The organism is Streptomyces sp. NPDC096012 (genome assembly GCF_040426375.1).
GTDB lineage: Bacteria > Actinomycetota > Actinomycetes > Streptomycetales > Streptomycetaceae > Streptomyces.
Genome location: NZ_JBEOTD010000002.1, coordinates 56,564 through 113,182 on the forward strand (window position 1 = coordinate 56,564; position 56,619 = coordinate 113,182).

The 56,619-nt window shown below is 72.0% G+C and carries 49 protein-coding genes and 1 tRNA gene (1 of these 50 running past the window's edge); 23 read left to right on the top strand and 27 right to left on the bottom strand.

Annotated features, from left to right (window positions below; translation table 11 throughout):
- Positions 1-59: 59 nt before the first annotated feature.
- Entirely contained in the window at positions 60-446 is a 387-nt protein-coding gene (locus ABVB68_RS02635) for a cupin domain-containing protein (RefSeq protein ID WP_353599200.1), read from the bottom strand.
- Between the two features lie 51 nt (positions 447-497).
- On the opposite strand from ABVB68_RS02635, the gene ABVB68_RS02640 reads away from it, so the two are divergent.
- Positions 498-1,514, top strand: a complete 1,017-nt coding sequence (locus tag ABVB68_RS02640; protein ID WP_353599201.1) for a helix-turn-helix domain-containing protein — start codon at positions 498-500, stop codon at positions 1,512-1,514.
- Between the two features lie 221 nt (positions 1,515-1,735).
- On the top strand, positions 1,736-2,230 hold the full coding sequence (locus ABVB68_RS02645) for an LURP-one-related/scramblase family protein (protein ID WP_353599202.1): 495 nt from the start codon (positions 1,736-1,738) through the stop codon (positions 2,228-2,230).
- Here the strand turns inward: ABVB68_RS02645 and ABVB68_RS02650 are convergent.
- Positions 2,227-3,132, bottom strand: coding sequence for a carbon-nitrogen family hydrolase (locus ABVB68_RS02650; RefSeq protein ID WP_353599203.1), 906 nt, complete (start codon positions 3,130-3,132; stop codon positions 2,227-2,229). The genes ABVB68_RS02645 and ABVB68_RS02650 overlap by 4 nt on opposite strands.
- 180 nt (positions 3,133-3,312) lie before the next feature.
- On the opposite strand from ABVB68_RS02650, the gene ABVB68_RS02655 reads away from it, so the two are divergent.
- Together ABVB68_RS02655 and ABVB68_RS02660 are read left to right on the top strand one after the other, a co-directional pair.
- The gene (locus ABVB68_RS02655) at positions 3,313-4,137 is read left to right on the top strand and encodes a maleylpyruvate isomerase family mycothiol-dependent enzyme (protein WP_353599205.1); all 825 of its coding nucleotides are present in this window, start codon (positions 3,313-3,315) and stop codon (positions 4,135-4,137) included.
- A 109-nt stretch (positions 4,138-4,246) separates the two neighbouring features.
- Positions 4,247-4,999, top strand: coding sequence for an SAM-dependent methyltransferase (locus ABVB68_RS02660; protein ID WP_353599206.1), 753 nt, complete (start codon positions 4,247-4,249; stop codon positions 4,997-4,999).
- A gap of 522 nt (positions 5,000-5,521) precedes the next feature.
- On the opposite strand, the gene ABVB68_RS02665 is transcribed toward ABVB68_RS02660, so the two are convergent.
- Together ABVB68_RS02665 and ABVB68_RS02670 are read right to left on the bottom strand one after the other, a co-directional pair.
- Complete coding sequence (locus ABVB68_RS02665) at positions 5,522-6,820, bottom strand: MFS transporter (RefSeq protein WP_353599207.1); 1,299 nt, start codon at positions 6,818-6,820, stop codon at positions 5,522-5,524.
- Positions 6,817-7,491 carry a GntR family transcriptional regulator gene (locus tag ABVB68_RS02670; RefSeq protein WP_353599208.1) on the bottom strand — a complete coding sequence of 225 codons (675 nt, stop codon included), beginning with the start codon at positions 7,489-7,491 and terminating at the stop codon, positions 6,817-6,819. The genes ABVB68_RS02665 and ABVB68_RS02670 overlap by 4 nt, the downstream gene beginning before the upstream one ends.
- 187 nt (positions 7,492-7,678) lie before the next feature.
- Here ABVB68_RS02670 and ABVB68_RS02675 point away from each other — a divergent pair, with 187 nt between their 5' ends.
- The gene (locus tag ABVB68_RS02675; RefSeq protein ID WP_353599209.1) at positions 7,679-8,581 is read left to right on the top strand and encodes a D-alanyl-D-alanine carboxypeptidase family protein; all 903 of its coding nucleotides are present in this window, start codon (positions 7,679-7,681) and stop codon (positions 8,579-8,581) included.
- 109 nt (positions 8,582-8,690) lie between these two features.
- Here ABVB68_RS02675 and ABVB68_RS02680 read toward each other — a convergent pair whose 3' ends face one another.
- The 3 genes from ABVB68_RS02680 to pdhA (ABVB68_RS02690) are packed head-to-tail and all read right to left on the bottom strand — an operon-like array spanning position 8,691 to position 12,334.
- Positions 8,691-10,112, bottom strand: a complete 1,422-nt coding sequence (locus ABVB68_RS02680) for a dihydrolipoamide acetyltransferase family protein (RefSeq protein ID WP_353599210.1) — start codon at positions 10,110-10,112, stop codon at positions 8,691-8,693.
- Positions 10,113-10,122: 10 nt separating this feature from the next.
- Positions 10,123-11,100, bottom strand: a complete 978-nt coding sequence (locus ABVB68_RS02685) for an alpha-ketoacid dehydrogenase subunit beta (protein WP_353599211.1) — start codon at positions 11,098-11,100, stop codon at positions 10,123-10,125.
- Position 11,101: 1 nt separating this feature from the next.
- On the bottom strand, positions 11,102-12,334 hold the full coding sequence (gene pdhA / locus ABVB68_RS02690; protein ID WP_353599212.1) for a pyruvate dehydrogenase (acetyl-transferring) E1 component subunit alpha: 1,233 nt from the start codon (positions 12,332-12,334) through the stop codon (positions 11,102-11,104).
- Between the two features lie 292 nt (positions 12,335-12,626).
- Between pdhA (ABVB68_RS02690) and ABVB68_RS02695 the strand changes: the two genes are divergently transcribed.
- Both ABVB68_RS02695 and ABVB68_RS02700 read left to right on the top strand, forming a co-directional pair.
- Entirely contained in the window at positions 12,627-13,094 is a 468-nt protein-coding gene (locus ABVB68_RS02695; RefSeq protein ID WP_503006006.1) for a helix-turn-helix domain-containing protein, read from the top strand.
- Positions 13,095-13,710: 616 nt separating this feature from the next.
- On the top strand, positions 13,711-14,727 hold the full coding sequence (locus ABVB68_RS02700; protein WP_353599213.1) for a phosphotransferase: 1,017 nt from the start codon (positions 13,711-13,713) through the stop codon (positions 14,725-14,727).
- A gap of 272 nt (positions 14,728-14,999) precedes the next feature.
- On the opposite strand, the gene ABVB68_RS02705 is transcribed toward ABVB68_RS02700, so the two are convergent.
- Positions 15,000-16,634 carry a protein kinase domain-containing protein gene (locus ABVB68_RS02705; RefSeq protein WP_353599214.1) on the bottom strand — a complete coding sequence of 545 codons (1,635 nt, stop codon included), beginning with the start codon at positions 16,632-16,634 and terminating at the stop codon, positions 15,000-15,002.
- A gap of 344 nt (positions 16,635-16,978) precedes the next feature.
- Here ABVB68_RS02705 and ABVB68_RS02710 point away from each other — a divergent pair, with 344 nt between their 5' ends.
- Entirely contained in the window at positions 16,979-18,601 is a 1,623-nt protein-coding gene (locus tag ABVB68_RS02710) for a protein kinase domain-containing protein (protein ID WP_353599215.1), read from the top strand.
- Between the two features lie 152 nt (positions 18,602-18,753).
- Here ABVB68_RS02710 and ABVB68_RS02715 read toward each other — a convergent pair whose 3' ends face one another.
- On the bottom strand, positions 18,754-19,290 hold the full coding sequence (locus ABVB68_RS02715; protein WP_353599216.1) for a bacterial proteasome activator family protein: 537 nt from the start codon (positions 19,288-19,290) through the stop codon (positions 18,754-18,756).
- A gap of 638 nt (positions 19,291-19,928) precedes the next feature.
- Here ABVB68_RS02715 and ABVB68_RS02720 point away from each other — a divergent pair.
- Positions 19,929-20,249, top strand: a complete 321-nt coding sequence (locus tag ABVB68_RS02720; protein ID WP_353599217.1) for a hypothetical protein — start codon at positions 19,929-19,931, stop codon at positions 20,247-20,249.
- A 137-nt stretch (positions 20,250-20,386) separates the two neighbouring features.
- Here ABVB68_RS02720 and ABVB68_RS02725 read toward each other — a convergent pair whose 3' ends face one another.
- The 7 genes from ABVB68_RS02725 to pdhA (ABVB68_RS02755) all read right to left on the bottom strand — a co-directional run bounded on the left by ABVB68_RS02725 (position 20,387) and on the right by pdhA (ABVB68_RS02755) (position 29,017).
- A complete protein-coding gene (locus tag ABVB68_RS02725) occupies positions 20,387-21,406 on the bottom strand; it encodes an NAD(P)H-quinone oxidoreductase (protein ID WP_353599218.1) in 1,020 nt (339 codons plus the stop codon).
- 244 nt (positions 21,407-21,650) lie between these two features.
- Positions 21,651-22,748, bottom strand: a complete 1,098-nt coding sequence (locus ABVB68_RS02730) for a potassium channel family protein (RefSeq protein WP_353599219.1) — start codon at positions 22,746-22,748, stop codon at positions 21,651-21,653.
- The gene (locus ABVB68_RS02735; protein ID WP_353599220.1) at positions 22,745-24,109 is read right to left on the bottom strand and encodes a molybdopterin molybdotransferase MoeA; all 1,365 of its coding nucleotides are present in this window, start codon (positions 24,107-24,109) and stop codon (positions 22,745-22,747) included. Before ABVB68_RS02735 ends, ABVB68_RS02730 begins: the two co-directional genes overlap by 4 nt.
- Positions 24,106-25,017: a DUF6457 domain-containing protein gene (locus ABVB68_RS02740; protein ID WP_353599221.1), complete on the bottom strand. Its 912-nt coding sequence runs from the start codon at positions 25,015-25,017 to the stop codon at positions 24,106-24,108. The genes ABVB68_RS02735 and ABVB68_RS02740 overlap by 4 nt, the downstream gene beginning before the upstream one ends.
- A gap of 354 nt (positions 25,018-25,371) precedes the next feature.
- Positions 25,372-26,862: a dihydrolipoamide acetyltransferase family protein gene (locus ABVB68_RS02745; protein ID WP_353599222.1), complete on the bottom strand. Its 1,491-nt coding sequence runs from the start codon at positions 26,860-26,862 to the stop codon at positions 25,372-25,374.
- Positions 26,862-27,866 (bottom strand): alpha-ketoacid dehydrogenase subunit beta, encoded by a 1,005-nt coding sequence (locus ABVB68_RS02750; RefSeq protein ID WP_353599223.1) that lies wholly within the window; start codon positions 27,864-27,866, stop codon positions 26,862-26,864. Before ABVB68_RS02750 ends, ABVB68_RS02745 begins: the two co-directional genes overlap by 1 nt.
- A complete protein-coding gene (gene pdhA, locus ABVB68_RS02755) occupies positions 27,863-29,017 on the bottom strand; it encodes a pyruvate dehydrogenase (acetyl-transferring) E1 component subunit alpha (RefSeq protein WP_353599224.1) in 1,155 nt (384 codons plus the stop codon). The genes ABVB68_RS02750 and pdhA (ABVB68_RS02755) overlap by 4 nt, the downstream gene beginning before the upstream one ends.
- Positions 29,018-29,207: 190 nt before the next feature.
- Here pdhA (ABVB68_RS02755) and ABVB68_RS02760 point away from each other — a divergent pair, with 190 nt between their 5' ends.
- Entirely contained in the window at positions 29,208-29,693 is a 486-nt protein-coding gene (locus ABVB68_RS02760) for an Lrp/AsnC family transcriptional regulator (RefSeq protein WP_353599458.1), read from the top strand.
- A gap of 302 nt (positions 29,694-29,995) precedes the next feature.
- Here ABVB68_RS02760 and ABVB68_RS02765 read toward each other — a convergent pair whose 3' ends face one another.
- Positions 29,996-30,583, bottom strand: a complete 588-nt coding sequence (locus tag ABVB68_RS02765) for a TetR/AcrR family transcriptional regulator (RefSeq protein WP_353599225.1) — start codon at positions 30,581-30,583, stop codon at positions 29,996-29,998.
- The gene (locus tag ABVB68_RS02770; RefSeq protein WP_353599226.1) at positions 30,580-32,097 is read right to left on the bottom strand and encodes a 3-hydroxyacyl-CoA dehydrogenase; all 1,518 of its coding nucleotides are present in this window, start codon (positions 32,095-32,097) and stop codon (positions 30,580-30,582) included. Before ABVB68_RS02770 ends, ABVB68_RS02765 begins: the two co-directional genes overlap by 4 nt.
- A gap of 159 nt (positions 32,098-32,256) precedes the next feature.
- On the opposite strand from ABVB68_RS02770, the gene paaN reads away from it, so the two are divergent.
- Complete coding sequence (gene paaN, locus ABVB68_RS02775) at positions 32,257-33,948, top strand: phenylacetic acid degradation protein PaaN (RefSeq protein WP_353599227.1); 1,692 nt, start codon at positions 32,257-32,259, stop codon at positions 33,946-33,948.
- Here the strand turns inward: paaN and ABVB68_RS02780 are convergent.
- The 3 genes from ABVB68_RS02780 to ABVB68_RS02790 all read right to left on the bottom strand — a co-directional run bounded on the left by ABVB68_RS02780 (position 33,945) and on the right by ABVB68_RS02790 (position 36,865).
- Positions 33,945-34,700, bottom strand: coding sequence for a TrmH family RNA methyltransferase (locus tag ABVB68_RS02780; RefSeq protein WP_353599228.1), 756 nt, complete (start codon positions 34,698-34,700; stop codon positions 33,945-33,947). The two genes, paaN and ABVB68_RS02780, sit on opposite strands and share 4 nt — an antisense overlap.
- Positions 34,701-34,775: 75 nt before the next feature.
- Entirely contained in the window at positions 34,776-35,984 is a 1,209-nt protein-coding gene (locus ABVB68_RS02785) for an HTTM domain-containing protein (RefSeq protein WP_353599229.1), read from the bottom strand.
- Positions 35,981-36,865: a DUF5819 family protein gene (locus tag ABVB68_RS02790; protein ID WP_503006007.1), complete on the bottom strand. Its 885-nt coding sequence runs from the start codon at positions 36,863-36,865 to the stop codon at positions 35,981-35,983. The genes ABVB68_RS02785 and ABVB68_RS02790 overlap by 4 nt, the downstream gene beginning before the upstream one ends.
- Before the next feature lie 544 nt (positions 36,866-37,409).
- Here ABVB68_RS02790 and paaA point away from each other — a divergent pair.
- From paaA to ABVB68_RS02820, 6 genes are all read left to right on the top strand, one after another.
- Positions 37,410-38,426 (top strand): 1,2-phenylacetyl-CoA epoxidase subunit PaaA, encoded by a 1,017-nt coding sequence (gene paaA / locus ABVB68_RS02795; RefSeq protein WP_353599231.1) that lies wholly within the window; start codon positions 37,410-37,412, stop codon positions 38,424-38,426.
- The gene (gene paaB, locus ABVB68_RS02800) at positions 38,423-38,710 is read left to right on the top strand and encodes a 1,2-phenylacetyl-CoA epoxidase subunit PaaB (RefSeq protein WP_014673816.1); all 288 of its coding nucleotides are present in this window, start codon (positions 38,423-38,425) and stop codon (positions 38,708-38,710) included. The genes paaA and paaB overlap by 4 nt, the downstream gene beginning before the upstream one ends.
- Positions 38,707-39,426: a 1,2-phenylacetyl-CoA epoxidase subunit PaaC gene (gene paaC, locus ABVB68_RS02805; protein ID WP_353599232.1), complete on the top strand. Its 720-nt coding sequence runs from the start codon at positions 38,707-38,709 to the stop codon at positions 39,424-39,426. The genes paaB and paaC overlap by 4 nt, the downstream gene beginning before the upstream one ends.
- Positions 39,420-39,947, top strand: a complete 528-nt coding sequence (gene paaD / locus ABVB68_RS02810) for a 1,2-phenylacetyl-CoA epoxidase subunit PaaD (RefSeq protein WP_353599233.1) — start codon at positions 39,420-39,422, stop codon at positions 39,945-39,947. The genes paaC and paaD overlap by 7 nt, the downstream gene beginning before the upstream one ends.
- Positions 39,947-41,011, top strand: a complete 1,065-nt coding sequence (locus ABVB68_RS02815; RefSeq protein WP_353599234.1) for a 2Fe-2S iron-sulfur cluster-binding protein — start codon at positions 39,947-39,949, stop codon at positions 41,009-41,011. The genes paaD and ABVB68_RS02815 overlap by 1 nt, the downstream gene beginning before the upstream one ends.
- Before the next feature lie 101 nt (positions 41,012-41,112).
- Positions 41,113-42,255 carry an acyl-CoA dehydrogenase family protein gene (locus tag ABVB68_RS02820; protein ID WP_353599235.1) on the top strand — a complete coding sequence of 381 codons (1,143 nt, stop codon included), beginning with the start codon at positions 41,113-41,115 and terminating at the stop codon, positions 42,253-42,255.
- A 355-nt stretch (positions 42,256-42,610) separates the two neighbouring features.
- Here the strand turns inward: ABVB68_RS02820 and ABVB68_RS02825 are convergent, their stop codons facing one another.
- The 5 genes from ABVB68_RS02825 to ABVB68_RS02845 form a co-directional block, all read right to left on the bottom strand.
- Positions 42,611-42,940, bottom strand: coding sequence for a rhodanese-like domain-containing protein (locus ABVB68_RS02825; RefSeq protein ID WP_353599459.1), 330 nt, complete (start codon positions 42,938-42,940; stop codon positions 42,611-42,613).
- Positions 42,941-42,989: 49 nt separating this feature from the next.
- On the bottom strand, positions 42,990-43,802 hold the full coding sequence (locus ABVB68_RS02830) for a hypothetical protein (RefSeq protein WP_353599236.1): 813 nt from the start codon (positions 43,800-43,802) through the stop codon (positions 42,990-42,992).
- A gap of 432 nt (positions 43,803-44,234) precedes the next feature.
- A complete protein-coding gene (locus tag ABVB68_RS02835) occupies positions 44,235-44,711 on the bottom strand; it encodes a hypothetical protein (RefSeq protein WP_353599237.1) in 477 nt (158 codons plus the stop codon).
- A 133-nt stretch (positions 44,712-44,844) separates the two neighbouring features.
- On the bottom strand, positions 44,845-46,320 hold the full coding sequence (locus ABVB68_RS02840; protein WP_503006008.1) for a DUF2252 domain-containing protein: 1,476 nt from the start codon (positions 46,318-46,320) through the stop codon (positions 44,845-44,847).
- 714 nt (positions 46,321-47,034) lie between these two features.
- Positions 47,035-47,118, bottom strand: a tRNA-Leu gene (locus ABVB68_RS02845).
- Positions 47,119-47,586: 468 nt separating this feature from the next.
- On the opposite strand from ABVB68_RS02845, the gene ABVB68_RS02850 reads away from it, so the two are divergent.
- From ABVB68_RS02850 to pknB, 6 genes are all read left to right on the top strand, one after another.
- Positions 47,587-48,459 (top strand): FHA domain-containing protein, encoded by an 873-nt coding sequence (locus ABVB68_RS02850; protein WP_353599238.1) that lies wholly within the window; start codon positions 47,587-47,589, stop codon positions 48,457-48,459.
- Positions 48,460-48,469: 10 nt separating this feature from the next.
- Positions 48,470-49,000: an FHA domain-containing protein FhaB/FipA gene (locus tag ABVB68_RS02855; RefSeq protein ID WP_353599239.1), complete on the top strand. Its 531-nt coding sequence runs from the start codon at positions 48,470-48,472 to the stop codon at positions 48,998-49,000.
- Between the two features lie 140 nt (positions 49,001-49,140).
- Positions 49,141-50,682: a Stp1/IreP family PP2C-type Ser/Thr phosphatase gene (locus ABVB68_RS02860; protein WP_353599461.1), complete on the top strand. Its 1,542-nt coding sequence runs from the start codon at positions 49,141-49,143 to the stop codon at positions 50,680-50,682.
- 30 nt (positions 50,683-50,712) lie between these two features.
- Entirely contained in the window at positions 50,713-52,164 is a 1,452-nt protein-coding gene (locus ABVB68_RS02865) for an FtsW/RodA/SpoVE family cell cycle protein (protein ID WP_353599240.1), read from the top strand.
- Complete coding sequence (locus ABVB68_RS02870; RefSeq protein ID WP_353599241.1) at positions 52,161-53,648, top strand: peptidoglycan D,D-transpeptidase FtsI family protein; 1,488 nt, start codon at positions 52,161-52,163, stop codon at positions 53,646-53,648. The genes ABVB68_RS02865 and ABVB68_RS02870 overlap by 4 nt, the downstream gene beginning before the upstream one ends.
- A 213-nt stretch (positions 53,649-53,861) precedes the next feature.
- A complete protein-coding gene (gene pknB / locus ABVB68_RS02875) occupies positions 53,862-55,874 on the top strand; it encodes a Stk1 family PASTA domain-containing Ser/Thr kinase (RefSeq protein ID WP_353599242.1) in 2,013 nt (670 codons plus the stop codon).
- A 67-nt stretch (positions 55,875-55,941) separates the two neighbouring features.
- On the opposite strand, the gene ABVB68_RS02880 is transcribed toward pknB, so the two are convergent.
- Positions 55,942-56,619: the 3' portion of a class E sortase gene (locus ABVB68_RS02880; RefSeq protein WP_353599243.1), read on the bottom strand. It continues 72 nt past the right edge of the window; the window shows 678 of its 750 coding nt (coding positions 73-750); its start codon lies off the right edge, out of view; the stop codon is at positions 55,942-55,944.

The following is a 56,619-nucleotide window of genomic DNA, read 5'->3' on the forward strand; positions in this document are numbered from 1 at the left end:
CGCCTGTGGACAAGTGCCGGGCCTGTGGACAAGTGCCGGGCCTGTGGACAAGTGCCGGGTCAGGACAGGGCGTGGCCCGTGGTCACGTCCACGTGGCCGGGCACCTCCTCGTGCCGGTCGCCGACGCTGAGGGTCCCGCTGGGCTCGAAGAGCAGGATCTCGGTGGGCACGGGCGCGTACGGCCTGTGCTCGGTACCGCGCGGGACGGTGAACACCGCGCCCCTGGGGAGGACGACCGTGCGCTCGCCTGCCGGTTCGCGCAGGCCGATGTGCAGTTCTCCGTCGAGGACCAGGAAGAACTCGTCGGTGTGGTCGTGGGCGTGCCAGAGGTGCTCGCCCTGCACCTTGGCGACGCGGACGTCGTAGTCGTTGACGGTCGTGACGATGCGGGCACTCCACCGCTCGGTGAAGGAAGCCAGGGCCGCGTCCAGAAAGATCGGTTCCATGGCCTCATCCTGCGGCTGCCGCCACCGGGGGACGAGTGCTAGAAATCGCATATGGCGCAACGATCCTCTCAGCCTCGTCCGCACCGGGTCGCCGTGATCGTCGACGCGGGCACCAACCCGTTCGAGGTCGGCGTCGCCACCGAGCTGTTCGGGCTGCCCCGCCCGGAACTGGGCCTCACCGGCCCCCTGTACGACATCACGCTCTGCTCGCCCGAGCCCGAGGTGCGGATGAACCACGGCTTCTTCACCATGGCCGGTCTGCCCGGCCTGGAGGCGGTGGACCGGGCCGACACCCTGATCGTGCCCGGACGCCCGGACAACGTCGTACCGCGCGGGCCCGACGTCCTGGCCGCGATCCGGCGCACGCACGCGCGTGGCGCCCGCGTCATCAGCTTCTGCACCGGCAGCTTCGCGCTCGCCGAGGCCGGGCTGCTGGACGGCCGCCGGGCCACCACCCACTGGATGTGGGTGGACACCTTCCGCACGCTGCACCCGAAGGTGCTGCTGGAGCCGGACGTGCTGTTCGTCGACGAGGGCGACCTCCTCACCGCCTCCGGCAGCGCGGCCGCGCTCGATCTCGGGCTGCACATCTGGCGGCGCGACCACGGCGCCGAACTCGCCAACGCCGTCTCCCGTCGCCTCGTCTTCGCCGCCCACCGCGACGGCGGACAGCGCCAGTTCGTGGAACGCCCGGTGCCGGACGTGCCCGACGAGTCGCTCGGCCCGCTGCTGGCCTGGGCGCAGGAGCGGCTGGGCGAGCCGCTGACGGTCGCGGACCTGGCCGCCCGCGCGGCGCTCTCCCCCGCCACCCTGCACCGCCGCTTCCGCATCCAGCTGGGCACGACTCCCCTTGCCTGGCTCACCGGTGAGCGGGTGGCGCTGGCGTGCCGGCTGATCGAGCGGGGCGAGGAACGGCTGGACGTCGTGGCCGCCCGCAGCGGCCTGGGTACGGCGGCCAACCTCCGCACCCGCCTGCGCCGCGAGACCGGGCTGAACCCCTCGGACTACCGCCGCCGCTTCGGGCCGGCCGGTGGTGGCGTCCTGCCACAAGGGGCCACGCGACGCTGAGCCGGCGCCCTCCCACCGTCGTGCCGCCAGGGGCCACGTGACGGTGAGCCGGAGCCGTCCCGCCTGCCGACCCGTCCGCCACCCCTTGCTGCGCCGCTCGGTTCGCGTGCCGGCCGGTCCGCACGGTCGCGCGTGCCGCGCGCCCCCGTCAGGACGCGCAGTGCGTCCGCCCCTCCTTCTGGCTCCGTGATGTCCGGCCCGTGCCGGGGAACGGTATCGGCATGAGATTCCTCGTACGCGACCGCATCCTCGGCATCGGCGACGACTGGTGGATCGAGGACGAGCACGGCCGGAAGGTGTTCCTCGTCGACGGCAAGGCGATGCGGCTGAGGGACACCTTCGAGCTCAAGGACGCCCAGGGGCGGGTCCTGATCGACATCCACCAGAAGATGCTCGCGCTGCGCGACACGATGGTGATCGAGCGGGACGGCGAGGCCCTGGCCAGGATCAAGCGCAAGCGCCTCTCCCTGCTGCGCAACCACTACCGGGTCTCCCTGGTGGACGGCACCGACCTGGACGTCAGCGGCAAGATCCTGGACCGCGAGTTCGCCGTCGAGTACGAGGGCGAACTCCTCGCGGTGATCTCCCGCCGCCTGCTGACCCTGCGCGACACGTACGGCGTGGACGTCGTACGGGAGGACGCCGATCCGGCGCTGCTCATCGCGGTGGCGGTGTGCGTGATCCACCTGGCGGAGAAGGAGGGCGAGGAGGACTAGTCCCGGCGGTGAGAGGACTGGTCCCGGCGGTGGGAGGGCGAGGGATCGCCCCGGCAATGGGGTGCCTCCAGGCCCAGCACCCGGTCCTTCAGGGCCGGGAACCGCTCACGGGTGGCCGCCACCTCCGCCGGGTCGAAGTCGACCGTCAGGACCTCCTCGCCCGGACCGGCCTCGGCGAGCACCTCGCCCCAGGGATCGACCACGATCGAGTGACCCGCCTGCGGAACTCCCGCATGGGTCCCGGCCGTTCCACAGGCGAGCACGAACGCCTGGTTCTCCACCGCCCGCGCCTGAGCCAGCAGCGTCCAGTGCGCGCGCCGCCGCTCGGGCCAGCCCGCCGGGAGCACCAGCACCTCGGCGCCGGCGTCGACCAGTCCACGGAAGAGTTCGGGGAAACGGAGGTCGTAGCAGGTGGCCACGCCCAGGGTGGTCCCGGGCAGCCGGACCGTGACCAGCTCCCGCCCGGCGCCCATCAGCACGGCCTCGCCCTTGTCGAAGCCGAAGCGGTGGATCTTGCGGTAGGCCGCGGCCAGTTCACCGGAGGGGGAGAAGACGAGAGAGGTGTTGAAGAGGGTGCCGTCGCCGTCGCCGTCCTCAGTGCCCTGGGCGCCGCCGGACGCGGCCCGCTCGGGGAGGGACGCGGCCCGCTCGGGGATGGACCCCGCGTGCAGCCAGACGCCCGCGTCGCTCGCGGCCTTGGCCAGTGCCTCGTGCGTCGGCCCTTCGAGCGGCTCGGCCTCGCGGCCGAAGTCCTCGTAGGCGAAGGCGCCGGTGGTCCACAATTCGGGCAGCACCACGAGGTCGGCGCCGGCCTGCTCACGCACCAGCGCCGCCACACGCTGCCGCCGGGAGGCGACCGATTCGTCCTCGTCCACGGCGATCTGGATCAGCGAGGCGCGCACACTACCACCGTCCTGGCATTCGAGTCGTCCACACAGGCCTACGATCGTCACACGAAAGCACTGCCGGGGTGCCTCACAGCAGCGTAACTTAACGTCCCGAGACGCCCGCCGAGCAGCCACCGCCCGCCGGCAACGCCGCCGAACCTGCCCGTGTACCGACCGCCGAGGGGTCCCGTTTCCGTGAGTCTGCATCCCACCCTCCAGCCCTACGCCGACGCCTGGACACACTCCATCGAAGCGATATCCGAGATGGCGCAGTCGCTCGTCGACGGCGAGTGGAACCGGCGGACCCCGTGCCCGGGCTGGTCGGTGCGCGACATCGTGTCCCATCTGATCGGCATGGACTGCGAGCTGCTCGGCGATCCGCGGCCCATCCACTCCCTGCCCAGCGACCTCTTCCACGTCGCCACCGAGCACCAGCGGTACATGGAGATGCAGGTCGACGTCCGCCGCCACCACACGGCCCCGGAGATGACGGCCGAGCTGGAGTACACCGTCATCCGCCGCAACCGCCAGCTGCGCAACGAGTCCCGCGACCCCGGCACCATGGTGCGCGGCCCGCTGGGCAAGGAGATCACCCTCCAGCAGTCCTACCGGATGCGGGCGTTCGACGTGTGGGTGCACGAACAGGACCTGCGCACGGCGCTCGGCCGCCCCGGCAACCTCGACTCCCCGGGCGCGTACGTCGCGCGGGACGTCCTGCTGGAGGCGCTGCCCAAGGTCGTCGCCAAGGACGCGCAGGCGCCGCGCAGTTCGGCGATCGTCTTCGACGTGCACGGGCCGGTCGAGTTCCTGCGCACCATCCGGGTCGACATCCAGGGCCGCGGCTCCCTGGAGGCCACCCCCGCACTCGGCCCCGCGGCCACCCTCACCCTCGACTGGGAGACCTACGTCCGCCTCGCCTGCGGCCGGGTCACCCCGGAATCGGTCGCGGACCGGGTGAAGACGGAGGGCGACCAGGACGTGGCGGCGGCGATCCTGCGCCACTTCACGGTGACGCCGTAGGACGGCCGCCGACGGCACCGAGCCGCGCCGTCCGTCCGCCCTCTCCGCCCGCCTCCGCCCACCGGAAAACAGGTGGTGCGCGGGTGACAGGGCCGTCTACGTTCCCGGTATGACCGAATCCCCGCCCCGCCTCGGCCGGCTGGTCTTCCACGGCCCCCTCTCCGAGGCCCGCGCGGACAGGATGGTCGGGCGGCTCGCCGCGACCCGGCCCCGCAGCGTGCTGGACATCGGCTGCGGCTGGGCCGAGCTGCTGCTCCGCGTGCTGGACGCCGTACCGGGCGCCCAGGGCACCGGCATCGACGTCAACGGTGAGGACCTTGCCAGGGCGCGGCGCAACGCCGAGGCCCGGGGGCTCTCGGACCGGGTGGAGTTCGTCGAGGAGTCGGCCCTGGGCACACGGCGCGGCCCTGCCGACGTGGTGCTGTGTCTCGGGGCGAGCCAGGCGTTGAGTACGGCCGAGCCGTCCACCGCCGGGGCCCTGCGCGAGCTGCGACGGCTGGTGACCGACGGCGGGCGGGTGCTGCTCGGCGAGGGCTTCTGGGAGCGTGCGCCCACCGAGGCCGAGCTGTCCGGCATGTGGCCGGGCGCGGGGGCCGGCGACCACCACGACCTCGCCACCCTCCTCGACCTCGCCGTCGAAGCGCGTTTCCGGCCGGAGTGGACCGAGACGGCCGGCCCGCAGGAGTGGGAGGAGTTCGAGTCGGCGTACCAGGCCGACGCGGAGGTCTGGCTCGCGCGGCACCCCGGCCATCCGCTGGCCGCCGAGACGCGGGAACGCCTGGACCGGCACCGGGCGCAGTGGATGAGCTACCGGGGCGTCCTCGGGCTCGCCTACCTCACGCTGGTCCCGGTGACGCACTGACCCGGCTCATCGGTGCACCGGCGCACGGCGTCGGGCGAGGGGCTGCCGTCCGGGCACCCGGCGACCACGCCACCTGAGCACGGGGACACAGGGGCACGGGGACACAGGGGGTACTGGGACACAGAGGCGCCGGCCAGAGTGCCGCCGCTCCGGCGCGCCACCGGGGTCGCTGAGTCACCGGAAAGTGCCACCGCTCCACCGGGGTGGCCAGGCCGCCATGGCCACCAAGCGCCAGGGCCGCCAGGGCCACCAGCGGCACCAGGGGCACCAGGGGCACCAGCAGCGCCGGCCGCCAGGGGCACCAGCGACACCGGCCGCCAGGGGCACCAGCGGCACCGGCCGCCAGGGAGACCGCTGCCGTCGGCCGCCCGGCGGTCCGGTGGGTCAGGCGGGTCGGTGGGTCTCGGTGGGTCAGGCGGTCCGGTGGGTCAGGCGAGGCGGTGGGTCAGGCGAGGCGGTGGGTCTCGGCGGGCCAGGCGGTCCGCTGGGTCGGGCGAGGCGCTGGGTCGGGCGAGGCGCTGGTCAGGCGGCGGGCACGTGCACCGTCTCCACGCGGCTTGCCACCAGCCGTTCCTGTTCGCGGCGGACCGCCCGGCCGCGCAGCCGGAGGATCTGGCTGATGCCGAGCGCCTGCAGGACGAAGACCGCCGAGAAGGCCACGGTGTAGTCGTCGCCGGTGGCGTCGAGCAGCACGCCGACGGCGAACAGCGTCGTCATGGAGGCGATGAAGCCACCCATGTTGGTGATGCCGGACGCGGTGCCCTGTCGCTCGGGCGGGTTGGCCGGGCGGGCGAAGTCGAAGCCGATCATCGAGGCGGGGCCGCACGCGCCGAGCACCGCACACAGCACCACCAGCAGCCACATCGGCGCGTGCTCGCCGGGATACGCCAGCGTCACCGCCCACAGCGACGCCGTTGCCCCGACCGTACCGAGCGCCAGCGGCAGCCGTGCCGCATGGTGCCGGGCGACGATCTGGCCGTAGACGAGCCCGATCACCATGTTGGACAGGACGACCAGGGTGAGCAGCTCACCGGCCGTGGCCCGGCTCAGTCCCTGCGCCTGGACCAGGAAGGGCAGGCCCCACAGCAGCAGGAACACCATCGCCGGGAACTGGGTGGTGAAGTGCACCCACAGCCCGAGCCGGGTGCCCGGCTCCCGCCAGGCCGCGGCGATCTGCCGGCGGACATAGGCCGAGCCCTGGTGCGGCGACGGCTCCGGCTCGTGTCCCTCCGGGTGGTCCTTGAGGAACAGCAGCGTCAGGATCAGCACGACCACACCCGCGAGCGCGCTGCCCGCGAACGCCGGGGTCCAGCCGATGCCGTGCAGCAGCCGGGCCAGCACCAGGGTGGAGACCAGGTTGCCCGCCATCCCGACCAGGCCCGCGAGCTGCGCGACCATGGGCCCGCGCCGGGCCGGGAACCAGCGGGTGCCGAGCCGCAGCACGCTGATGAAGGTCATCGCGTCCCCGCAGCCCAGCAGCGCCCGGGAGGCGAGCGCGGTGCCGTACGTGGGGGAGAAGGCGAAGCCCAGCTGCCCGACGGTGAACAGTACGGCGCCGATGCTCAGCACCTTCTTGGTGCCGAGCCGGTCGACCAGGAGGCCGACGGGTATCTGCATGCCGGCGTAGACCAGCAGCTGGAGTATGGAGAAGGTCGACAGCGCCGAGGCGCCCACGTGGAAACGGTCGGCCGCGTCGAGCCCCGCGACCCCCAGTGAGGTGCGGAAGATGACGGCGACGAAGTAGACGGCGACGCCTATGGACCACACGGTGACCGCGCGGCGGCCGCCCGGCGGGTCCCCCGGAAGGGTGGCGCTGCTCATCGGACCTCACCTCGCGCGAGGTGCGAGAACCAGCCGACGTGCCGGTGCACGACCTCGACGGCCGCCTCCGCGTCCCCGGCCCGCAGCGCCCCCAGGATCTCCTCGTGCTCGGCGAGCGTCTTGGCGATCCGGTCGGGGTGGGAGTGCATGACGGCGACGCCCATCCGCAGCTGGCGGTCGCGCAGCTGGTCGTAGAGGCGGGAGAGGATCTCGTTGCCGCCGCTGCGCACGATCTCGGCGTGGAAACAGCGGTCCGTCACGGCGGCCGCGGCGAAGTCGCCCGCGGCGGCCTGCTCCTTCTGCCGCTCCAGCAGCTCCGTCAGCCGCTCCAGCAGGACCGGCGGGGCGGGGACGGCCTTGCGGGCCGCGTGCTCCTCCACCAGCAGCCGGGTCTCCACCACGTCGGCGATCTCCTGCGCGGAGACCGGCAGCACCAGGGCGCCCTTCTTCGGGTAGAGCCGGATCAGACCCTCGACCTCCAGCCGCAGCAGCGCCTCCCGGACGGGTGTGCGGGAGACCCCGACGGCCTCGGCCAGCTCACCCTCGGTGAGCAGGGTTCCGCCCTCGTAGCGGCGGTCGAGGACACCCTGCTTGACGTGGGCGTAGACGCGGTCGGCGGCGGGCGGCTGCTTGAGGGGCTGGGGAGTGGACTGCTGAACGGCCGTGTTCATGCCGACAGGATAGATACAACACGCACGCATGCGGGAGCGACGTCCATCATCCGGACATCGCGAAAACCCCTCGAAGCAGTCGCACAACCTTCTGTGCTAGGTACGTGTCACACAGGTGCGGCCCTATTTTCCCGGCACCACAACTCGGCCGCATTCCAGGGGTATTCAAGACAATCGGGGTTTCACTTTGATTACCGGCATTAAGGGCACCCGCATCCGTCGAGCCGCTGCCGTCGCCGTCACGTCCGGCGCGCTGTTCGCCACCGGTGCCCTCACCGCGGCGCCCGCGCAGGCCGTCGCCGCACCCTCGATCGTGGCCAAGGGCGGCTACGTGATGAACAACGCGAACGGCTCGACGCTCTTCGACAAGAAGATGAACACGCGGCTGTCCACCGGCTCCACCACCAAGATCATGACCGCCAAGGTCGTGCTCGCCCAGTCGAACCTCAACCTCGACGCCAAGGTGACGATCCAGAAGGTGTACAGCGACTACGTCGTCAAGTACAACGCCTCCCAGGCCCACCTGATCGTCGGCGACAAGGTCACCGTCCGCCAGCTGCTGTACGGCCTGATGCTGCCGTCCGGCTGCGACGCCGCCTACGCACTCGCCGACAAGTACGGCACCGGCTCCACCCGCGACAAGCGCGTGGCCAACTTCATCGGCAAGATGAACGCCGCCGCCAAGAGCCTGGGTCTGACGAACACGCACTTCGACTCCTTCGACGGCATCGGCAAGGGCAACAACTACTCGACGCCGCGGGACCTGACGAAGATCGCCAGCAGCGCGATGAAGAGCGCCACGTTCCGCACGGTCGTCAAGACGAAGCACTACACCGCCAAGACGATCACCAAGACGGGCAGCACCCGCACGATGAAGACCTGGGACAACACCAACGGGCTTCTCAACAGCTACAGCGGCACCATCGGCGTCAAGACCGGCTCCGGCCCCGAGGCCAAGTACTGCCTGGTCTTCGCCGCGACCCGCAACGGCAAGACGATCATCGGCACGGTCCTCGCCTCCACCTCGATCGCCCAGCGCGAGGCGGACGCGAAGAAGCTCCTGAACTACGGCTTCGCCAAGCTCGGCTGACGCGCCCTCGGCACACCCGGGTCCGCCCGGGTGTCACGGCGCGAGAAGGGCCGCGCACCCGAACCGGGTGCGCGGCCCTTCCGTTGTCCCTACCGTTGCGCCGAGCCCGTCACGCCCAGGTGATCAGCCGCTTCGGCTGCTCCAGGATCGCCGCCACGTCCGCCAGCACCTTCGAGCCCAGCTCTCCGTCCACCAGGCGGTGGTCGAAGCTCAGTGCCAGTGTGGTGACCTGGCGCGGCTTGACCTTGCCCTTGTGGACCCAGGGCTGGAGCTTGATCGCGCCGACCGCGAGGATCGCGGACTCGCCGGGGTTGAGGATGGGCGTGCCGGTGTCGACGCCGAAGACGCCCACGTTGGTGATGGTCACCGTGCCGCCCTGCATCGCGGCCGGCGAGGTCCTGCCCTCGCGCGCCGTCGAGACCAGCTCGCCCAGCGACTGGGCCAGTTGCGGCAGCGTCTTGGCGTGGGCGTCCTTGATGTTCGGCACGATCAGACCGCGGGGAGTGGCCGCGGCGATGCCCAGGTTGACGTAGTGCTTGAGCACGATCTCCTGGTTCGCCTCGTCCCAGGACGCGTTGACGTCCGGGTTGCGCTTGATGGCGACCAGCAGGGCCTTGGCGACGAGCAGCAGCGGGTTCACCCGCAGGCCCTGCATCTCCTTGTCCTGCTTCAGCTCCTCGACGAGCTTCATGGTGCGGGTCACGTCGACCGTCACGAACTCCGTCACGTGCGGGGCCGTGAACGCCGAACCGACCATCGCCGCCGCCGTCGCCTTGCGGACGCCCTTGACCGGGACGCGCGTCTCGCGCGCACCGTCGTGGGTCACGGCCGGCGCCGGGGCCGGACGGGCCGCGGCGGGAGCCTCCGTCGCGGGCGCGGGAGCGACCGCGGGCGTGGCCGCCGCGTGGACGTCCTCGCGGGTGATGACCCCGTCCGCGCCGGACGGGGTGATCGTGGCCAGGTCCACGCCGAGGTCCTTGGCCAGCTTGCGCACCGGCGGCTTGGCCAGGGGGCGGGCCCTGTCCGCGACGGGGGCGGGGGTGTGGCCGTTCAGCTCGGCCTGGATCGCCTGGGCCGGTGCCGGGGCGGTGGCCTCGGCACCCTTGCGCGGGCGGCGCTTGGTGGCGGAGGTGGAGACGCCGTAGCCGACGAGGACCGGCTGGCGGGCCTCCTTCTTCGGCTCCTCGCCCGGCTGGGCGGGCACCTGGGGCTGGGCGGGCACCTCGGGTGCCGCCTGCGGCTGCCCGGCGGGTGCCTGGGCCGCCGCGCCGCCCGACACGTCCACCGTGATGATGGCCGTGCCCACGTCCACCGTGGTGCCTTCGGGGAAGCGCAGCTCACTGACCACGCCGTCGTAGGGGATGGGGAGTTCGACGGCCGCCTTCGCGGTCTCGACCTCGCACACCACCTGTCCGTCGGTCACCGTGTCACCCGGCTGGACGTACCACTTGAGGATCTCGGCCTCGGTGAGCCCCTCGCCGACGTCCGGCATCTTGAACTCGCGCACGGACGTTTCCGTCATCGTCGTCACGACCCTCTCCTCAGTACGCCAGCGAGCGGTCGACGGCGTCGAGCACGCGGTCCAGGTCCGGCAGGTACTCCTCCTCCAGGCGCGCCGGCGGGTACGGCGCGTGGTAGCCGCCGACCCGGAGCACCGGGGCCTCCAGGTGGTAGAAGCAGCGCTCGGTGATCCGGGCCGCGATCTCCGCGCCGGAGCCGAGGAACACCGGCGCCTCGTGGACCACGACCAGGCGGCGGGTCTTCTCCACCGACGCCTGGACGGAGTCGAAGTCGAGGGGCGAGATCGAGCGCAGGTCCAGGACCTCCAGGGACTTGCCCTCCTCGGCGGCCGCGGCGGCGACCTCCTGGCACAGCTTCACCATCGGGCCGTAGGCGGCCAGGGTGAGGTCGGTGCCCTCGCGGACCACCTGGGCCTTGTGGAGCGGGGCGGGGATGGCCTCGAAGTCGACCTCACCCTTGTCCCAGTACCGGCGCTTGGGCTCGAAGTAGATCACGGGGTCGTCGCTCTGGATGGCCTGCTGCATCATCCAGTACGCATCCGACGCGTTCGACGGAGAGACCACCTTCAGGCCGGCCACGTGCGCGAACAGTGCCTCGGGGGACTCGGAGTGGTGCTCGACCGCGCCGATGCCGCCGCCGTAGGGAATGCGCACGACGACCGGCATCTTCACCTTGCCCAGCGAGCGGGCGTGCATCTTGGCGAGCTGGGTGACGATCTGGTCGTAGGCCGGGAAGACGAAGCCGTCGAACTGGATCTCCACCACCGGGCGGTAGCCGCGCAGGGCGAGACCGATCGCGGTGCCGACGATGCCGGACTCCGCCAGCGGGGTGTCGATGACCCGGCTCTCGCCGAAGTCCTTCTGCAGGCCGTCCGTCACCCGGAAGACACCGCCGAGCTTGCCGACGTCCTCGCCCATGACCAGGACCTTGGGGTCGGTGTCCAGGGCGCGGCGCAGCGACTCGTTGATGGCCTTGGCCATCGCCATCTTCTCGGCCATCTCAACGACCCCCTTCAGCATCGGCGAACGACGCCTGGTAGGCGGCGAACTGCGCTCGCTCCTCGTCGACGAGCGCGTGCCCGTCCGCGTACACGTTCTCGAAGATGGCGAAGCGGTCCGGGTCGGGCATGGCGCGGACCGCTTCGCGCACTCGCTTGCCCAACGCCTCGGACTCTTCCTCGAGTTCCGCGAAGAATCCGTCGTCCGTGTGGTTTGAGGCCTCCAGGTACCGGCGGAGCCGCAGGATCGGGTCCTTCGCCTCCCAGGCGGCCCGCTCCTCGTCGCCCCGGTAGCGGGTGGGGTCGTCGGAGGTGGTGTGGGCGCCCATGCGGTAGGTGTACGCCTCCACCAGGGTGGGGCCCTCGCCGTTGCGGGCGCGCTCCAGCGCCCACCGGGTGACCGCCAGGCAGGCCAGGACGTCGTTGCCGTCGACCCGCACGCCCGGGAAGCCGAAGCCCTGCGCACGCTGGTAGAGCGGCACGCGGCTCTGCTTCTCGGTGGGCTCGGAGATCGCCCACTGGTTGTTCTGGCAGAAGAAGACCACGGGGGCGTTGTAGACCGCGGAGAAGGTGAACGATTCGGCCACGTCGCCCTGGCTGGACGCGCCGTCACCGAAGTAGGCGATGACGGCCGAGTCCGCGCCGTCCTTGGTGATGCCCATCGCGTAGCCGGTGGCGTGCAGCGTCTGGGAGCCGATGACGATCGTGTACAGGTGGAAGTTGTTGCCGTTCGGGTCCCAGCCGCCGTTGTTCACGCCGCGGAACATGCCGAGCAGGTTCGTCGGGTCGACCCCGCGGCACCAGGCGACGCCGTGCTCGCGGTAGGTCGGGAAGACGTAGTCGTCCTCGCGGGTGGCCCGGCCGGAGCCGATCTGCGCGGCCTCCTGGCCCAGCAGCGAGGCCCACAGGCCCAGCTCGCCCTGGCGCTGCAGGGCGGTGGCCTCGGCGTCGAAGCGGCGGGTGAGCACCATGTCGCGGTACAGACCGCGCAGGTCTTCCGGAGTGATGCCGGCGACGTAACCGTCGTACTCGGTGTTCTTGACCCGCTTGCCCTCGGGCGTCAGAAGCTGCACGAGCTGGGGGTCGGTGCTCTTGCGGGCGGCGCCCCGAGTGGTGCGGGTGGTGCGCTTGGCACCGGTCGCTTCGCCGGTCGAGCCGGTCTTGCTGCCGGTGGTGCCGGCCTTGCCTGCGGCGCTGCGTCGCGGCTTGCGCGCGGCACTGCTGTCCACGGTCACGTGTGCTCCTCCGTCGTTCCGGCCCCCGGGGTTGCCGGTAGGCCAGTGCGGCTCACCTGTTCTCGACCACCGGGCACGGGGTGGGTGCCACTCGGCCGGAACAGGCGTGACAGGTGCCCCGGCGAGCGCCCTGCAACCAACACGTTACCCAGTGCTTCACAATTCTGTGAAACCCCACCTGACCTGCGATTTTGCTTGGATTTCCAAGTAAATCGAGAAGGTGCACAAGGGTGCTGGTCACAGCCTTGCTGTGGGCCGGAGCTACCGCACGTTATCCCGGCCACCCAGGTCATTGGAAGAGTTCGCGTGCGAGACCGATCCGTGCGGCGAAAACGGAGAATCCGGGTATTTCTCCTCGGCGACCACGGGGTCGTCCGCCCAGGTGCCCGCGCGACGCCTCGCCGGCGCGGCTGTCGGGGGCGCCGGCGAGGCCGGTACGGCGGCCGACGCGCCCGTGCGGATTCCGGTCACCCGGCCGGACGTGGCGGTGCCGGACGTGGGGTTGCCGGACAGCGGCGGGGCCGAGGTGTGCGCCGGGAGATCCGCTCGGAGGGCAAGCCGGTCCGCCGAGCCGATCGGCGAAGGCCTCACCGGCCGCCGGATAGGTGAGCGGCCGTACCCGGCGGAAAAGACGATCAAGAACTATGATTCCGGCCTGCTGGCCGAGCTCGGTATGCGGCGCCGCTCCCGGACGGCCGCTTATGTCGCCCGCACGCAGGCCGGAAAACCGGCGGCCTTCGGCGGGGGGAGCGACGCATAGGGGTGGCGGATAGCGGGCCGGACAAAACCGGCGGGGGCGCATTGTTCGCCGGGTCCGCGAATTCCCTGCGGGCCTTTGCGGAATCCCGGCAAGGTCATCGAACATCCCCGGTGGGCGACGTCGAGCCGTCCCCAACGAGCGGCGAGCGGCCTCGAACACGCCCGCGGCCTCCGACATCCTCGCCACCTCAGGCCTCCGACATCCTCGCCACCTCGCCGGGCCGAGCCGACGACCTCGGGCCGGGGCAGCACCTCGCCGGGCCGAGCCGAGCGTCGCGCCCGGCACCAGCAGCGTCTCCGCGCCGGTCGCCCGGCACCGCACGGGCCGAGCCACCTCGCCGGGCCGAGCCGACGACCTCGGGCCGAGGCAGCACCTCGACGGGCCGAGCCGACGACCTCGGGCCGAGGCAGCACCTCGCCAGGCCGAGCCGACGACCTCGGGCCGGGGCAGCGCCTCGACGGGCCGATGACCGCCGTCGCGGCCGTACCGCGGTTCGTGACGGTGCTCCCTGTGACCGAATGCGATCGACGGCGACTGGCTGTGACAACGCCCAGCTCACAGCGGCTTTTCTTGCCCTAACATCTGCCGCGTGCCGCGCTCTTGTGTACCACCCCTCATGACCCATGCGCCCCCTCTGGGCGCCCTGTTACGCCTGTACGCCGCCGGCAGAGCCCTCACCTGTGAACCGGTCGACCAGGGCCTGCTGAACCGCGGCTACCGGCTGCGCACCACCCGCGGCCGCTACTTCCTCAAGCACCACTTCGACCCCGACACCGCCGATCCGGCCGCCATCGAACGCCGGCACCGGGCCACCCAGCGACTGGCCGACCTCGGCGTCCCGGTCGCCCCGCCGCTCGCGCACCGCGAGGGCCGGACCGTCGCCGTCGTCGGCGGCCACGCCTACGCCCTGCACCCCTGGATCGACGGCAGGCACCGCCACGGCGGCCAGCTCACGCGCGGGGAGAGCGCATGCCTGGGGGCGCTCCTGGGCGCCGTGCACGCCTGTCTGGAGCGCGTGATGCCCCCCAAGGGGCGCACCCGCCCGGCCACGAGCCCCCATCCCGTGGAGAGCGCCGACCCGGCCGACACCTTCGCCCTCATCGACGAGCTGCTCGCCCACGTCCGCCGCCACCGCCCCGCCGACGCCTTCGACGAACTGGCCCGGCACCGTCTCGTGGAACGCCGCGCACTGCTGGAGCAGCACGCGGGCCGGCGCCCGCCGCGCGGGGACTCGGTGGGCTGGGTGCACGGCGACTTCCACCCGTTCAACCTGCTCTACAAGGACGACGCCCCGGCGGCCATCGTCGACTGGGACCGGCTCGGTGTGCAGCCCCGCGCCGAGGAGGCCGTACGCGCCGCCGCGATCTTCTTCGTCACGCCCGCGGGGGCGCTGGACCTGCCGAAAGCGCGGGCTTACGCGCGCGCGTACCGGCGTGCGGCCCGTGCCTCGCCCTCGGAACTGGCGGCGGCCGTGCACCGGGTGTGGTGGGAGCGGCTGAACGACTTCTGGATGCTGCGCTGGCACTACCAACGCGGCGACACGCGCGCGGACTGCCAGTTCCCGGCCGCCTCGGCGCTCGCGGTGTGGTGGACGCGCGAGTACGACGCGGTGCGCGACGCGTTCGCCGGCTGAGACGCGATCATCCACGGATACCCGACGCCATCCGCCGATACCCGACGTCATCCGCGGATACCCGACCGCCCGCCCGGACGCGGTCGCCGACCGCGACCAGACCGTCCACCGAGACGCGTTCGTCCGCTGGACGGACCTCGGCCGGGCCCGCGGGTCAGCCGGGCCCGCGGGTTACAGGGCCCGGCCGGTCAGCCGGTCAGCCGGTCAGCCGGTCAGCCGGTCAGCCGGTCAGCCGGTCAGGGTGACGGTGTTCCACCGGCCGTGGGTGTCCTTCAACCACCGGTGGTGGTGCCCGTGCCGCCGTCCGCCGCGGCTCCCGCGGCCGCGCCGTCCGTGGCGTTCCCGGCGGTGGTGCCGTCCGTGGCGTTCCCGGCGGTGGTGCCGTCCGTGGCACCCGTGCCCGTGCCGCCGGCCGCCGGGTCCGTGGGCTGGGACGGCGAGGTCTGCGGCTCGGACGGCTGTTCGCTCGGATCGGAACTGGCCGAGTGCGACGGCGTGTACGACGGCGTGTAGGAGGGAGGCCACTGGGCGCCGGCGCCCCCGGAGTTCGAGCTGTCCTGGGTCGAGGTGCCCGAGGGCTGCTCGGTCTTGGCGTCGGAGGGCTTCGCGGAGGGCGAGTGGTCCTTCGTGTTCTTGGAGTGCGTCGTCGTCGGCTTCGTGTCGGTACCGCCCCCGCCGCCCCCGCCGCCCGCGCCCTTGAGCGCCAGCGCGACACCCGCCGTGATCGCGATGACCGCGAGGACGGCGAGGATCCACATCTTGCCGCGGCCGCTGCCCTTGTTGCCGTGCCCCTCGAAACCGCCGTCGTCGCCGTTGCCGTACCCGGAAGGCAGTATCGGCTGCGGGATCTGCGCGGTGCCCGCACCGAAGTCACCGGTGTGCTGCATGGCGGTCGTGCCGGCGAAACCGGCGGCCGGGGTGTGGCGGCCGCCGTGCGCCTCCACCGGGCCCGTGTTCCAGGTGCCGGTGTGGCCGCCCTGGTCGTACAGCATCTGCAGGCCGTACTGGACCAGGCCGCGCATCTCCTCGGCCGTCTGGAACCGGTCGTCGGGCTCCTTGGCGAGGGAGCGCATGACCAGGCCGTCCAGCTCGGGAGGGCAGCCGTCGGAGACACCGGAGGGCGGGTTCGGGATGTCCTGGACGTGCTGGTAGACCACCGACAGCGGCGTCTCGCCGGTGAACGGCGGTCGCAGGGCGAGGAGTTCGTACAGCAGGCAGCCGGTCGCGTACAGGTCGGAGCGGTGGTCGACGGCCTTGCCGAGCGCCTGCTCCGGGGAGAGGTACTGCGGGGTGCCCATGACCATGCCGGTCTGCGTCATCGTCGTGGACGCGCCGTGCAGGGCGCGGGCGATACCGAAGTCCATGACCTTCACGGCGCCGGTGTCGGTGATGATGACGTTGGCCGGCTTGATGTCGCGGTGCACGATGCCGTGCTGGTGCGAGTAGGCGAGCGCCTCCAGCACGCCGGAGACGATGATCAGGGCCTGCTCGGGGCCCGGCGCCTCGGCGTTCATCAGCAGGTCGCGGATGGTGCGGCCCTCGACCAGCTCCATCACGATGTACGGCACGGACTGGCCGCCCACGTAGTCCTCGCCGGAGTCGTACACGGCGACGATCGCGTGGTGGTTGAGGCCGGCGACCGACTGCGCCTCGCGCGTGAAGCGGGCCTTGGAGACCGGGTCCTCGGCGAGGTCGGCACGGAGCAGCTTGACCGCGACCGTACGGCCCAGACGGACGTCCTCGGCCGCGAACACCTCGGCCATACCGCCCCGGCCGAGCCGGTGCGTGAGCCGGTACCGGCCGTCGCCGACGAGCCCTCCGTTGCCCCACATCTCCGGCGTGTCTGACATGCCGCCGCCAGTCGCCTCGGGGTCGGACGGGCCCTGGGCGCTGTGCGTCTGTGCCATCGGTCCTCGCCGTCGTTTCTGCCCGCGGTGCGCGCGGTGTTGTCACGGGTCTCCGTCGGCCACGCTACAGCCTCCACGGTGGCCTCCGGTCCGGATCCGGAACCGGGACCGGACTGAGACGGACCGGCCATGAAACCTCCAGCACGCGCTCTCGTGCAAATTCTGTGCCTCTGGCGCACGCCCGGCGTAACGCTTCCGCGACGCTTCTTTCGCGTACGGTCACGGAACGGGCACCGAGCTTGACGTGTCAGTGCCCTCGGGCAGACTTGGCCGGGAATGACACATTCGATCAAGGCCTGTCCGCTGGGCGAGGGCGCCGGACGGCCAGTGGGGGACGCGGAGAGATGAGCCAGGACGGCGCGCACGGCCGGTACTCGGGGCAGGCACTGGCCGGTGGCCGCTATCAGCTGCGCGACTTGCTCGGCGAGGGCGGCATGGCCTCGGTGCACCTGGCGTACGACGCCGTGCTCGACCGCCAGGTCGCGATCAAGACCCTGCACACCGAACTGGGCCGGGAACAGGCCTTCCGTGAGCGCTTCCGCCGCGAGGCCCAGGCCGTGGCCAAGCTCACGCACACCAACATCGTCTCCGTCTTCGACACCGGCGAGGACGACCTCGGCGGTCTGGCGACTCCGTACATCGTCATGGAGTACGTCGAGGGCCGGCCGCTGGGTTCCGTCCTGGACGAGGACATCCGTCAATACGGCGCGATGCCCGCCGACAAGGCGCTGAAGATCACCGCCGACGTGCTCGCGGCACTGGAGATCAGCCACGAGATGGGGCTGGTCCACCGGGACATCAAGCCGGGCAACGTGATGATGACCAAGCGCGCCGTCGTGAAGGTCATGGACTTCGGCATCGCCCGCGCCATGCAGTCCGGCGTCACCTCGATGACCCAGACGGGCATGGTCGTCGGCACCCCGCAGTACCTCTCCCCCGAGCAGGCACTCGGCCGCGCCGTGGACGCCCGCTCCGACCTGTACTCGGTCGGCATCATGCTGTTCCAGCTGGTCACCGGGCGGCTGCCGTTCGACGCCGACTCCCCGCTGGCGATCGCGTACGCGCATGTGCAGGAGGAGCCGGTGGCCCCCTCCTCGATCAACCGCGCACTGCCGCCCGCGGTGGACGCGCTGGTCGCCCGCGCGCTGAAGAAGAACCCGAACGAGCGTTTCCCGACCGCCGAGTCCATGCGGGACGAGTGCCTGCGCGTCGCCGCCTCCCTCCAGGCGGCCCCGCCCAGCATCGTGCCGGGCGCCGGGCCGGTGCAGAGCGGCTCGGGCGTCGGCTCCGCGGTGTTCCCGCCGGTCGGCCAGACGGCCCCGGCGCCCTCCGGCCCGGTGCAGACGCCGTACCAGCCCCAGGCCTACGGCCCCCCGACCCCCGCGCCCGCCCCGGCCTACGGCTACCCGCAGCAGGGCGGCTACCAGACGCCGCCGGCCGGTTACGGCCCGCAGGCCGCCGCGACCCCGCCGCCGTACACGATCTCGCCCCAGCCGGGCGCACACCCCTCCGGTGGCGGCGGCAGGAGCAGCAAGCCGGTGATCATCGGTTCGGCCGTGGTGGCGCTCGTCGTGATCGCCGGGGTGGTCGTCGCGCTGGCGCTGCGGAACAACGGGGGGAGCGAGGGGGGCGGCAGCGGTGGCTCGAGCGCCTCGGCGGTCACCTCCCACGGGGCCGGTTACCGCGGTCCCGACACCTCCCGCCGGATCGACAGCGCGAAGTGCTCGGATCCGGACGAGTCGTACGACGACCCCAAGAAGATCCGGCTGCCCGACTTCCGCTACAAGGACATCAACTCCGTGAAGGAGTGCCTGCAGGCCGCCGGCTGGTCCACGGACACGAAGAAGGTGAACGAGAACACCTGGGGCGAGGGCACCGTCATCGACCAGTTCCCCTCCCAGGGGACGGACGTCGACCCCAAGAACGTCAAGATCGAGCTGAGCGTCTCGACGGGCGAGCCCCAGTGACCGGAGCCGTACGCCGATGAGGCGAGCCCCGGTGACCGGGGCCGTGCACAGGTGAGCCGAGCCCCGGTGACCGGGGCCGCGCGCGTGAAAGGGCCCGGCGGTCTCCGCCGGGCCCTTTCACCTGCCGTGTCGTCGAGTAGGGGTGGACGGGTCTACAGGTACGGACCGCCCGAGCGGCCGCCGGTGCGGGGGTCGTCGCCGCCCTCGGGACCGCCCACGCCCGGCGGGAGCGCGCGGCGCATCTGCTCCAACTGCGCCCGAGCGGCCATCTGCTGGGCGAACAGCGTGGTCTGGATGCCGTGGAAGAGGCCCTCCAGCCAGCCCACCAACTGCGCCTGGGCGATGCGCAGCTCCGCATCGGTCGGAGTGGCGTCATCGGTGAACGGCAGGGACAGCCGCTCCAGTTCCTCGACCAGCTCCGGGGCCAGGCCGTCCTCCAGCTCCTTCACCGAGCTGGCATGGATCTCCTTCAGCCGCACTCGGCTGGCCTCGTCCAGGGGGGCGACGCGTACCTCCTCCAGCAACTGCTTGATCATGCTGCCGATCCGCATGACCTTGGCAGGCTGTTCCACCTGCTCGGTCACCGGGATCTCGCGGGAGTCCTCGTCGCCGCCGAGTGCCATCCCGTCCTGACCCACGACGAGGATCTGGGGATTCTCCGGCGACCGTTCGTTCCTCGGCATCTCCATGCCGCCATTCTCTCGCACGCGTACACCTCATCACCGTCCTGCCCCCCTGCGGGGCTGATCCACCTCCTACACCGGTCGGCCCAACCCGGAATGCCCGGACAGGCGCCGAATGTGAGGCTTGTTCCCGTCGGTCATCCATCGATCACCGCATTTGGTTCCGGGAGGTCACCGACGTGTTCCCATGGCTGCGACTCACGCTTCGCGGCGTACGGCTGCTGCTCATATGCGTGGCGGCGTCGGCGGTCTGCGCCGCCGTCACCGCTGTCACCGCCGGCACCGCGCTCGCCCGCGCCGCCGCGCCCCCTGCCGGGCGCCCAGGCACCGCCAGAGGCCCGGACCAACCAAACCCCGGCCGGCCGATCGAAGCGGACCCCGTGAACCCGGTGCACGCGGACCCCGGACGCCCGGTTCACGCGGATCCCGGACGCCCGGTCCACCCCGGGGACCCGCACTCGGCCCGTCCGGACCACTGGCAGCCCCAGCAGGGGTTCACCGCTCCCTGGGTCCTCCCGGTACCGTCCGCCTCCGCCTCCGCCTCCTCCTCGGCCCGGCCCTCCGGCCTCCACCCTTCCGATCCCCGTCCCTCGCGCCCCGCCGAGGAGCCGTCGCGCGCGGGGAGCCGGGCCGGTGAGGGGCGCATGCGGCCGGGACGTCCGGACGGCGTGCAGGGCGACGACGACACCGTGCCCGGCGAGGCGCCCGGCACCGACGCCGGCCAGCCGGACGAACCGGAGACCGCGGACGCCCCGGACGGGACATCGGGAACCCTGCCGCCGGCCGAGGAGGCCGGTCTCGATCCCGCGAGCCCCACGACGCCGACCGGCGCCGAGCAGCCCGTACAGCAGGGCGGAGCCCCGGCCGAGCCGGTCCTCCAGATCCTTCCGCTGGGCAGCGGGCTGATGCTGATCGGCCTGGGCCTCGGACTGGCCTTCCTCGGCCTCCGGCTCCGCAGGAGCTGACCCGCCCCGGCATCCCCTCACGACGCTCCGCAGGAGCCGAACCGCCCCGGCATCCCGCCACCACGCTCCGCAGGAGCCGAACCGCCCCAGCGTCCCGTCACGGCGCTCCGCTGGGGCGGCTCCACCACAGCGTTCCGTTACGGCGTTCCGCCCCGGTCCTCCGTTCCGGCCTTCCGTTCCGGCACGACCAGCAGCACCTTGCCGATGTGGTCGCTCGCCTCCAGCACGCGGTGCGCCTCGGCCGCCTCCGGCATCGGCAGCTCGCGGTCCACGACCGGGCGGACCCGCCCGGCGGCGACCAGCGGCCACACGTGCTCGCGCACGGCCGCCACGATGGCCGCCTTCTCCTCCAGTGGGCGGGCGCGCAGCGAGGTGGCGCTGATCGCGGCCCGCTTGCTCAGCAGGGTGCCGATGTTCAGTTCGCCCTTGGCACCGCCCTGCATGCCGATGATGGCGAGGCGCCCGTTGACGGCGAGGGTCTGGACGTTGCGGTCCAGGTACTTGGCGCCCATGTTGTCGAGGATGACGTCGGCGCCCGCCCCGTCGGTGGCCCGCTGGATCTCGGCGACGAAGTCCTGCTCGCGGTAGTTGACGAGGATGTCCGCGCCCAGTTCGGCGCAGTACTCCAGCTTCTCCTTGGTCCCGGCGGTCACCGCGACCTTGGCGCCGACGGCCTTGGCGAGCTGGATCGCCATGGTGCCGATGCCGCTGGACCCGCCGTGCACCAGCAGAGTCTCGCCGGGGCGCAGATGGGCGATCATGAACACGTTGGACCACACGGTGCAGACCACCTCGGGCAGGGCGGCCGCCTGCTTGAGGTCGATGCCCTCGGGCACGGGCAGCAGCTGCCCGGCCGGCACCGCGACCTTCTCGGCGTAACCGCCGCCCGCGAGCAGCGCGCACACCTCGTCACCGACGGACCAGCCGGAGACCCCGGGGCCGAGCGCGGCGATCCTGCCGGAGCACTCCAGTCCGGGGTAGGGGGAGGCGCCGGGTGGGGGGTTGTAGAAGCCCTGCCGCTGCAGGACGTCGGCACGGTTGACGGCGCTGGCCACCACCTCGACCAGCACCTCGCCCTCGCCGGGCACGGGATCGGGGACCTCCGTCCACACGAGTGCCTCGGGACCACCAGGTTCGGGAATCGTGATCGCATGCATGTACGCGACGCTACTCCCCGCTGCTGCCGTCACCGGTGCAGCCCCACACACGCCAGGATGTCGAGGGCGTCCCCGCACACACCCGGAGGCGAGGGCACCTCGTACGGACCCGGATGTCGGGGGCATCGCGTCGACGACGCCAGGACGTGTCCCGTCCACGACGTCACGTCCTCCCGCCAGCAGCGTCGATGACGTCTCGTCAGCGAGGTGGCAGCTGGCCGGCAGCGAGGTGAGGGACGTTCCGTCAGTCGTGGGACAGCGGCCGGCTGTCGGGGGTGACCTGGGCGCCGGGAGAGGCGCGCACGATGGTGATCAGGCGGTCGGTCAACTGGAGCGTGCCGACGGACGGATCGTCGTAGCCGAGCACCCGGTGCCCGCGGACGACGCTGACGACGAGGTCCTCCGTCTCGCGCGGCTTCTTGCCCACTTCGCCGCGGACGACCGGACGTTCCACCATGTCCAGGCCGCTGCCCTGCTGGATCAGGTCCTCCATGACCATGCCGGCCGCGGGGCTGAGCACCGAGAGGCCGAGCAGCCGGCCGGCCGCGCCGGAGCTGGTGATGACGGCGTCGGCGCCGGACTGCTTGAGCAGCGGGGCGTTCTCCTCCTCACGGACGGCGGCCACGATCTTCGCGGTGCGGTTGATCTGGCGGGCGGTCAGGGTGACGAGGACCGACGTGTCGTCCCGCTGCGGTGCGACGATGATCTGCCGCGCCTTGTGCACTTCGGCCCGCTTGAGCACCTCACTGCGGGTGGCGTCGCCCACGACCCCCGCGTAACCCTCCGCGGTGGCCGCGTCGATCGCCTTGGAACTGGGGTCGACGACGACCACCTGCTCCCTCTTCAGGCCGGTCGCGCAGACGGTCTGGATCGCCGACCGGCCCTTGGTCCCGAAGCCGACGACGACGGTGTGATCGCGCAAGGTGGACCTCCAGCGGTTCAGGCGCCATTCCTCCCGGGTGCGTTCGGTGAGGACCTCCAGCGTGGTGCCGACCAGGATGATCAGGAACAGCACGCGCAAGGGCGTGATGACGAAGATGTTGGTGAGCCGGGCACCGTCGCTCACCGGGGTGATGTCGCCGTATCCGGTGGTGGAGAGGGTGACGGTCGCGTAGTAGAACGCGTCGAGCAGGTCGACCGAGCCGTCGGAGTTGTCGTTGTAGCCCTCGCGGTCGGCATAGACGATCAGCGCGGTGGCGACCAGCACTGCGAGGGCCATGACCAGCCGTTTGACGACCTGGCGGATCGGCTGTTCCACCACTTTCCTCGGGAGTTTCACCCGATGGGCAACCAGGTGTTCGTCCGCTTGGCGGGCTATGGCGTCATGGCCCGGAAGTTTCACGTGAAACACACCCCGATTCCGGCGGCCGCCCACGGCAGGTCGAGCAGTTCCGCCTCCTCGCCCTGCCGGGCCCCGCCCGGCGGTACGACGGCCAGCGCGTCGGCGGCCGCGATACCGCGGAGCATGGCCGGGCCGTTGTAGTGCAGCGGCAGGGCACGGTCACCGCGCAGCACCACGGGGACGAGCCGGGTGTCGTACGGGTGCCCCTGCACCGCCTCCTTGAGCGGCAGCAGGTACGGCTCCTGGGCGGGATGCGCGGCGAGGGTCCGCAGCAGCGGCTCGGCGAGGGTGAGCAGACCGGAGACGGCCGCGAGGGGGTTCCCGGGCAGGCCGACGAGGTGCTGGTTGCTCTCGATGCGGGCGAGCAGCATGGGGTGGCCGGGGCGCACCTTGACGCCGTCGACGAGGAGTTCGGCGCCGATCCGTTCCAGGATGGGGTGCACATGGTCGACGGGTCCGGCGGCGGTGCCGCCGGTGGTGACGATCAGGTCGGCGTCGGAGCCGGTGACCGCCTTGCGCAGGGCCCGGGCATCGTCGCCGATCCGGCGGACCGCCACGACCTCGGCACCGAGCGCGCGCAGCCAGGGCGGCAGCATGGGGCCGAGCGCGTCCCGGATCAGCCCGTCGTGCGGAAGGCCCTCGGTCAGCAACTCGTCGCCGAGTACGAGCACTTCGACGCGCGGGCGCGGTACGGCGGTGACGGTGTCGTACCCGGCCGCCGCTGCCAGGCCCAGTACGGCCGGGGTGATCAGGGTGCCGACGGGCAGCAGCTGGTCACCGCTGCGGCACTCCTGTCCGCGCGGGCGGATGTCCTGCCCGTGCTCCATGTCGCGCGTGGCGTGCAGCCTGCCCTGGGCGTCCGAGCGGCCGTGCTCGGTACGCAGGACGGCGGTGGTGTCGGCGGGGATGCGGGCCCCGGTCGCGATGCGGACCGCCTCGCCGTCGGTGAGCGGCTCGGGCTGCGCGTGCCCGGCGAGGACGCCTTCCGCGCGCACCTCCCAGGGGCCGGGGCCGGCGACCGCCCAGCCGTCCATCGCGGAGGTGTCGAAGGAGGGCAGGTCGGTGAGGGCGTCCAGGGGAGCGGCCAGCGCCAGCCCCAGGGCGTCACCGAGCGGCACGGACACGGGCGCGCGACGGGCGCCGGACCGCGCGGCGCGGGCGGCGATCTCGCGGGCCTGCGGCCAGGGGGTGGCCCGGTGCCGCTCGTGCCCCCCGACTGCGCCGGCCGCCGGTTCGCCCCTGGGGGCGGGGGTGGTGGTGCCGTCGTCCTTGGGTTCCCTCACCAGGGCCAGGGCCTCCTCGACATCGAGGTCGTCGCTGTCCGCGGCGGGGGACCCGGCCTGGGCTCCGGGGGCGGTCATCCGGCGTCCGGGGCACTGGGGCCCCCGCTCTTGCCCGTCGTGCCCCCGTCGTTCTCTTCCTCCCACCGTAGGGCCAGTGCGGCGGCCTTGCGGGCGGCCTCCGTCACGGCTTCGGGGCCTCCCCCGGCCCGGGCCGCGGCGTAGCCGACGAGGAAGGTGGTCAGGGGGGCGGCCGGCCGGGCCACACCGTGGGCGGCGTCCCGGGCGAGGTCGAGCAGGGCGCCGGTGTCGACGTCCAGTTCGATGCCCAGTTCATCCTTGACTGCGGTGATCCATTCATCCAACACGTGCCCATGCTCCCTGATGCGTGCCCTGGCGTCGGCGATGTCGTCCCAGGTGTCGCAGTCGAACGACGCGAGCGGGTCCGGGACGCGGGTGAGTTGGAGGGCGCCGGTCAGCCGGCGCAGAGGCAGTCCGGCCAGGCCGTCGTGCGCGGCGGCGAGGGCGGTCAGCTCGCGGCGGAGTGCGGCGGTGCGGTAGGCGGCCACGAGCGGCTGGTCCCGGCCCTCCGCGTCGGTGAGCAGCGCGCCGTCGACCCCGGAGTCCACCAGGGACGTCAACAGGCGTGTCACCGTGTTCTGTTCGAGGAAGGGCAGGTCCGCGGAGAGGACCACGGCGTACTCGGCCGCGGTGAGCCTCAGTCCTGCGTCCAGTGCGGCGACCGGTCCGGCGCCGGGCGGGTCCTCGCGCGCCCAGTGCACCGGCCGTGCGGTGGGCCGGGGTGCGGCCACGACGACGGTCGTACGGGCGCCCGCGCAGGCCGCGAGCACCCGGTCGAGCAGTGCGCGGCCGCCGACGCGCACGCCGGGCTTGTCGGCGCCGCCGAGCCGCCGGGCGGCACCACCGGCCGGCACGACGGCGTCGTACGGCACGGCGGTCCCGGTCGCGCCGGGGGCGTTGTCGGTCATCCCCCGAGTATGTCCTGCCGGCCCCGCCCCGCGGACCTGTCCGTCGCAGGGTGCGCGGAAGCGCCGGCCAGGGCGGTCATGCGGTACGGAAACACCGACCATGGCCGTCAGGCGGTGCGAAACACCGGCCCTGCGGTCCCCGGGGCGGGGGAGCCACCGGCCATGGCGGTCGCGAGGCGCGGGACCACCTGCCATGGCGGTCGCGGGGCGCCGGAGCACCGGCACCGCGAGCATGCCGGCACCGGAGCACCGGCCAGGGCGCCCCTCACCCCAGCACCGGCCACTGTGATCACGTTGGCACCGGAGCACCGGCCAGGGCGCCCCTCACCCGGCGGACTGCACCGGCCACCGTGATCACAGCGTGCGCAGGAGCACCGCCGGCTGTTCCACACAGTCCGCCACGTACCGCAGGAAGCCGCCTGCCGTGCCGCCGTCGCACACCCGGTGGTCGAAGGTGAGGGAGAGCTGGACGACCTGGCGCACCGCCAGCTCGCCCTCGTGCACCCACGGTCTGGGCACGATGCGGCCGACGCCGAGCATGGCCGCCTCCGGGTGGTTGATGATCGGCGTGGAACCGTCGACGCCGAAGACGCCGTAGTTGTTCAACGTGAAGGTGCCGCCGGTGAGTTCCCCGGGGGTGAGCGTCCCGGTGCGAGCCGCCTCGGTGAGCCGCGCGAACTCCGCCGTCAGCGCCTCGGCGTCGCGTGCGTGGGCGTCACGGACGACCGGCACGACCAGCCCGCGCTCGGTCTGCGCGGCGAATCCGAGATGCACGTGCTCCAGCCGGACCACCTCGCGGGCCTCGGTGTCGACGTACGAGTTCAGTTCCGGGAAGCGGGCGAGGGCGGCGGTGCAGACGCGGGCGAGGAGCGCGAGGAGGGAGATCTTGGGCCCTCCGGCCGCGTTCATCGCGGCCCGTGCACGCATGAGTTCGGTGGCGTCGGCGTCGACCCAGCAGGTCGCGTCCGGGATCTCCCGACGGCTGCGCGAGAGCTTGTCGGCGACGGCACCGCGGACGCCCTTGAGAGGGATGCGGACGCCGCCCTGGGCGGAGGACGCCGCGGGCGTCCGTACGCGGGTCTGCCCAACCGTGGTCGTGGTGGGGGATGCGGCCGGTTCCCCGACCGCGTGGTCGGGCGCTGCCGCGGTCCGCAGCGCGGCCTCGACGTCGCAGCGCAGGATCAGCCCGTCGGGCCCCGAGCCGGTCAGTCGCCGCAGGTCCACGCCGTTGTCGCGGGCCAGCTTGCGTACCAGCGGGGAGATCACCGGGACCGGACCCTCGGTGTGCGCGGGCGCCGCGGCCGCCACGCGCGCGTGGCCCGCGGAAGCGGACGAGGGAGCGCGTGCGGGGGCGGGAGCGGACGCCGGTGTCGCAGTGGCTGCGGACATCGGAGCGGACGCCGACGCCGGAGCGGACGCGGACGCGGACGGGGAAGCAGACGCGGTCGCTGACGGGTGAGCGGATGCCGGCTGCCTGGCATGCCCGTTGTGGGCCGCCGTGCCCGCCGCCGCGGCCCGCACCCGGCGCCGCCGTGCCGCCGGGGCCTGCGTGCCGTAACCGACCAGGACGTTGCCGGAGCCCTCCGGCTCCGCGGTCGATCCACCCACGGCCACCGTCAGCAGGGGCGCGCCGACGGGCAGTTCGGTGCCCTCCTCGCCGAAGCGGGCGGTGACCACACCGCCGTAGGGGCAGGGGACCTCGACCATCGCCTTTGCCGTCTCGACCTCGACGACCGGCTGGTCGACGGCGACGACGTCACCGACCTGCACCAGCCAGCGGACGATCTCGGCCTCGGTGAGTCCCTCGCCGAGGTCGGGAAGCTTGAACTCCAGCACCTGTGCCATCAGCGCTCGGCCTCCCACTGCAGCCGCGCGACGGCGTCCAGGATGCGGTCCACGCCGGGCAGATGGTGCCGCTCCAGCATCGGCGGCGGGTAGGGGATGTCGAATCCGGCCACGCGCAGCACCGGTGCCTCCAGGTGGTGGAAGCAGCGCTCGGTGATGCGGGCCGCGATCTCGCCGCCCGGTCCGCCGAAGCCGGTGGACTCGTGCACGACGACCGCGCGCCCGGTGCGCCGTACGGACGCGCAGACCGTCTCGTCGTCGAACGGCACCAGGGAGCGCAGGTCGACGACCTCCAGGTCCCAGCCCTCCGCCCCGGCGGCCTCGGCGGCCTCCAGGCAGACCGGCACGGACGGGCCGTACGTGATGAGCGTGGCGCTGCGTCCGGGGCGCCGGACGGCGGCCCGGCCGATCGGCTCGACGTCGGTCGGTTCCTCGGGGTTCCAGGTGTCCTTCGACCAGTACAGCCGCTTGGGTTCGAGGAAGACGACCGGGTCGTCGGAGGCGATGGCCCGGCGCAGCAGGCCGTAGGCGTCGGCGACGGTCGCCGGTGTGACGACGTGCAGGCCCGGGGTGGCCATGTAGTAGGCCTCGGAGGAGTCGCTGTGGTGCTCGACGCCGCCGATGCCGCCGCCGTAGGGGACGCGGACGGTGATCGGCAAGGGCATCCGGCCGCGGGTGCGGTTGCGCATGCGGGAGACATGGCTGATCAGCTGCTCGAACGCCGGGTAGGCGAAGGCGTCGAACTGCATCTCCACCACCGGGCGCAGGCCGTACATGGCCATGCCGACGGCGGTGCCGAGGATGCCGGCCTCGGCCAGCGGGGTGTCGGTGCAGCGGTCCTCGCCGAACTCCTTGGCGAGGCCGTCGGTCACCCGGAAGACACCACCGAGGGTGCCGACATCCTCGCCCATGACGTGCACGGCGGGGTCGGCGGCCATCGCGTCGCGCATCGCGCGCGTGAGGGCCTGTGCCATGGTGGCCGGTTTGACGGCGACGGTGGTCATCGGGCGTCGCCTTCCTGCTCGCCGTGCTGCTCCTGCTCCGCTTCCAGCTCGGCCCGCAACAGGGCGCGCTGCTCGCGCAACTGGCCGGTGGTCTCGGCGTAGACGTGGTCGAAGAGGGCCATGGGGTCCAGTTCGGGATCGCGGTTCATGCGCTCGCGCAGGTCGGCGGCCATCTCCTCGGCGCCCTGCCGGACGGCCTCCCTGCCGGCCTCGTCGAGCAGTCCGCGCGCGGTCATCTCCCGCTCCAGCAGCTGGACGGGGTCGTGCGCGCGCCAGGCCTCGACCTCGCCGTCGCCCCGGTAGCGGGTGGCGTCGTCCGCGTTCGTGTGGGCCTCGACGCGGTAGGTCACCGCCTCCACCAGGGTCGGGCCGCCGCCCGCGCGGGCGTGCCGCACGGCGTCGCGGAGGACCTCGTACACCGCCACCGCGTCGTTGCCGTCCACCAGCCGGCCCGGCATGCCGTACCCGACGGCCTTGTGGGCCAGGGAGGGTGCGGCCGTCTGCTTGGCGAGCGGGACGGAGATGGCGAAGCCGTTGTTCTGCACCAGGAAGACGACCGGTGCCTGCCAGACGGCCGCGAAGTTCAGGGCCTCGTGGAAGTCGCCCTCGCTGGTGCCGCCGTCACCGACCATGGCGAGCGCGACCACGTCGTCACCCTTGAGGCGGGCGGCGTGGGCGAGTCCGACGGCGTGCGGAAGCTGGGTGGCCAGCGGGGTGCTGAGCGGGGCCACCCGGTGGGCGTAGGAGTCGTAGCCGTTGTGCCAGTCGCCGCGCAGCAGGGTGAGGGTCTCGACGGGGTCGACGCCCCGGGCGACGACGGCGAGCGTGTCGCGGTAGCTGGGGAAGAGCCAGTCGCGCTCTTCCAGGGCGAGGGCCGCGGCGACCTCGCAGGCCTCCTGGCCGGTGCTGGACGGATAGACGGCGAGCCGGCCCTGCTTGGTCAGCGCGGTGGCCTGCGTGTTGTAGCGGCGCCCGCGCACCAGCTGGGTGTACAGCCGGCGCAGCAGTTCCGGGTCGGCCTTGGCGGCCGTCTCGGTGCCGAGGACGCGGTAGGGCTCGGCGTCGGGCAGCAGCGGAGCGGGATCCATACGGGGCTGCCAGGCGGGCGGCGGCGAAGGCCGGTACGCGCCCCGCTGCTCCAGAACCGTCATGACGGCACCTCCTCGTGGGAGCGGCTACGGGAGGCGCGTCGACTGTGAGGCGCCTCACCTACCGATTGTTCGGTCGTCGGCACATTTTGGCTACAGGCCCCTCCAGGCTGTGGACAAACGGTTCTCCACAGCCTGGAATGAATGCAGGACGTCCACGGTGGCAGAGCGGGGGGACATGGGACCTGAACAAATGGCCGACGGGCCGCGGGACGGGGCCGCTCTGCCGCCGCCCCGTCCGTTGGACGCCATCGATCAGGACATCCTCAGAATCCTCCAGGCGGACGGCCGTGCCTCGATACGGTCCGTCGCCGAACGCGTCCACGTCTCGCGCGCCAATGCCTACGCCCGTATCAACCGTCTCGTCGAGGACGGGGTGATCCGGGGGTTCAGCGCGCGCGTGGACCACGAACGCGCGGGCCACGGCACGTCGGCGTACATCACGCTGAAGATCGTCCAGAACACCTGGCGCACGGTCCGCGAACAGCTGAGGCAGCTGCCCGGCGCCTCCCACATCGCCCTCGTGGGCGGCGATTTCGACGTACTGCTGCTGGTGCACGCGCCGGACAACAGGACGCTGCGCGAGCTGGTGCTGACCCGCCTCCAGGCCATCCCGGAGGTGCGCAGCACCCGCACGCTGCTGGTCTTCGAGGAGGAGGACCTGGAACCGGACAGCTGAACCGGCCCCCGGCACGGCCGGCCCGTGCCGTGCGGAAGCCGCCGGGCCACGCGCCGCGGACGGTGCGCCCGGGCCCGCGTCCGTGCGGCGGTACGGGCCGGAGACCGGCCCGCGTCCGTGCGGCGGTACGGGCAGGAGAGCGACCCGCGTCCGTGCGGCGGTACGGGCCGGAGACCGGCCCGCGTCCGTGCGGCGGTACGGGCAGAAGAGCGACCCGCGTCCGTGCGGCGGTACGGGCAGAAGAGCGACCCGCGTCCGTGCGGCGGTACGGGCCGGAGACCGCCTGAGGGGAGGCGGCCGGGTCAGGCCTGGCGCAGGCCGGCGAAGACCAGGCGGACCACCGCGTCGGCCACCTCCCGGCCGCTGGCGCCGCGTGCGTCCGGCCGGTACCACTCCACGATGGAGTTGATCATCCCGAAGACCAGCCGGGTGGCCAGCCGGACCTCCACGTCGCCGCGTACGTCCGCGTCGGCGGCGGCCGCCTTCAGCAGTTCGGCCACCCGGTGGTCGAAGTCCCGGCGCCGCTCCAGCGCCCACCGCTCGGTGGCGGTGTTGCCGCGCACCCGCAGCAGCAGCGTCACGTACGGCAGCTCGGCTATGAGCACCTCGACCATGCGCCGCACGACGTGCTCGAGGCGCTCCACGGGCCGCCCCACGCACGCGTGCTCCTCGTCCAGGATGGCGAACAGCCCGTTCAGAGCACGGTCGACGGCCCGGCGCAGCAGCTCCTCCTTGCCGCTGACGTGGTGGTAGATCGACGACTTGGAGATCCCGGCCGCCTTGGACAGGTGCTCCATGGAGGTGCCGTCGTAGCCGCGCTCGTTGAAGATCTGCACGGCCACGGAGAGCAACGTCTCGGGGGTGTACGTGTCGCGCTTTGCGGTGGTCATGCGATGCCCTCCCGTGGATCGGTGGACGAGTGTCGGTACAGGGCGAGGGAGGGCGCGTACCGGCCGGAGGGGTCGCGCTCGTGCACTTCGTCCAGCAGGTCGTAGGCCCAGCCGCGGGGGAGCCTGCGGTTCCATTCGCAGGGGCCGAGCGGGTAGTTGACGCCGAGGCGCATCGCGGTGTCGACGTCCTCCTCGGTGGCCACCCCCTTGGCGACGGCGTCGTGGGCGAGGTCGATGATCCGCGCCACGGTACGGGCGACGATCATGCCCGGCACGTCGCCGATGACGCTGACGTCCTTGCCGAGCGCCTGGAACAGGCCGACGGCCTCCGCGAGGGTCCGCGCCGAGGTGTCCTGCGAGGCGGACAGGGCGATGCGGGTGGCGGTGCGGTAGTCGAGTGCCAGGTCGAAGTAGACGACGTCACGGAACTCCACGGACGTCTGGCCGTCGGCGAGGACCAGCTGGCCGCCGCTCGGCAGCACCAGCCGGCTGCCGCTGTCCTCGTCCTCCGCGTCCGCGCGGACCTGGATGCCCGCCTCGCGGATCATCGTGAGCAGTTCGGCGGCCGGGCCGAGGCCGCCCTCGGCGACGACGTAGGCGGGCGGCTGCTCCTTGTCGGCGGTGTGCGGCGCGGGCCGCTCGGCACCCTCGCCGTAGTCGTACCAGCCCCGACCGGTCTTGCGGCCGAGCCGGCCGGACTCCACCAGGCGGCGCTGGGACAGGGAGGGCGTGAAACGCACGTCCTGGAAGAAGGCCTGCCACACCGAGTGGGTGACCGACTCGTTGACGTCCTGCCCGATCAGGTCGGTCAGCTCGAACGCGCCCATCCTGAAGCCGCCGCACTCGCGCAGGACCGCGTCGATGGTCGCCGGGTCGGCCCCCTGCGCCTCGTGCACGGCGAACGCCTCGGCGTAGAAGGGCCGCGCGATGCGGTTGACGATGAAGCCGGGAGTGTCCGCGCAGGCCACCGGTGTCTTGCCCCAGGCACGGGCGGTCTCGTACGCGCGCGTGGCCGACGTGACGTCGGTGGCGAACCCGGAGACGACCTCGACCAGCGGCAGCAGCGGGGCCGGGTTGAAGAAGTGCAGGCCCACGAAGCGGCCGGGGTGGCGCAACGAGCCGCCGATGGCCGTCACCGACAGCGAGGAGGTGTTGGTGGCGAGCAGGCAGTCCTCGGCGACGATCTCCTCCAGCTCGCCGAAGAGCTGCTGCTTGACGTCCAGCCGTTCCAGCACGGCCTCCACGACCAGCGCGCAGTCGGCCAGCTCCGCAAGGCTGTCGGCGGGCCGCAGACGGGCACGGGCCGCGTCCCGGCCGGCGCCGTCCAGCCGGCCCTTCTCCACGAGCCGGTCCAGGCGGGCGCCGATCGCTTCGGCCGCGTCGCGGGCGCGCCCGGCGACGGAGTCGTAGAGCCGCACGGGATGGCCGGCGACCAGCGCGACCTGGGCGATGCCCTGTCCCATGGTGCCGGTGCCGACGACGGCAACGGGGCTGCTGAGGTCGATTGCTGTCATGTGCGCGATCCTCCCGCACGGGGTCTTCCACAGATACGGCAGTCCCCCTTGTCCCGACCGATCGTTCGGTTACTCTAGCTCTGACCGTCCTATTCCGCTGCTCTTTCCGCCAGGTCATGAACTCGACGATGAGTTCTCCAGACGAGGAGTTGGTCCCGCATGGCCGCCGAACTGACCGCACACGAGCTGATCGCGAAGCACCGGCCCACTCTCGACCAGGCCCTGGAAGCGATCCGCACGCGCGCGTACTGGTCACCGCACCCCGAGCACCCGAAGGCCTACGGCGAGAACGGCAGCCTGGACGCGGCGGCGGGCAGGGCCGCCTTCGACGCGGTGCTGGGCGGCCGTCTCGACCTGGGCCAGCCCGGCACGGACGACTGGGTGGGCGGCGAGGTCTCGCCGTACGGCATCGAGCTGGACGTGAGCTACCCGCACGCGGACATCGACGTCCTGCTGCCCGCCATGAAGGCGGGGCAGCGCGCCTGGCGCGACGCGGGTGCCGAGACCCGTGCGGTGGTCTGCCTGGAGATCCTGAAGCGGATCAGCGACCGCACCCACGAGTTCGCGCACGCGGTCATGCACACCAGCGGCCAGGCCTTCATGATGGCGTTCCAGGCGGGCGGCCCGCACGCCCAGGACCGCGGCCTGGAGGCGGTGGCGTACGCCTACGCGGAGCAGGTCCGCACACCCGGGACGGCGGAGTGGAACAAGCCCCAGGGCAAGCGGGACCCGCTGGCCCTCGTCAAGCGGTTCACCCCGGTCCCGCGCGGGATCGGCCTGGTGATCGGCTGCAACACCTTCCCGACCTGGAACGGCTACCCGGGCCTGTTCGCCTCCCTGGCCACCGGCAACGCCGTACTGGTCAAGCCGCACCCGCGCGCGGTGCTGCCGCTCGCGCTCACCGTGCAGGTCGCGCGGGACGTGCTCGCCGAGGCCGGCTTCGACGCGAACCTGGTGGCGCTGGCCGCCGAGCGCCCCGGCGAGGGCATCGCCAAGGCCCTCGCCACCCGTCCCGAGATCAGGATCATCGACTACACCGGGTCGACGTCCTTCGGCGACTGGCTGGAGGCCAACGCCCGTCAGGCGCAGGTCTACACGGAGAAGGCCGGCGTCAACACGGTGATCGTGCACTCCACCGGTGACTACAAGGGCATGCTGTCCAACCTGGCGTTCTCGCTGTCCCTCTACAGCGGCCAGATGTGCACCACCCCGCAGAACCTGCTGATCCCCCGGGACGGCATCCGCACCGAAGCGGGCCCCAAGACCTTCGACGAGGTCACCGCAGACCTGGCGCGCGCGGTCGACGGCCTCCTCGGCGACGACGCACGCGCGAACGCCCTGCTGGGCGCGATCGTCAACCCGGACGTCAAGGCACGCCTGGAGGCCGCGGCCGGCCTCGGCGAGGTCGCCCTCGCCTCCCGTGAGGTCGGCAACCCGGAGTTCCCGGACGCGGTCGTCCGCACCCCCGTCATCGTCAAGCTCGACGGCGCCAAGCCGGACGACGAGGCCGCCTACATGAGCGAGTGCTTCGGTCCCGTCTCCTTCGCCGTCGCGGTCGACTCGGTGGCCGACGCACTGGAGCTGCTGCGCCGCACGGTCCGGGAGAAGGGCGCGATGACGGTCGGCGCCTACACCACCGACACCGAGGTCGAGCAGGCCGTCGAGGAGGTCTGCCTCGAGGAGGCCGCCCAGCTGTCGCTCAACCTGACCGGTGGGGTGTACGTGAACCAGACCGCCGCCTTCTCCGACTTCCACGGCTCGGGCGGCAACCCGGCGGCGAACTCGGCCCTCACCGACGGCGCGTTCGTGGCGAACCGCTTCCGGGTGGTGGAGGTCCGCCGGGACGCCTAGGAAGCCGAGGGCGCGCCCCCCGCGGCACTCCAGTGGTACAGCGTCATCGCCACGCTCGTGGCGAGGTTGTAGCTGGAGACCTGGGGGCGCATCGGCAGCCGCAGCAGATGGTCGGCACGCGCGCGCAGTTCCGGCGACAGCCCGCTGCGCTCCGAGCCGAACGCCAGCACGGCGTCGTCGGGCAGCTTGGTGCCCCGGATGTCCTCGCCCTCCGGATCGAGGGCGAACAGCGGTCCGGCCGGCAGCTCTTCGACGCCGAGCCGCTCCACGGCGGTCGCGAAGTGCAGGCCCGCGCCGCCGCGCACCACCGTGGGGTGCCAGGGATCGAGCGTCCCCGTGGTCACCACCCCGATCACCCCGAAGCCGGCGGCCAGCCGGATCACGGCCCCGGCGTTCCCCAGGTTGCGCGGGTTGTCGAGCACCACCACGGGCGCGGGCCGGGGCGAGCGGGCGAGCGCCCGCAGATTGGCCGCGCGGGACGGCCGTACGGCGAGGGCGGCCACGCCCGTCGGATGGGGCCGCGGGACGAGGGCGGCGTACGTCTCCCCGGTCACCTCGGTCAGCAGCGCGTCGAGCGCGTCCCGTACGTCGCCGGCCAGCTCATCGGCGAGAGCGAGTGCGGCCCGCCGGTCGGTGGTGACCGCCACCGGCACCTCCGCCCCGAAGCGCAGCGCGTGCTTCAGGGCGTGGAAGCCGTCGAGCAGCACGGCACCACCGGCGTGCTCGCGCCAGCGCATCAACGGGTCGGTCATGCCGTGCACCCTACGCGGCTCCCACCCGCCGATGCCGTGCCCCCTTGGCGGCCCTGACCGCCCGTGCCGTGCCCCCTAGGAGGCCCCCACCGGCCCCGGAGCGCTCTCCTCCGGGGAGCGGGGCGCGGGCACGCCACCGGCGTCCCGCCGGACGAGGCGGCCCCGCGCGCGTGTTGCCAGATCCCCCAGCCGCCGCAGGAACGAGGTGGGCAGGAACACGGCGTCCGCGGCGATCATCGCCAGCGAGAAGAACGGCAGCCCGAGGACGACCGCGATCGCCGCGTGCTCGGCCATCATCACCACCAGCAGGACGTTCTTCACCCGCCGGTTGAACAGGGTGAAGGGGAAGGCGACCTGCACGATGACCGTCCCGTAGGTCACGACCATCATGATCGTTCCGCTCGTGGACATCAGATCGCCGAGTGCGGGCCAGGGCGAGAAGTAGTCCAGGTGGAGCGGGTAGTAGACGGCGGTGCCGTCCTGCCAGCGCGAGCCCTGGACCTTGTACCAGCCGGCCGTGGCGTAGATCAGGCACGCCTCCGCCATGATCACGAACAGGGCGCCGTTGTGCAGGACGTTGGCGATCACGTCCAGCAGGAGCCGCGGCTCGGCCGACCTCGTCCGGCGCTCGACGAGCCCCCACGCGCCGAGCCCGACCCACACCATCCACAGCAGCGCGGGGATCAGCCAGTCGTTGCCGAGCCGCCCGGTCAGCGTCACGGCGCCGAGCGCCAGGCCCAGCCCCGCCCACAGCGCCGGCCCCACCCGGTCGGCGGGAACCCGTCCACCACGCGCGCGTGCCGCCTCGTGGGCCGCCCGCCGCCGCGCGTCCAGGGACCACACCTGACCGCAGCGCGTGAACAACAGGTAGAAGGACATCAGGTGCAGGACGTTGTCGCCGCCGTCCCCCATGAAGACGCTGCGGTTCTGCAGCGACAGCACGCCCACCATGAACAGCACCGACGCGGTGCGCGTGCGCCAGCCGAACAGCAGCGCCGCGGTGGCGAGGATCGCCAGGACGTAGAAGCACTCGAACCAGGTCCGCCCGTCGGACCACAGCAGCGCCGAGAACGCGTGGTTGTCGTCCGTCAGGTCCTTGGCGAGCTGCCAGCCCCAGGGTCCGGAGGGGCCGTACAGCTCTTGGCGGTGCGGGAACTCGCGCAACAGGAACAGCAGCCAGGTCCCGGCGAACCCGATCCGGATCACCGCGCTCTGGTACGGCCCGAGGGAGGCCCCGGTGACGCGGGCGATGGCGCGCGAGAGGGTCGGCGCGAGACGGCTCACCGCACACCTCCGGCGGCCTCGTCGGCCGTCACGGACCACCAGGGCAGCAGGCGGTAGACGGGCTTGTCGGACACCCGCTCACGGCTCCACTTCGGCGGCTGGACGTTGGTGGTGCTGGAGCGGACCTGAACGCGCCGGATGACGCCCTCCTTGCTGGTCGGATCGTCCCGGTAGAGCCGCATCACGACGATCCGGCGCACGTACTGCTCGGAGAGGGCGCCGCGCAGGCCCACGGGACGGTTGTCGGCGCCGTGGGTGGCGCCGTAGAAGTCCCAGGCCCGGCGCAGTTCGTTCTGCTGGGTGTGGCTGGGCACGGGATTGCCCTTGATCGCGTCACCGTCCTGGGCCGAGAGGTCGGTCCAGCCGGTGGTGCGCACCGAGCCGTCCTTCATCCGCACCTCGGCGCGCACCTGCACGGCGATGTTCTGCTGCAGCGGGTTCGGGGCGAACAGCTTCCAGTTCTGCTCGAACTCCGGGTAGATCCACTCCTCGACCGCCTTGCCGTGCTGCTTCGTCACCGTGTTCGCGGGCGCGAGGCTGAGGAACACCATCAGCAGATGCACGCAGGCGCCCACGGCGACCACCGCGAGGGCCAGCGCGGCGGCGACCTGGTAACGGCGGGAGAGGGCGGCGACGCCGGTACGCGGAGCGGGGTCGGCGGGGAAGGCCGAGCGGGACGGCTCGGGTGCGTCGCGCGACGGCCCGGTGGCCTCAGGAGGCCGGGTGGGGTCGCCCGAGTCAGGGTGCGATTCGGCGCGCCTGCCTGCCCTACGCGGCTCAGGGACCTCATGACTCCCGCGAGTCTCGCCGGTGTCATGGACCTCGTGCGACGCGGAAGGCTCGGAGGCGGCAGAGGACTCCGCCGACTTCGAGGACGTCACCGACCCAGCCGACTCATCTGACTCCGGCGGCCCGGGCGGCCTGGGCGGCTCCAAGGGCTCGAAGGCACCCCGGCCCCGCCGGGCACCCGAGTCCTCGTCATACGCATCCATCGCGCCCCGTCCCCCGTTTCGGCTCATTCGTTCAACTGATCGCTTCGGCTGAGTGGATCAGCTCGTCGGGCGGCCCCTGTCACAGACGCCGCACGATGCACGAGCGCCACACCGCCGCTCGCACGGAACGGTACTCAGCCGGGGCCACCGTGCGCAGCCCCGGGTACGGGCCGACGGCCGTGGCCCTGGCCACCATCGCCCCCGCACCGGCCTCCGACGGCCCGCGCACCGGAGGCCGACGACCCCCTCGCCGACCTGCGTCACTCTCTTCCCGCGGTGGCGGCCCGCGCCTGGGGCTGGTTGCCTACCGGTGGCTCGCAGAGTTTTCCACAGCGGTTGACACTCTCCGGCGGCCCGGCAACCATTGATAGCGCACGGACCGAACGATCGGTCGGGACGGATCCACCGCAGAGCCCGAGGTCAGGGGGACCGCATGGCCACAGCAGCCGCGCAGCGCACGACCGGTACACCGGCGGGCGGCACGCCGGACACCGTCGACACGACGGCCTACCAGCACGCCTTCGACACGGCCGTGGCCGCCGACGAGCGCATCGAACCGCGCGACTGGATGCCCGACGCCTACCGCGCGACCCTGGTCCGGCAGATCGCCCAGCACGCGCACTCCGAGATCATCGGCATGCAGCCCGAGGCCAACTGGATCACCCGGGCGCCCTCCTTGCGCCGCAAGGCGATCCTGATGGCCAAGGTCCAGGACGAGGCCGGCCACGGCCTGTACCTGTACAGCGCGGCCGAGACCCTCGGCACCAGCCGCGACGAGCTGCTGGACAAGCTGCACAGCGGCCGCCAGAAGTACTCCTCGATCTTCAACTACCCGACCCTGACCTGGGCCGACGTCGGTGCGATCGGCTGGCTGGTGGACGGCGCCGCGATCACCAACCAGGTCCCGCTGTGCCGCTGCTCCTACGGCCCGTACGCGCGCGCCATGGTGCGGATCTGCAAGGAGGAGTCCTTCCACCAGCGCCAGGGCTACGAGCTGCTGCTGGCCCTCAGCAAGGGCACCCCGGAGCAGCACGCGATGGCCCAGGACGCGGTGAACCGCTGGTGGTGGCCGTCGCTGATGATGTTCGGCCCGCCCGACGACGCCTCCCAGCACTCCGCGCAGTCCATGGAGTGGAAGATCAAGCGGCACTCCAACGACGAGTTGCGCCAGCGCTTCGTCGACATCTGCGTCCCCCAGGCGGAGTCCCTGGGCCTCACGCTGCCCGACCCGGAACTCCGGTGGAACGAGGAGCGCGGCCGGCACGACTTCGGCCCGATCGACTGGACGGAGTTCTGGGACGTCCTCAAGGGCAACGGCCCGTGCAACGAACAGCGCATCACCCAGCGCAGGCGCGCCCACGACGAGGGCGCATGGGTACGGGAAGCGGCCGCGGCCTACGCGGCCAAGCACACCGGCACCACCGGTGGGACGGGAGCGGAGCGAGCATGAGCACCACCGACTGGCCCCTGTGGGAGGTCTTCGTACGCTCCAGGCGGGGGCTGTCCCACACCCACGCCGGCAGCCTGCACGCACCCGACGCCGAGCTGGCCCTGCGCAATGCGCGCGACCTCTACACCCGGCGCGGTGAGGGCGTCTCGATCTGGGTCGTCCCGGCCGCCGCCATCACCGCCTCCTCCCCGGACGAGAAGGACCCGTTCTTCGAACCGGCGGCCGACAAGCCCTACCGGCACCCGACCTTCTACGAGATCCCGGAAGGGGTGAAGCACCTGTGACCGCCACCGTCCCCACGGCCGCCGCGCTCGCCCTCGGCGACGACGCCCTGGTGCTCTCCCACCGCCTCGGGGAGTGGGCCGGACACGCCCCCGTCCTGGAGGAGGAGGTCGCCCTGGCCAACATCGCCCTCGACCTGCTCGGCCAGGCCCGCGTGCTGCTGTCGCTGGCCGGCGACGAGGACGAGCTGGCCTACCTGCGCGAGGAGCGCGCCTTCCGCAACCTCCAGCTGGTCGAGCAGCCGAACGGCGACTTCGCCCACACCATCGCCCGCCAGCTGTACTTCTCCACCTACCAGCACCTCCTCTACGGCGCTCTGGCCGCCGCGGACGGCCCGTTCGCCCCGCTCGCCGCCAAGGCGGTCAAGGAGGTCGCCTACCACCGCGACCACGCCGAACAGTGGACGCTGCGGCTCGGCGACGGCACCGAGACCAGCCACCAGCGCATGGAGCGGGCCTGCGACGAACTGTGGCGGTTCACCGGGGAGTTGTTCCAGCCGGTGGAGGGCCTCGACGTCGACTGGACGCTCCTGGAGGAGCGGTGGCTGACGTCCGTCCGGGACGTCCTCGGCCGCGCCACCCTCTCCCTCCCCGAGGGCCCGCGCACCGGGGCCTGGTCCGCGGGCGCCGGCCGGCAGGGCCTGCACACCGAGCCGTTCGGACGGATGCTCGCCGAGATGCAGCATCTGCACCGCAGCCACCCGGGGGCGTCATGGTGACGGCCACCGCCCTCGAGGCGGAGCTGCTGGAGCTGGCCGGCTCGGTGCCCGACCCCGAACTGCCGGTGCTCACCCTCCAGGAACTGGGCGTGGTGCGGAGGGTGCGGGTGGACGGCCCGGACACGGTCGAGGTCGAGCTGACGCCGACCTACACGGGCTGCCCGGCCATCGAGGCGATGACCGTCGACATCGAACAGGTGCTGCGTGCCCACGGCATGCGCCGCGTCACCGTCCGCACGGTGCTCGCGCCCGCCTGGTCCACCGACGACATCACACCCGAAGGGCGCCGCAAGCTCCGGGAGTTCGGCATCGCTCCCCCGCGCGTGCACCAGGCCTCCGGCCCGGTTCCGCTGGCCCTCGGCCCGACCCGGACACAGGACACGGAGGCCGAACCGGTCCGCTGCCCGCACTGCGGCTCCGCCGACACCGAGCTGCTGAGCCGGTTCTCCTCCACCGCCTGCAAGGCGCTGCGCCGCTGCCTCGCCTGCCGCGAACCGTTCGACCACTTCAAGGAGTTGTGATGGCGCGTTTCCACCCGCTCCCGGTGGCAGCGGTCGACCGGCTCACCGACGACTCCGTCGCCCTCACCCTCACCGTCCCGCCCGAGCTGCGCGCAGAGTACCGGCACGCGGCCGGCCAGCACCTCACACTGCGCCGCCGGGCCGACGGCACGGACATCCGGCGCACGTACTCGATCTGCTCCCAGGCCCCGGACCCGGACGGCGAGGGACCGAGCGTCCTGCGGGTGGGCGTGCGGCTGCTGGAGGGCGGGGCCTTCTCCACGTACGCGCTGAAGGAGATCGACATCGGCGACGAGCTGGAGGTGATGACCCCGGCCGGCCGCTTCACCCTGGAGCCGGCGCCGGGGCTGTACGCGGCTGTCGTCGGCGGCAGCGGCATCACCCCGGTGCTGTCCATCGTCTCGACGCTGCTTGCGCGCGAGCCGGCAGCCCGGTTCTGCCTGATACGGGGCGACCGCACAGCCGCCTCGACGATGTTCCTGGAGGAGGTCGCCGATCTGAAGGACCGCTACCCGGAGCGGTTCCAGCTGGTGACCGTCCTCTCCCGGGAGGAGCAGCAGGCCGGTCTGCCCTCGGGCCGGCTCGACCGGGAGCGGCTCGTGGGGCTGCTGCCCGCGCTGCTGCCGGTGGAGCGGGTGGCGGGATGGTTCCTCTGCGGGCCGTACGGACTGGTTCAGGGCGCGGAGAAGGCGCTGCGCGAGCTGGGCGTGGACCGGGCCCGGATCCATCAGGAGATCTTCCACGTGGAGGCTGGCCCGGCTCCGGCGGCCGTCATCCGGGCCCCCGCGCACAGCACCGTCACCGCCCGGCTCGACGGACGCGGCGGCACCTGGCCGGTGCGCGAGGGGGAGTCGCTGCTGGAGGCCGTCCTGCGCAACCGGGCCGACGCGCCCTACGCCTGCAAGGGCGGAGTCTGCGGTACCTGCCGGGCCTTCCTGGTCTCGGGCGAGGTCCGCATGGACCGCAACTTCGCGCTGGAGGCGGAGGAGACGGAGGCCGGCTATGTGCTGGCCTGCCAGTCGCATCCGGTGACCGAGAAGGTGGAGCTGGACTTCGACCGCTGACGCACCGTTCCCTTCTTCTAGAACCTGTTCTATCTTGACGCACCGTCAGGCGAACTGCCGGACCAACCGTCAGTCGACCGGATCCGCCGGGAGGACAGGCCGTGGACTTCACCTTCACCGAGGAGCAACTGGCGGCGGCCGAGGCGGCGCGGGGGGTGTTCGCCGGCGTCGTGCCGGACGCGGTACCGAGCCCCGCGCTCACCCCGGGTCCCGTGGCCGAGGGCTTCGACCGGGAGCTGTGGTCCCGGCTCGCCGACGCCGACCTGCTGAGCCTGCTGCTGGACGAGGCGCACGGCGGGGCGGGCCTCGACGCGATCGCGTTGTGCCTGGTGCTCCGTGCGTCCGCCGAGGTTCTCGCACGGGTGCCGCTGCTGGAGCACAGTGCCGCCGCGGCGGCCGTACAGGCCTACGGCCGGGCCGAGTCGGCGCAGCGGCTGCTGGAGCGGGCCGGCCGCGGAGAGCTGGTGCTGACCGTCGCGGCGAACGGGCGGACCGGCCACGACGCGGCCGAACTGGCCGTCACCGCGCGCCGGGAAGGCCTCGACTGGGTGCTGGACGGGGTGCAGACGGCGGTGCCCTGGGCGTACGACGCGGACCTCGTCGTCGTACCCGCCCATGTCGGGGACGCGGGTGCCGACCGGACGGTGCTGGCACTCGTGCCGCGCGAGCACGAAGGGGTGGTGCTGGCCGGGCAGGTGTCCACCAGTGGGGAGCGGCTGGCCGAGCTGCGGCTGGCGTCCGTGCGGATCGACGCGACGGAGGTCATCGAGGCCGACGGCGCGTGGGAGTGGCTGCACGCCCTGCTCGTGACCGGCACCTGTGCGCTGGCGCTCGGCCTGGGCGAACGGGTACTGCGGATGACCAGTGACTACACCGGAAAGCGGGAGCAGTTCGGGTATCCGATCGCGACCTTCCAGGCGGTGGCCGTGCAGTCGGCGGACCGGTACATCGACCTGCGTGCCATGGAGGCCACCCTGTGGCAGGCCGCGTGGCGGATCGCCTCGGGGGCGTCCGGGGCGCTGCCCGCCGCCGCTGATGTCGCGGTGGCGAAGATCTGGGCGGCGGAGGGCGTGCGGCGAGTGGTTCAGACGGCCCAGCATCTGCACGGCGGGTTCGGCGCCGACACGGACTACTCACTGCACCGGTATCACGCCTGGGCCAAGCACCTGGAGCTGGCGCTCGGACCGGCGGCGGCGTACGAGGAGAAACTCGGCGATCTGCTCGCGGCACACCCCCTCGCCTGAGACGTGCCGAGGCGTGTCCCGTCGCTGAGACCTGCCTCCTCGGCGGAGCCGCACCTCCTCGGCGGAGCCGCACCACCTCGGTTGAGGCGAGTCCGCTCGGCTGAGACCTACCTCCTCGGTTGACGCGCACCACCTCGATTGAGGAGGGTCCGCTCGGCTGAGACCTGCCTCCTCGGTTGAGGCGTTCCGCGCGGCTGAGGCGCGCGCCCTCTGGTCCGAAGCGGGTCCGCGCGGCTGAGACGTGCGCCTCCTGGCCCGAAGCGGGTCTGCTCGGCAGCGGCATACCGCTTTGCCCGAGGCGGGTCCGCTCGGCTGAGACGTACCGCTTAGCCCGAAGCGGGTCCGCTCGGGTCGGCTACAGCACGAAGCCTGGCTTGCCGTCCTCCGTGATCACCGGGCGGCCCGCTGCCTGCCAGCCCTGCATGCCGCCGTCGATGTTGACCGCGTCGATGCCCTGCTGCACCAGGTACATGGTGACCTGGGCCGAGCGGCCGCCGGAGCGGCAGATGACGTGCACACGGCCGTCCTGCGGGGCGGCCTCGGTCAGCTCACCGTAGCGGGCCACGAACTCGCTCATGGGGATGTGCAGCGCCCCCTCGGCGTGGCCGGCCCGCCACTCGTCGTTCTCCCGCACGTCCAGCAGGAAGTCGCCGTCCTTGAGGTCGGTGACCTCGGCCGTGGGCACACCAGCTCCGAAATTCATGCCTCCGACGCTACCCGAAGCAGGGACTGACTCAGCCCTGTCCCTGCAGGTCCGCCAGTTCGGCCTCGCGTCCGGCGATGTCGGCGCGCAGCTTGCCGGCGATCTCGTCGAGCAATCCGTCGGGATCGTCCGGGGCGAGGCGGAGCATGCCCGCGATGGCGCCGTCCTCGAGCTCGCGGGCTACCAGGGTGAGCAGTTCCTTGCGCTGGGAGAGCCATTCGAGGCGGGCGTACAGCTCCTCGGCGGGGCTCGGGCGGCGCTCGGGCGGGACCGGGCCGGCCGCCCACTCCTCGGCCAGCTCCCGCAGCAGTGTCTCGTCGCCGCGGGCGTAGGCGGCGTTCACGCGGGTGATGAACTCCTCACGCCGCGTCCGCTCCTCTTCCTCCTGCGCGAGGTCGGGGTGTGCCTTGCGGGCGAGGTCGCGGAAGAGCTTGCGGGCCTCGTCGCTCGGCCGCACCCGCTGCGGGGGCCGGACCGCCTGGTCGGTGAGCATGGCGGCGGCCTCCGGGAACAGGCCCCCACCGTCCATCCAGCCGTGCAGCAGGTCCTCGACCCCGGGCATGGGCAGCACCCGGGCGCGGGCCTCCTCGGCCCGCCGGATGTCCTCGGCGTCGCCGCTGCGGGCCGCCTTCGCCTCGGCGATCTCGGCGTCCAGTTCCTCGATGCGCAGGTAGAGCGGGCCGAGTCGCTGGTCGTGCAGCCGGGAGAAGTTCTCGATCTCGACGCGGAAGGTCTCCACCGCGATCTCGTACTCGATCAACGCCTGTTCGGCGGCCCGGACGGCCCGTTCGAGCCGTTCCTCGGGCCGCGGTGCCTGGGACTGGTCGGCTTCCGGGGTCGTCACGCGACCAGCGTAGGCCACGGCCGCAACGGGCCGACCGCACCGGCCGGATTCACCGGCCGGTCCGGACACGACGGCGGACCGGACACCCCGACAGGACCGGCCCCACCGGCAGGACCGGATTCACCGACAGGACCGGGATCCACTGGCCGAGCCGAATCCCCGCCGGGACCGCACCCGCCCACGGGCCGAGTCCCCGCCAGGCCCGCACCCGCCCACGGGCCGAATCCCCGGCAGCACCGAACCCACCCACGGACCCGGGATCCACGGGCGGCCCACCTCCCCGCCAGACCCGGCACCACGCCAGAACCGACTCCCCGGCAGCACCGAAGCCACCCACAGCACCGAGATCCCCGGGCGACCCACCTCCCCGCAGGCCCAGCTCCCCGCCAGGCCCGCCTCCCCGCCAGGCGCGGGTCTCCGGGAGGACCTGCTTCACCGGCCGGCCCGGGCGTCCGGGCAGGCGGCCGGAACCCACTGGGCGGCCAGGTCCCGGCAGGCGACGACGAGGGTGCCGGGGCGACAGGCCAGCTCGTGGGTGCAGCCGACCGGATGCGGAAGGATCTCGTCGAGCAGCACGGCGCCGAGGGAGGCGGGATCGCAGGCGTCCAGGACGTCCGTCTGGAAACGGGAGACGCCCGAGTAGCGGACGACCAGGTCCTCGTCGTGCCGGGCGCAGTCGTGCCGGAACCGGATCTCGAGGGCGTCACCGGCGCCATGGCTCACCTCGGCGGGTACGAGGTCCCGCACGCAGCGCCTGCCGCCGAAGTCGTAGCGCGCCGGGTCGGTCGCGAACGCCCGCGCCCCGGGCGGCAGACCGGTCGCGAGCCCGGGCAGCCGGTCGAGATAGGGCCGCGGGTCGAGAAGCACCGGTGCGTCGCCCCGGCCGCCGCTCACCTCCACGTACTTCATCTCGGCCCTCCTCGCCGCATCGCGGCCCGCACCCTCGCCGTCCCCTCCTCTACTCCGGCCCACACCGTCGCCGTCCCCTCCTCATGCTCCGGCCCGCACCCTCGCCGTCCCCTCCTCTGCTCCGGGCCGCGCCTCACACGCCCGACTCGGCCGCTATCCGCCCCGCCCGCACGGCCGCGACCAGTTGTGCGTGGTCCGCCTCGGTGCGGTCGGCGTAGGCGACGGCGAAGGCGGCCATCGCCTCGTCCAGTTCCTCGTTCTTGCCGCAGTAGCCGGCGATCAGCCGCGGGTCGGCGCTGTGCGCGTGGGCGCGGGCCAGCAGGGCGCCGGTCATCCGGCCGTAGTCGTCGACCTGGTCGGCGGCGAGGGCGGCCGGGTCGACGCTGCCCTTGCGGTTGCGGAACTGGCGGACCTGGAAGGGGCGCCCGTCGACCGTGGTCCAGCCCAGCAGGATGTCGCTGACCACCTGCATCCGCTTCTGCCCGAGGACGACCCGGCGGCCCTCGTGCTCCGCGGGCCGTGCTTCGAAACCGGCCGTGAGCAGGTGCGGGAGCAGTGCCGAGGCGCGGGCCTCCTTCACCTGGAGCACCAGCGGCTGCTCGCGGTGGTCGAGGAGCAGCACGACGTAGGACCGGGTGCCGACGCTGCCGGTGCCGACCACGCGGAAGGCCACGTCGTGCACCGCGTGCCGGGCGAGGAGGGGGTGCCGGTCCTCGCTCAGGGTGTCGACATAGGCCTCCAGGGAGGCGGCGACCGCGGCGGCCTCGGCGTCCGGGACCCTGCGGAGCACCGGCGGGGCGTCCACGAACCGGCGTCCGCCGTCGGCCACCGTCTCGGTCGCCTTCGCGGCGAACCGGCCGCTGGTGTTGGCGCGGGCCTTCTCCGAGACCCGCTGCAGGGTGCCCAGCAGATCGTGGGCGTCGGTGTGGGACACCAGCTCCTCGTCGGCGATGGCGTTCCACGCGTCCAGCACGGGCATCTTCGCGAGCAGCCGCATGGTGCGCCGGTAGGCGCCGACCGTGTCCCGTGCCGCCGCACGGCAGGTGTCCTCGTCGGCGCCCGCCTCCCGGCCGGCGAGCACCAGGGAGGCCGCGAGCCGCTTCAGGTCCCACTCCCAGGGGCCGTGCACGGTCTCGTCGAAGTCGTTGAGGTCGATGACCAGGTCACCGCGGGCGTCGCCGTACAGGCCGAAGTTGGCGGCGTGCGCGTCACCGCATATCTGGGTACCGATGCCGGTCATCGGGGTGCGCGCCAGGTCGTACGCCATGAGCCCGGCGGAACCGCGCAGGAACGCGAAGGGGGTGGCCGCCATCCGGCCCACCCGTATCGGCGTCAGCTCGGGGATGCGCCCGGCGTTGGACTCCTCGACCGCGCTCACCGCGTCGGGGCGGTCGGGATCCACGTCCAGGGTGCGGTGCGCGTCGCGCGGCACCCTCGAACGGAACGCCTTGCCCTCCCCCTTGGGGGAACCCTGCGCCGGCCACCGGGCGAACCCGCGCATCCGGGGCAGCCGGCCCACCGCTTCCGCCGCTCCCACACCGGTTTCGGTCACCGGGACCGCCTCCCCCGAACTCCCCGCACGCCTGCGAACAGGCGCCCGTACGAACATCAACTCGTGGAGACCGTACAGCGGGTGGCGAAAACGCGTCAGACCCTGTGGACAACTCGCCGCCTGTGGACAACTCACCCCCGCGGGTCACCGCTCGCGGCGGGGCGCGGCCCCTCACGGGTCACAGGAGAAGGCGGCGGGCCGCAGCCCCCTCACGACGGAAGAAGGAGCCCTTCCGTGAACCGCGCGCAGGCGGTGGGCCGCCGCCGCGGCCGGCATCGCCCATCGCCGTCGCCGCATCGCCGTCGCCGCATCGCCGTCGCCGCGCTCGCGTTACCCGCCCTGCCCGGCTGCTCGTCCGGCAAAGCCGAAGCCGAAGCCGCCGCCTCACCGGCTGACGGCGCACGCCAGGCCCTGGAGAGCACCCCCCTACCGCCCCACGCCAACCTCCGCGCGATCAAGGAGCAGTGGAGACGCCACGGCGGCGGGCGAGCGCGACGGCGCGCGAACGGCATCGCCGACGGACGAGGCGACCACACCGGAGACCTGACGTACGGCCGGACATCCCGCACCCGCCTGGCCGACCCCGCCGCGGTAACAACTCGGCATCACCCGCGGCCAAGGCCTTGGCCTGGTCCGTGACATAGCTCACGGGCCGGGCGGCGGGACGCGTCCTCACCGAGTGGGCGGTCCTCGTGAGAAGGGACACAACGAGAAACGGGCCCCTGCCGTGACTTCCGTCACCGGCAGAGACCCGTTTCACCGGTTTCTCTGTGCGCGAGGGGGGAGTTGAACCCCCACGCCCTTGCGGGCACTGGAACCTGAATCCAGCGCGTCTGCCTATTCCGCCACCCGCGCATTGGGTGTGTCTTCCGGTCCCTGCCCTCTCGGGCGGCCCCTTCCGACACCCAGAACATTAGCACGTCGTACGGGGTGGGTTCACATCCCTTCCCCGCCCCCCGGGCCCGTCCCCGACCGCGGCCGCGCAGGTCTCGAGCAGTGCCGGTTCACGTATCAACCTCGTACCGGTCCCGGCCATCTCCCCAGGAGGAGGACCGGGTGCACAGCCGGGTGCGGGACACTGGACTTCGCCCGCCTCTACGATCCATGCCGGGAAGAGATCCCCGGCGGGATCCAGGCGGGAGTCCCGGGCGGTGCCCCAGGAGGAGTCCCCGGACGAGTTCCGGGGAGGAGTTCGAAGGGAGCCGCTGGGGGAACCGGCTGATTGCCGGACGCGTAGATACGATCAGTGAGCAGGACCGGCAGTACCCGCGAGGCAGCGGTATACAGCAGGCAAGGCAACGGCAGGGACGGAGGAGGTGCCCCATGGGAGTCCTGAAGAAGTTCGAGCAGCGTCTCGAAGGTCTGGTGAACGGCACCTTCGCCAAGGTCTTCAAGTCCGAGGTCCAGCCGGTGGAGATCGCCGGCGCGCTCCAGCGGGAGTGCGACAACAACGCCACCATCTGGAACCGCGACCGCACGGTCGTACCCAACGACTTCATCGTGGAGCTGAGCACGCCGGACTTCGAGCGGCTCAGCCCCTACTCCGGGCAGCTCGGCGACGAGCTGGCCGGCATGGTGCGCGACTACGCCAAGCAGCAGCGCTACACGTTCATGGGACCGATCAAGGTCAACCTGGAGAAGGCCGACGACCTCGACACCGGTCTGTACCGGGTGCGCTCACGCACCCTCGCCTCCTCCAGCAGCCAGCAGGCACCCTCGGCCCCGCAGGCCCCCGCGGGGCCGCCTCCGGGCCGGCCCGGACAGGGCGCCCCGGGCGGCTACGGCTACCCGCCGGCCGCGCCCGCGGGCGCGCCTCCGATGCCGGCCGCGCCGCCGCCCGGGACCCGGCCCGGCGGGTACGGCTATCCGCAGCCCGCCACCCAGCGGCCGGCGGCCGCCCCGATGAGCGGCGGACGCACCCGCCACTGGATCGAGATCAACGGCACCCGCCACCAGATCTCCCGCGGGACGCTGGTGCTGGGCCGCAGCACCGAGGCCGACGTGCGGATCGACGACCCCGGCGTCTCCCGCCGGCACTGTGAGATCCGGACCGGAACGCCCTCGACGATCCAGGACCTCGGCTCCACGAACGGCATCGTGGTGGACGGGCAGCACACCACCCGCGCTACGCTCCGCGACGGCTCGCGGATCGTCGTGGGCAGCACCACCGTTATCTATAGGCAAGCCGAAGGGTGAAGCGGGGGCAATGTCAGAGCTGACCCTCACGGTCATGCGGCTGGGTTTCCTGGCCGTACTGTGGCTGTTCGTGATCGTGGCCGTGCAGGTCATCCGGAGCGACCTGTTCGGTACGCGCGTCACTCAGCGCGGCTCGCGCCGGGAAGCCGCCCGGCCGCAGCAGCCGGGCCGGCAGCAGGCGGCCCGGCCGCAGGCCACGCCCCCGCCGCAGCGCGGCCAGCAGGGCGGCGGCCGGCAGCGCCGCAACGCCCCCACCAAGCTGGTCGTGACCGAAGGCACACTGACCGGCACGACGGTCGCGCTGCAGGGCCAGACGATCACCCTGGGCCGGGCGCACGACTCCACGATCGTGCTGGACGACGACTACGCCTCCAGCCGCCATGCCAGGATCTACCCGGACCGCGACGGCCAGTGGATCGTCGAGGATCTCGGCTCCACCAACGGCACGTACCTGGACCGGGCCCGGCTGACGACTCCCACGCCGATCCCGCTGGGCGGGCCGATCCGCATCGGCAAGACCGTCATCGAGCTGCGGAAGTAGTGCTACGTCATGAGTGAGCGCGAGCGGAGCGAGCACGCAGCGGCAGGCCGCCACCCGGTCTCCGGCGCGCTCCCGACCGGAGGGTGGGCAGTGTGGCTCGACACGACCGGCTGTACCCGGAGCCGACGGGCGAGGTGCGCATGAGTCTGTCACTGCGCTTCGCCGCCGGATCGCACAAGGGCATGATCCGGGAGGGCAACGAGGACTCCGGTTACGCCGGTCCCCGGCTGCTCGCGATCGCCGACGGCATGGGCGGCCAGGCGGCCGGCGAGGTCGCCTCCTCCGAGGTCATCTCCACCCTGGTCACGCTCGACGACGACGTGCCCGGCTCCGACATCCTCACCTCCCTCGGCCAGGCCGTGCAGCGCGCCAACGACCAGCTGCGCTCCCTCGTGGACGAGGACCCCCAGCTGGAGGGCATGGGGACCACCCTCACCGCCCTGCTGTGGACCGGTCAGCGGCTCGGTCTGGTGCACGTCGGCGACTCGCGCGCGTATCTGCTCCGGGACGGCGTGCTGACCCAGATCACCCAGGACCACACCTGGGTGCAGCGGCTCGTCGACGAGGGCCGGATCACCGAGGAAGAGGCCACCACCCACCCGCAGCGCTCCCTGCTGATGCGCGCCCTCGGCAGCGGCGACCACGTCGAGCCTGACCTGTCCATCCGCGAGGTGCGGGCCGGCGACCGCTATCTGATCTGCTCCGACGGCCTGTCCGGCGTCGTCTCCCACCAGACGATGGAGGAGACCCTCGCCAGCTACCAGGGCCCGCAGGAGACCGTGCAGGAGCTGATCCAGCTCGCGCTGCGCGGCGGCGGCCCCGACAACATCACCGTCATCGTCGCCGACGTCCTGGACCTGGACACCGGTGACACCCTCGCCGGGCAGCTGTCCGACCAGCCGGTCGTGGTCGGCGCCGTCGCCGAGAACCAGCACCACCTGCACGACAACGGCATCATGCAGACCCCGGCCGGCCGCGCCTCCCACCTGGGCCGGCAGGGCCACGGCGGCGGCGAGTTCGGCCCGCCCGGCTCCGGCGACGCCGACGGCTACGTCCCGGCGGGGAACTTCGACGACTACGCCGACGACGACTTCACCAAGCCGCGCAGGCAGCGCAGGTGGCTGAAGAGATCCTTCTACGGCATCCTCGCCCTCGCCGTCATCGGCGGCGGCCTGTACGGCGGCTACCGCTGGACGCAGACGCAGTACTACGTCGGCACCAACGGCGAGCACGTCGCGCTGTACCGCGGGATCAGCCAGGACCTGGCGTGGGTCTCGCTGTCGGACGTGGAGACGGACCACCCCGAGATCGAACTCAAGTACCTGCCGCCCTACCAGCAGAAGCAGGTCAAGAACACGATCACGGCGGAGGACCTCCAGCAGGCCCGGACGAAGATCGAGGCGCTGTCCGTGCAGGCCTCCGCATGCCGGAAGCAGGCGGAGCGATCGGCCGCCGCGAGCGGGAAGAAACCCGGGAAGGCCCAGGGCGCGACCGCGGGGGCGACGGGAACCAGTCGTACCGCCCTCACGTCCAAGGCATCACCGTCGCCGAACCCGTCGGCGTCGTCGAAGCCCCCGGGCTCGCACCCGAAGTCTCCGACCCCGTCCGCGACCGCCCCCGCCGATCCCGGCCCGAGCCTCTCCGAGGATGAGCAGAAGGTCGTCAATCAGTGCGGCAAGTAGTAGGCACGCCGTGAGAGGCCCCGTCACACCATGAGCAGTACTTCCAATTCGCCGACGCACCACACGTCCACGATCGGGGCGATCGGCGCACCGAGCCGCCGCAACACCGAGCTGGCACTGCTGGTGTTCGCCGTGGTCATCCCGGTGTTCGCCTACGCCAACGTGGGTCTGGCGATCAACGACCAGGTGCCCGCCGGCCTGCTGAGCTACGGCCTCGGTCTCGGCCTGCTGGCCGGCGTCGCGCATCTCGGCGTGCGGAAGTTCGCCCCGTACGCCGATCCGCTGCTGCTGCCCCTGGCCACCTTGCTCAACGGGCTCGGGCTGGTGTGCATCTGGCGGCTGGACCAGTCGAAGCTGCTCCAGTCGCTGCCGAACTTCGTCTCGGCCGCACCCCGCCAGCTGCTCTACACCGCGCTGGGCATCGCCCTGTTCGTCGTGGTGCTGATCTTCCTGAAGGACCACCGCGTCCTGCAGCGCTACACCTACATCTCCATGTTCGGCGCCCTGGTGCTGCTCGTCCTGCCGCTGGTGCCCGGCCTCGGGGCCAACATCTACGGCGCCAAGATCTGGATCAGGGTCCCCGGCCTGGGCTCGCTGCAGCCCGGTGAGTTCGCGAAGATCGTGCTCGCCATCTTCTTCGCCGGGTACCTGATGGTGAAGCGCGACGCCCTGGCCCTCGCCAGCCGCCGCTTCATGGGCCTGTACCTGCCGCGCGGCCGCGACCTCGGTCCCATCCTGGTGGTCTGGGGAATCTCGATCCTGATCCTGGTCTTCGAGACCGACCTCGGCACCTCGCTGCTGTTCTTCGGAATGTTCATCATCATGCTGTACGTCGCCACCGAGCGGACCAGCTGGATCATCTTCGGTCTGCTGATGTCCGCGGTCGGCGCGGTCGGCGTGGCGAGCTTCGAGCCCCACATCCAGACCCGTGTGCAGGCCTGGCTCGACCCGATGCGCGAGTACAAGCTGAGCCAGGCCGGGGTGCACGACGGAACCCTCCATTCCGAGCAGGCCATGCAGGCCCTGTGGGCCTTCGGCTCCGGCGGCACCCTCGGCACCGGCTGGGGCCAGGGCCACTCCGACCTGATCAGGTTCGCCGCGAACTCCGACTTCATCCTCGCCACCTTCGGCGAGGAGCTGGGCCTGGCCGGCATCATGGCCATCCTGCTGATCTACGGCCTGATCGTGGAACGGGGCGTGCGCACCTCCCTGGCCGCCCGCGACCCGTTCGGCAAGCTGCTCGCCATCGGCCTGTCCGGCGCCTTCGCGCTGCAGGTGTTCGTGGTGGCCGGCGGTGTGATGGGACTCATCCCGCTGACCGGTATGACGATGCCCTTCCTCGCCTACGGTGGTTCCTCCGTCCTGGCCAACTGGGCCCTGATCGGCATCCTCATCCGTATCAGCGACACCGCCCGCCGCCCGGCGCCCGCCCCCGCGGCCAGCCCAGACGCCGAGATGACCCAGGTGGTGCGCCCGTCATGAACAAGCCCCTGCGCCGGATCGCGATCTTCTGCGGTCTCCTCGTCCTCGCCCTGCTGCTCCGTGACAACTGGCTCCAGTACGTCAAGACCGACGCCCTGAAGAACGACCCGAAGAACCGCCGCGTCACCATCGCCCGCTACGCCACCCCGCGCGGCGACATCATCGTCGACGGCGAGCCGGTCACCGGCTCCACCGAGAGCAGCAAGAGCGGCCTGAACGACCTGAAGTACAAGCGCACCTACAAGGACGGCCCCATGTGGGCGCCGGTCACCGGCTACGCCTCGCAGGCCTTCGGCGCCACGCAGCTCGAGTCGATCGACGACGGCATCCTCACCGGCAACGACGACCGGCTGTTCTTCCGCAAGACCCTCGACATGGTCACCGGCAAGGAGCAGCAGGGCGGCGACGTCGTCACCACGCTGAACTCGGCCGCGCAGAAGGCGGCGTGGAACGGCCTGAAGTCCCGTGGCGGCAAGGGCGCCGTCGTCGCCCTGGAGCCGTCCACCGGCAAGATCCTGGCGCTGGCCTCCTACCCGTCGTACGACCCCTCGTCCTTCGCGGGCAACTCCAGCAAGATCGACGGCGCGGCCTGGAACAAGCTGCAGAAGAAGAACAACCCCGCCGACCCGATGCTCAACCGGGCGCTGCGTGAGACCTACCCGCCCGGCTCCACCTTCAAGGTGGTCACGGCGGCCGCCGCGCTGGAGAACGGCAAGTACACCTCGGCGGACCAGAAGACCGAGTCGCCGCTGCCGTGGACCATGCCGGGCACCACCACGCAGCTGAAGAACGAGGGCAACATCCCCTGCGAGAACGCGACCATGCGGGCCGCCCTGCAGTACTCCTGCAACACCGTCTTCGGCAAGATCGGCGCCGATCTCGGCAACGACAAGATGCTGGCCGAGGCGAAGAAGTTCGGCTTCGACTCCGAGCAGTTCACCCCGGTCCGCTCCAACGCCTCGGTGTTCTCCGACAACATGAACCCGTCGCAGACCGCGCTGTCCTCCATCGGTCAGTACAACACCGCCGCCACCCCGCTGCAGATGGCCATGGTCGCCTCCGCGGTCGCCAACGACGGCAAGCTGATGAAGCCGTACATGGTCGACGAGCTGCGGTCCTCCAACCTGGACCCGGTCGCCAAGACCGATCCGGAGGAGCTGAGCCGCCCGCTGTCGCCGTCGAACGCGCAGATCCTGCAGCAGATGATGCAGACGGTGGTCGAGAAGGGCACCGGTACGAACGCCCGGATCAACGGCGTCACCGTCGGCGGCAAGACCGGTACCGCCCAGCACGGTGTGGCGAACAGCGCGAACCCCTACGCGTGGTTCATCTCCTACGCCAAGATGCCCGACGGCAGCTCGCCGGTGGCGGTGGCCGTGGTGATCGAGGACGAGCACGCCAACCGTGACGACATCTCCGGTGGCGGCCTGGCCGCGCCGATCGCGAAGAACGTGATGGAGGCGGTCATCAAATCGAAGAAGTGAGACCCCGGTCCCTGGATGTGGGGAAACCGGCTCATCACAGTGAACCCGCTCACATCACCTTCACATCGATGCACGTTGCGATACCGGTCCTGTATCGGGTTCCGGGCTTGGCCAGGTCATACAAAGCGAGCCGGGTACCGTAGGCCCGGACGGCAGCCTCGGACGCACACGGACGTGACGGCCGGGACCGACGGAGAGGGCTGGTAGGTAGCTATGGAAGAGCCGCGTCGCCTCGGCGGCCGGTACGAGCTGGGCCAGGTGCTCGGCCGTGGTGGCATGGCTGAGGTCTACCTCGCGCATGACACCCGGCTCGGCCGCACTGTGGCGGTGAAGACGCTGCGCGCGGATCTCGCGCGCGATCCGTCCTTCCAGGCCCGGTTCCGCCGGGAGGCCCAGTCGGCCGCCTCGCTCAACCATCCCGCGATCGTCGCGGTCTACGACACGGGCGAGGACTACATCGACGGGGTCTCCATCCCGTACATCGTGATGGAGTACGTGGACGGCTCCACGCTCCGTGAGCTGCTGCACTCCGGCCGCAAGCTCCTGCCCGAGCGTGCGATGGAGATGACCATCGGCATCCTCCAGGGCCTGGAGTACGCCCACCGCAGCGGCATCGTCCACCGTGACATCAAGCCGGCCAACGTCATGCTGACGCGCAACGGCCAGGTCAAGGTGATGGACTTCGGTATCGCCCGCGCGATGGGCGACTCCGGGATGACCATGACGCAGACCGCGGCGGTCATCGGCACGGCCCAGTACCTCTCGCCGGAGCAGGCCAAGGGCGAGCAGGTCGACGCCCGCTCGGACCTGTACTCGACCGGCTGCCTGCTCTACGAGCTGCTGACGGTCCGTCCCCCGTTCGTGGGCGACTCCCCCGTGGCCGTCGCCTACCAGCACGTCCGCGAGGAGCCGCAGGCGCCGTCGGTCTTCGACCCCGAGATCACCCCCGAGATGGACGCCATCGTCCTGAAGGCGCTGGTCAAGGACCCGAACTACCGCTATCAGTCGGCCGACGAGATGCGGGCCGACATCGAGGCCTGCCTCGACGGCCAGCCGGTCGCGGCCACGGCCGCCATGGGCGCGGTCGGCTACGGCGGCTACCCTGACGACCACGCGACCACCGCCCTGCGCTCGGACGCCGGCGCCGGAGCGACCTCCATGCTCCCGCCGATGGGCCCGGACGAGGGCGGCTACGGCTACGACGACCGCCCCGACCGCCGGCGCCAGCAGCAGAAGAAGTCCAGCACCTCCACGATCCTCCTGGTGGTCGCGGGCATCCTGGTCCTGGTCGGCGCGATCCTGATCGGCAAGTGGGCGTTCAGCGGGGGCAACGCGGACCAGAGCTTCAAGGCGCCGAACTTCGTCGATCACACCTACTCCGAAGCCCAGAAGATGGCGGTCAACTCCGACCTGAAGCTGGGCCCGCCCACGCGGAAGCCGTGCGAGAACCAGCCGAAGAACACGGTCTGCTCCCAGGACCCCGAGGCGGGCACCAAGGTCGCCAAGGGCGACACGATCAACCTGGTGGTGTCGACGGGGGCGCCGAAGGTCGCGGTTCCCAGTGTCCTCGGGCAGAGCTTCGACGAGGCCAAGGCGACGCTGGAGGGCGACAAGTACCAGTTCAACGTCGTCAAGAAGGAAAGGGTGTCGGCGGAGGAGGCGGGGCGCGTGCTGGAGCAGAACCCGCCGCTCGGCAAGGAGGTCGAGAAGGGCTCCACGATCACCCTGACCGTCGCGAAGGCGGAGGAGAAGGTCACCGTCCCCGGTGACCTCGTCGGCAAGTCCTGCGACGAGGCCAAGAACGAGCTGCAGGGGCTGGGACTGGTGCCGAACTGCAACGACACGGCCACCGCCAACCCGGACGACGACGGCAAGGTCCTGTCGACGAACCCGCAGGCGGGCCAGCAGGTCTCCAAGAACACGCCCATCGCGGTCAACGTCGGCAAGGTCGCGCAGCCCACCCAGACCGACGTGCCCAATGTCCAGGGCCAGACCCTGAAGGACGCCCGGCAGATCCTGCAGGGCAAGGGCTTCAACAACATCCAGGTCAACGGCCCGGGTGACGACAACGCGCGGGTCCTCAGCCAGACTCCGCCGCAGGGCACCCAGGCCGACCCGGGCGCCACCCAGATCGTCCTGACCACCGTCAGCTTCGGCGGTGGCCCCGGGGGCAACGCCAACGGCGGCAACGGCAACGGCGGCATCTTCGGCGGCAACAACGGCTGACGCGTCACCGACGGCGAAGGCCCCCGGCTCAGGTTGCCGGGGGCCTTCGCCTGTGTCGAGCCGCGGTTCAACCGCGCAGTTCCTTCGGCGGGGTCCGTTTGCCGTCCACCTTCTGCACGCGGACCAGTTCGCCCCAGACCACGTAGCGGTAGCGGCTCGTGTAGACCGGGGTGCAGGTCGTCAGCGTGATGTAGTGGCCGGCCTTCTTCCTGCCGGATTCCTCGGGGATCTGCGACAGCACCTTGACGTTGTACTTCGAGGTCTCGGGGAGGATCGAGTAGACCTTGTAGACGTACCAGTCGTCCTTCGTCTCGAAGACGATCGGGTCGCCCTTGCGCAGCTTGTCGATGTTGTGGAACTTGGCGCCGTGGCCGTCCCGGTGGGCGGCGAGGGTGAAGTTGCCCTTCTTCCCGGACATGGGGAGCACGGCCCCCGCGGGGTCCGTGTAGTAGCCGGCCACGCCGTCGTTCAGGACGTCGGTGTCCGTGCCCTTCTCGACCAGGACCTCGCCGTTCCTCATGGCCGGCACGTGCAGGAACCCGATGCCGTCCTTGGTGTCCAGCGCGCCGGGGCCCGTGTCCGTGGCCGCCCAGTGGTCGCGGACCTTGTCGGCCTGCCGGTCGGCCTTGCGGTCCGCCAACACGTTCGTCCACCACAGGGAGTAGACGACGAACAGGCCGAGCAACACTCCTGCCGTGATGAGGAGTTCACCGAAGACGCTGACCGCCAGCGCGATCCGCCCGGG

Excerpts from the sequence above, each read along its gene's own strand:
- paaB (WP_014673816.1), top strand. The coding sequence starts at position 38,423 with ATGAGCACCACCGACTGGCCCCTGTGGGAGGTCTTCGTACGCTCCAGG.
- ABVB68_RS02870 (WP_353599241.1), top strand. The coding sequence starts at position 52,161 with ATGAACAAGCCCCTGCGCCGGATCGCGATCTTCTGCGGTCTCCTCGTC.
- ABVB68_RS02855 (WP_353599239.1), top strand. The coding sequence starts at position 48,470 with ATGTCAGAGCTGACCCTCACGGTCATGCGGCTGGGTTTCCTGGCCGTA.
- ABVB68_RS02740 (WP_353599221.1), bottom strand. The coding sequence starts at position 25,017 with ATGACCGACAACGCCCCCGGCGCGACCGGGACCGCCGTGCCGTACGAC.
- ABVB68_RS02750 (WP_353599223.1), bottom strand. The coding sequence starts at position 27,866 with ATGACCACCGTCGCCGTCAAACCGGCCACCATGGCACAGGCCCTCACG.
- pknB (WP_353599242.1), top strand. The coding sequence starts at position 53,862 with ATGGAAGAGCCGCGTCGCCTCGGCGGCCGGTACGAGCTGGGCCAGGTG.
- paaN (WP_353599227.1), top strand. The coding sequence starts at position 32,257 with ATGGCCGCCGAACTGACCGCACACGAGCTGATCGCGAAGCACCGGCCC.
- ABVB68_RS02705 (WP_353599214.1), bottom strand. The coding sequence starts at position 16,634 with ATGGCACAGACGCACAGCGCCCAGGGCCCGTCCGACCCCGAGGCGACT.
- ABVB68_RS02780 (WP_353599228.1), bottom strand. The coding sequence starts at position 34,700 with ATGACCGACCCGTTGATGCGCTGGCGCGAGCACGCCGGTGGTGCCGTG.
- paaA (WP_353599231.1), top strand. The coding sequence starts at position 37,410 with ATGGCCACAGCAGCCGCGCAGCGCACGACCGGTACACCGGCGGGCGGC.
- ABVB68_RS02720 (WP_353599217.1), top strand. The coding sequence starts at position 19,929 with ATGCGGCCGGGACGTCCGGACGGCGTGCAGGGCGACGACGACACCGTG.
- ABVB68_RS02850 (WP_353599238.1), top strand. The coding sequence starts at position 47,587 with ATGGGAGTCCTGAAGAAGTTCGAGCAGCGTCTCGAAGGTCTGGTGAAC.
- ABVB68_RS02745 (WP_353599222.1), bottom strand. The coding sequence starts at position 26,862 with ATGGCACAGGTGCTGGAGTTCAAGCTTCCCGACCTCGGCGAGGGACTC.
- ABVB68_RS02860 (WP_353599461.1), top strand. The coding sequence starts at position 49,141 with ATGAGTCTGTCACTGCGCTTCGCCGCCGGATCGCACAAGGGCATGATC.
- ABVB68_RS02660 (WP_353599206.1), top strand. The coding sequence starts at position 4,247 with ATGACCGAATCCCCGCCCCGCCTCGGCCGGCTGGTCTTCCACGGCCCC.
- ABVB68_RS02640 (WP_353599201.1), top strand. The coding sequence starts at position 498 with ATGGCGCAACGATCCTCTCAGCCTCGTCCGCACCGGGTCGCCGTGATC.
- ABVB68_RS02865 (WP_353599240.1), top strand. The coding sequence starts at position 50,713 with ATGAGCAGTACTTCCAATTCGCCGACGCACCACACGTCCACGATCGGG.
- ABVB68_RS02815 (WP_353599234.1), top strand. The coding sequence starts at position 39,947 with ATGGCGCGTTTCCACCCGCTCCCGGTGGCAGCGGTCGACCGGCTCACC.
- ABVB68_RS02635 (WP_353599200.1), bottom strand. The coding sequence starts at position 446 with ATGGAACCGATCTTTCTGGACGCGGCCCTGGCTTCCTTCACCGAGCGG.
- ABVB68_RS02700 (WP_353599213.1), top strand. The coding sequence starts at position 13,711 with ATGACCCATGCGCCCCCTCTGGGCGCCCTGTTACGCCTGTACGCCGCC.
- ABVB68_RS02835 (WP_353599237.1), bottom strand. The coding sequence starts at position 44,711 with ATGAAGTACGTGGAGGTGAGCGGCGGCCGGGGCGACGCACCGGTGCTT.
- ABVB68_RS02670 (WP_353599208.1), bottom strand. The coding sequence starts at position 7,491 with ATGAACACGGCCGTTCAGCAGTCCACTCCCCAGCCCCTCAAGCAGCCG.
- ABVB68_RS02765 (WP_353599225.1), bottom strand. The coding sequence starts at position 30,583 with ATGACCACCGCAAAGCGCGACACGTACACCCCCGAGACGTTGCTCTCC.
- ABVB68_RS02685 (WP_353599211.1), bottom strand. The coding sequence starts at position 11,100 with ATGGCCGAGAAGATGGCGATGGCCAAGGCCATCAACGAGTCGCTGCGC.
- ABVB68_RS02710 (WP_353599215.1), top strand. The coding sequence starts at position 16,979 with ATGAGCCAGGACGGCGCGCACGGCCGGTACTCGGGGCAGGCACTGGCC.
- ABVB68_RS02840 (WP_503006008.1), bottom strand. The coding sequence starts at position 46,320 with ATGTTCGTACGGGCGCCTGTTCGCAGGCGTGCGGGGAGTTCGGGGGAG.
- ABVB68_RS02645 (WP_353599202.1), top strand. The coding sequence starts at position 1,736 with ATGAGATTCCTCGTACGCGACCGCATCCTCGGCATCGGCGACGACTGG.
- paaD (WP_353599233.1), top strand. The coding sequence starts at position 39,420 with ATGGTGACGGCCACCGCCCTCGAGGCGGAGCTGCTGGAGCTGGCCGGC.
- ABVB68_RS02665 (WP_353599207.1), bottom strand. The coding sequence starts at position 6,820 with ATGAGCAGCGCCACCCTTCCGGGGGACCCGCCGGGCGGCCGCCGCGCG.
- ABVB68_RS02725 (WP_353599218.1), bottom strand. The coding sequence starts at position 21,406 with ATGCATGCGATCACGATTCCCGAACCTGGTGGTCCCGAGGCACTCGTG.
- ABVB68_RS02715 (WP_353599216.1), bottom strand. The coding sequence starts at position 19,290 with ATGGAGATGCCGAGGAACGAACGGTCGCCGGAGAATCCCCAGATCCTC.
- ABVB68_RS02735 (WP_353599220.1), bottom strand. The coding sequence starts at position 24,109 with ATGACCGCCCCCGGAGCCCAGGCCGGGTCCCCCGCCGCGGACAGCGAC.
- pdhA (WP_353599224.1), bottom strand. The coding sequence starts at position 29,017 with ATGACGGTTCTGGAGCAGCGGGGCGCGTACCGGCCTTCGCCGCCGCCC.
- ABVB68_RS02770 (WP_353599226.1), bottom strand. The coding sequence starts at position 32,097 with ATGACAGCAATCGACCTCAGCAGCCCCGTTGCCGTCGTCGGCACCGGC.
- ABVB68_RS02760 (WP_353599458.1), top strand. The coding sequence starts at position 29,208 with ATGGCCGACGGGCCGCGGGACGGGGCCGCTCTGCCGCCGCCCCGTCCG.